At 42.1% G+C, this 51431-nt stretch carries 43 protein-coding genes and 1 other annotated feature; of the genes, 6 read left to right on the top strand and 37 right to left on the bottom strand.

The window, feature by feature from the left end; all coding sequences use genetic code 11:
• Nucleotides 1–225: 225 nt before the first annotated feature.
• The 6 genes from FC60_RS01175 to FC60_RS01150 form a co-directional block, all read right to left on the bottom strand.
• Nucleotides 226–474, bottom strand: coding sequence for a DUF1797 family protein (locus tag FC60_RS01175; RefSeq protein ID WP_056936686.1), 249 nt, complete (start codon nucleotides 472–474; stop codon nucleotides 226–228).
• Between the two features lie 34 nt (nucleotides 475–508).
• Nucleotides 509–1528, bottom strand: coding sequence for a lysylphosphatidylglycerol synthase transmembrane domain-containing protein (locus FC60_RS01170; protein ID WP_056936685.1), 1020 nt, complete (start codon nucleotides 1526–1528; stop codon nucleotides 509–511).
• Nucleotides 1528–2556 carry a glycosyltransferase family 4 protein gene (locus FC60_RS01165; protein WP_056936684.1) on the bottom strand — a complete coding sequence of 343 codons (1029 nt, stop codon included), beginning with the start codon at nucleotides 2554–2556 and terminating at the stop codon, nucleotides 1528–1530. Before FC60_RS01165 ends, FC60_RS01170 begins: the two co-directional genes overlap by 1 nt.
• On the bottom strand, nucleotides 2549–3760 hold the full coding sequence (locus FC60_RS01160) for a glycosyltransferase family 4 protein (protein WP_056936683.1): 1212 nt from the start codon (nucleotides 3758–3760) through the stop codon (nucleotides 2549–2551). Before FC60_RS01160 ends, FC60_RS01165 begins: the two co-directional genes overlap by 8 nt.
• 134 nt (nucleotides 3761–3894) lie before the next feature.
• Nucleotides 3895–4161, bottom strand: a complete 267-nt coding sequence (locus FC60_RS01155; protein ID WP_040467922.1) for a phosphocarrier protein HPr — start codon at nucleotides 4159–4161, stop codon at nucleotides 3895–3897.
• Between the two features lie 85 nt (nucleotides 4162–4246).
• Nucleotides 4247–4426: a hypothetical protein gene (locus FC60_RS01150; protein ID WP_056936682.1), complete on the bottom strand. Its 180-nt coding sequence runs from the start codon at nucleotides 4424–4426 to the stop codon at nucleotides 4247–4249.
• Nucleotides 4427–4600: 174 nt separating this feature from the next.
• On the opposite strand from FC60_RS01150, the gene FC60_RS01145 reads away from it, so the two are divergent.
• Nucleotides 4601–6829, top strand: coding sequence for an ATP-dependent Clp protease ATP-binding subunit (locus FC60_RS01145; RefSeq protein ID WP_056936681.1), 2229 nt, complete (start codon nucleotides 4601–4603; stop codon nucleotides 6827–6829).
• Nucleotides 6830–6886: 57 nt separating this feature from the next.
• On the opposite strand, the gene FC60_RS01140 is transcribed toward FC60_RS01145, so the two are convergent.
• Nucleotides 6887–7480, bottom strand: coding sequence for an ECF transporter S component (locus FC60_RS01140; protein ID WP_056936680.1), 594 nt, complete (start codon nucleotides 7478–7480; stop codon nucleotides 6887–6889).
• A 121-nt stretch (nucleotides 7481–7601) separates the two neighbouring features.
• Here FC60_RS01140 and FC60_RS01135 point away from each other — a divergent pair, with 121 nt between their 5' ends.
• Complete coding sequence (locus FC60_RS01135) at nucleotides 7602–8324, top strand: MucBP domain-containing protein (protein WP_056936679.1); 723 nt, start codon at nucleotides 7602–7604, stop codon at nucleotides 8322–8324.
• Between the two features lie 46 nt (nucleotides 8325–8370).
• Here FC60_RS01135 and alaS read toward each other — a convergent pair whose 3' ends face one another.
• The 29 genes from alaS to FC60_RS00995 form a co-directional block, all read right to left on the bottom strand.
• The gene (alaS, locus tag FC60_RS01130) at nucleotides 8371–11019 is read right to left on the bottom strand and encodes an alanine--tRNA ligase (protein WP_056936678.1); all 2649 of its coding nucleotides are present in this window, start codon (nucleotides 11017–11019) and stop codon (nucleotides 8371–8373) included.
• Nucleotides 11020–11268: 249 nt separating this feature from the next.
• Nucleotides 11269–12651, bottom strand: a complete 1383-nt coding sequence (locus tag FC60_RS01125) for a DEAD/DEAH box helicase (RefSeq protein WP_056936677.1) — start codon at nucleotides 12649–12651, stop codon at nucleotides 11269–11271.
• Between the two features lies 1 nt (nucleotide 12652).
• Nucleotides 12653–13612 (bottom strand): DHH family phosphoesterase, encoded by a 960-nt coding sequence (locus FC60_RS01120; protein ID WP_056936676.1) that lies wholly within the window; start codon nucleotides 13610–13612, stop codon nucleotides 12653–12655.
• A gap of 132 nt (nucleotides 13613–13744) precedes the next feature.
• The gene (gene yajC / locus FC60_RS01115; protein WP_056936675.1) at nucleotides 13745–14122 is read right to left on the bottom strand and encodes a preprotein translocase subunit YajC; all 378 of its coding nucleotides are present in this window, start codon (nucleotides 14120–14122) and stop codon (nucleotides 13745–13747) included.
• 85 nt (nucleotides 14123–14207) lie between these two features.
• Nucleotides 14208–15065 (bottom strand): tRNA guanosine transglycosylase family protein, encoded by an 858-nt coding sequence (locus FC60_RS01110; RefSeq protein ID WP_056936674.1) that lies wholly within the window; start codon nucleotides 15063–15065, stop codon nucleotides 14208–14210.
• Nucleotides 15062–16081, bottom strand: coding sequence for a Holliday junction branch migration DNA helicase RuvB (ruvB, locus tag FC60_RS01105; RefSeq protein WP_056936689.1), 1020 nt, complete (start codon nucleotides 16079–16081; stop codon nucleotides 15062–15064). Before ruvB ends, FC60_RS01110 begins: the two co-directional genes overlap by 4 nt.
• Nucleotides 16082–16098: 17 nt before the next feature.
• Entirely contained in the window at nucleotides 16099–16689 is a 591-nt protein-coding gene (gene ruvA / locus FC60_RS01100) for a Holliday junction branch migration protein RuvA (RefSeq protein ID WP_056936673.1), read from the bottom strand.
• An 18-nt stretch (nucleotides 16690–16707) separates the two neighbouring features.
• Nucleotides 16708–18600: a DNA mismatch repair endonuclease MutL gene (gene mutL, locus FC60_RS01095; RefSeq protein WP_056936672.1), complete on the bottom strand. Its 1893-nt coding sequence runs from the start codon at nucleotides 18598–18600 to the stop codon at nucleotides 16708–16710.
• Between the two features lie 9 nt (nucleotides 18601–18609).
• A complete protein-coding gene (gene mutS / locus FC60_RS01090; RefSeq protein WP_056936671.1) occupies nucleotides 18610–21198 on the bottom strand; it encodes a DNA mismatch repair protein MutS in 2589 nt (862 codons plus the stop codon).
• A gap of 113 nt (nucleotides 21199–21311) precedes the next feature.
• Nucleotides 21312–22871: a ribonuclease Y gene (gene rny, locus FC60_RS01085; RefSeq protein ID WP_056936670.1), complete on the bottom strand. Its 1560-nt coding sequence runs from the start codon at nucleotides 22869–22871 to the stop codon at nucleotides 21312–21314.
• A 138-nt stretch (nucleotides 22872–23009) separates the two neighbouring features.
• The gene (gene recA, locus FC60_RS01080; protein ID WP_007122834.1) at nucleotides 23010–24074 is read right to left on the bottom strand and encodes a recombinase RecA; all 1065 of its coding nucleotides are present in this window, start codon (nucleotides 24072–24074) and stop codon (nucleotides 23010–23012) included.
• An 88-nt stretch (nucleotides 24075–24162) separates the two neighbouring features.
• Complete coding sequence (locus tag FC60_RS01075; protein ID WP_056936669.1) at nucleotides 24163–24660, bottom strand: CinA family protein; 498 nt, start codon at nucleotides 24658–24660, stop codon at nucleotides 24163–24165.
• Between the two features lie 131 nt (nucleotides 24661–24791).
• Nucleotides 24792–25376 carry a CDP-diacylglycerol--glycerol-3-phosphate 3-phosphatidyltransferase gene (pgsA, locus tag FC60_RS01070; RefSeq protein WP_056936668.1) on the bottom strand — a complete coding sequence of 195 codons (585 nt, stop codon included), beginning with the start codon at nucleotides 25374–25376 and terminating at the stop codon, nucleotides 24792–24794.
• Between the two features lie 17 nt (nucleotides 25377–25393).
• Entirely contained in the window at nucleotides 25394–25855 is a 462-nt protein-coding gene (locus FC60_RS01065; RefSeq protein WP_056936667.1) for a helix-turn-helix domain-containing protein, read from the bottom strand.
• Between the two features lie 61 nt (nucleotides 25856–25916).
• The gene (gene yfmH, locus FC60_RS01060; RefSeq protein ID WP_056936666.1) at nucleotides 25917–27206 is read right to left on the bottom strand and encodes an EF-P 5-aminopentanol modification-associated protein YfmH; all 1290 of its coding nucleotides are present in this window, start codon (nucleotides 27204–27206) and stop codon (nucleotides 25917–25919) included.
• Nucleotides 27207–28457 carry an EF-P 5-aminopentanol modification-associated protein YfmF gene (yfmF, locus tag FC60_RS01055; RefSeq protein WP_056936665.1) on the bottom strand — a complete coding sequence of 417 codons (1251 nt, stop codon included), beginning with the start codon at nucleotides 28455–28457 and terminating at the stop codon, nucleotides 27207–27209.
• A 77-nt stretch (nucleotides 28458–28534) separates the two neighbouring features.
• The gene (locus FC60_RS01050) at nucleotides 28535–29389 is read right to left on the bottom strand and encodes an amino acid ABC transporter substrate-binding protein (protein ID WP_056936664.1); all 855 of its coding nucleotides are present in this window, start codon (nucleotides 29387–29389) and stop codon (nucleotides 28535–28537) included.
• Nucleotides 29390–29401: 12 nt separating this feature from the next.
• Nucleotides 29402–30046 carry an amino acid ABC transporter ATP-binding protein gene (locus FC60_RS01045; RefSeq protein WP_056936663.1) on the bottom strand — a complete coding sequence of 215 codons (645 nt, stop codon included), beginning with the start codon at nucleotides 30044–30046 and terminating at the stop codon, nucleotides 29402–29404.
• Between the two features lie 12 nt (nucleotides 30047–30058).
• On the bottom strand, nucleotides 30059–30700 hold the full coding sequence (locus FC60_RS01040) for an amino acid ABC transporter permease (protein WP_007122841.1): 642 nt from the start codon (nucleotides 30698–30700) through the stop codon (nucleotides 30059–30061).
• A 463-nt stretch (nucleotides 30701–31163) separates the two neighbouring features.
• Entirely contained in the window at nucleotides 31164–31730 is a 567-nt protein-coding gene (gene mreD, locus FC60_RS01035) for a rod shape-determining protein MreD (protein ID WP_056936662.1), read from the bottom strand.
• A gap of 1 nt (nucleotide 31731) precedes the next feature.
• Nucleotides 31732–32586, bottom strand: coding sequence for a rod shape-determining protein MreC (mreC, locus tag FC60_RS01030; protein WP_007122842.1), 855 nt, complete (start codon nucleotides 32584–32586; stop codon nucleotides 31732–31734).
• A gap of 114 nt (nucleotides 32587–32700) precedes the next feature.
• Nucleotides 32701–33159 (bottom strand): JAB domain-containing protein, encoded by a 459-nt coding sequence (locus FC60_RS01025; protein WP_056936661.1) that lies wholly within the window; start codon nucleotides 33157–33159, stop codon nucleotides 32701–32703.
• A 12-nt stretch (nucleotides 33160–33171) separates the two neighbouring features.
• Nucleotides 33172–33303: a hypothetical protein gene (locus FC60_RS09750; RefSeq protein ID WP_268871575.1), complete on the bottom strand. Its 132-nt coding sequence runs from the start codon at nucleotides 33301–33303 to the stop codon at nucleotides 33172–33174.
• 41 nt (nucleotides 33304–33344) lie between these two features.
• Complete coding sequence (locus FC60_RS01020) at nucleotides 33345–34664, bottom strand: bifunctional folylpolyglutamate synthase/dihydrofolate synthase (RefSeq protein WP_056936660.1); 1320 nt, start codon at nucleotides 34662–34664, stop codon at nucleotides 33345–33347.
• Nucleotides 34665–34738: 74 nt separating this feature from the next.
• Nucleotides 34739–37387, bottom strand: coding sequence for a valine--tRNA ligase (locus FC60_RS01015; protein ID WP_056936659.1), 2649 nt, complete (start codon nucleotides 37385–37387; stop codon nucleotides 34739–34741).
• Nucleotides 37388–37424: 37 nt separating this feature from the next.
• Nucleotides 37425–37638, bottom strand: a binding site (T-box leader).
• Nucleotides 37639–37682: 44 nt separating this feature from the next.
• Nucleotides 37683–38177: a thiol peroxidase gene (gene tpx / locus FC60_RS01010; RefSeq protein ID WP_056936658.1), complete on the bottom strand. Its 495-nt coding sequence runs from the start codon at nucleotides 38175–38177 to the stop codon at nucleotides 37683–37685.
• 57 nt (nucleotides 38178–38234) lie between these two features.
• Entirely contained in the window at nucleotides 38235–39461 is a 1227-nt protein-coding gene (gene thiI, locus FC60_RS01005; RefSeq protein WP_056936657.1) for a tRNA uracil 4-sulfurtransferase ThiI, read from the bottom strand.
• Nucleotides 39462–39475: 14 nt separating this feature from the next.
• Entirely contained in the window at nucleotides 39476–40621 is a 1146-nt protein-coding gene (locus FC60_RS01000; protein ID WP_056936656.1) for a cysteine desulfurase family protein, read from the bottom strand.
• A gap of 93 nt (nucleotides 40622–40714) precedes the next feature.
• Nucleotides 40715–42418, bottom strand: coding sequence for a septation ring formation regulator EzrA (locus FC60_RS00995; protein ID WP_056936655.1), 1704 nt, complete (start codon nucleotides 42416–42418; stop codon nucleotides 40715–40717).
• Nucleotides 42419–42751: 333 nt separating this feature from the next.
• Here FC60_RS00995 and rpsD point away from each other — a divergent pair, with 333 nt between their 5' ends.
• From rpsD to FC60_RS00975, 4 genes are all read left to right on the top strand, one after another.
• Entirely contained in the window at nucleotides 42752–43357 is a 606-nt protein-coding gene (gene rpsD, locus FC60_RS00990) for a 30S ribosomal protein S4 (protein ID WP_056936654.1), read from the top strand.
• A 99-nt stretch (nucleotides 43358–43456) separates the two neighbouring features.
• Nucleotides 43457–44731, top strand: coding sequence for a replication-associated recombination protein A (locus tag FC60_RS00985; RefSeq protein WP_056936653.1), 1275 nt, complete (start codon nucleotides 43457–43459; stop codon nucleotides 44729–44731).
• A 296-nt stretch (nucleotides 44732–45027) separates the two neighbouring features.
• Entirely contained in the window at nucleotides 45028–45312 is a 285-nt protein-coding gene (locus FC60_RS00980; protein ID WP_056936652.1) for a hypothetical protein, read from the top strand.
• Between the two features lie 63 nt (nucleotides 45313–45375).
• Nucleotides 45376–45855 (top strand): universal stress protein, encoded by a 480-nt coding sequence (locus tag FC60_RS00975; protein WP_007122852.1) that lies wholly within the window; start codon nucleotides 45376–45378, stop codon nucleotides 45853–45855.
• Nucleotides 45856–45956: 101 nt separating this feature from the next.
• Here the strand turns inward: FC60_RS00975 and FC60_RS00970 are convergent, their stop codons facing one another.
• Nucleotides 45957–51215: a Rib/alpha-like domain-containing protein gene (locus tag FC60_RS00970; RefSeq protein WP_056936651.1), complete on the bottom strand. Its 5259-nt coding sequence runs from the start codon at nucleotides 51213–51215 to the stop codon at nucleotides 45957–45959.
• Nucleotides 51216–51431 lie beyond the last annotated feature (216 nt).

The following is a 51431-nucleotide window of genomic DNA, read 5'->3' as shown; positions in this document are numbered from 1 at the left end:
TACCCTGCTGCTTTTTAACAGCTTTATTATTATAACACTCAGCAATAATATCGTCAAGAAATTTTAAATTTCTTTTTTATACTGACCGCTAAAAGCAACTTTTATAATGTATCACTTACCGACAAATCTGTCAAATCTTATTTTATCTTAATAATGTTTAACATCCTGTTTGCCTTAAGTAACTTTTATAATATACCAGTCACATCTTTGATCGTCAACCATTTTTTAAAAAATACTTTTGAATTCACTAATTGACTCATAGATCTCAATTGCGGCTAAATCGATTTGATCAAACTCTGTAGAAACAGCCGAATTAAACCGTTCTACGATATAAAGATCACTTGCCGATCGGTATGTTACCTGACAAACTGGAATACCATATTGGTCAAACCGCCGGACCTGTTGTCCTAAATGACGATCAGCCTTCATGGCCAATAGTCGTTCGATAATGATTTGAAGTTCCGTTTTTTCCATTTCATTTCCTTTCAAAAAATCGATTAGCTCATCACTAATCGATCTCTGTCACTTTATCTGGTTTTATTACCAATGCAAACATCCCTGCAAACAAGCCCACATAATAAGTCAATATGCGCCAAAGTAGCATTGCTAATACCAATTTACTATTTGATTGAACATATCCGGCAAAAAGAACTACGAAGCCATATTCGGCCCCACCAGTTCCCCCTGGAATTGGGAAAACCGATGTCACCATAAATATGATTACATGCAAGCTTAAAATCATCCAAAAATTTAACCCACTAACGCCCAAAGCTCTAAGAATAAAATAAGGGATCGCATAATAGAAAAATAATTGGAAGAGGGTTACTATCGACACCTTCGCTAGTTTTCGGTACTGCTTCTTCATTTTGACACTTTCCTTGTAGAAAGTATCAATCTTTTCATTTAAGGTCACTGCAATTGATGCATAACGTTCTGGCTTCATAAATAGGTTTAATGGTTTTATGACCCAATTAGTTAGTCGTTTAGTCATTTGATACCAATACATGATCATTAATAAACCGACAATGACAGCAAAGTGAATTATGAAGCCAATCACTACAAAAAGTGTTAGTCCTTGTAACTTAGTTGAGATAAGGTGAAAGCCCATGACTAAACTCACAATAAAGTTAATCACAATCATTGCTTGAAAAACAACAAACTTCATTAAGAGCACCGAGCTTGCTCGTCCACCATCCACGCCACTTTGCAGCATCGCGATGATCTGAGCAGGCTGACCACCACTAGAAAATGGGGTGATTCCATTAAAGAGTTGCTCAATCAAGGGCATTCGCATCGCATCTTTCCATGAAAAGCTTGGATAACTATCCTTCATAAAAAGCTTCACGACAACTCCTTCAAGCCCAAGGTAAAGTCCAATACACACAATCGCAATCGCAAACCATCCCCAGTTTAAGGCTAATAAATCAATTAACAATTGATGTAAATCAGTATTACGGAGTGAAAAAGCAAAAATTCCAACTCCGACGACCAACATTAGGATCAGCGCTAACCAATTTTTTCGATTCATTAGTGCCCCCCCTTATGAGCCTGGTCTATATAAAAGTCTTGCCAAATTCCCGCTAAATAGTCTTTGGAATACCGTTGTGACGCCGTTAATGCTGCCTGTTGGAGTTCCTTTAATTTAGCTGGATCATGAATTAATTGCTGCAATTTTGTATTCATATCCATTTCATCGTGACTTGGTAGATAATAACCGTCCATTATATCGTGATATAAATCTAGATCGCGTAACATCACAGCCGTTCCCGTACTATACGCCTCTAAAACCGACATTGGGAACAATTCGTTATACGAAGGCAATAAAAATAGATCCGCCAAATTCAACAATTCATTAATTTCAGTTCGCGAAACTATCCCCGGAAACCATAAATTCGCCGGTGGATTATCAACAACTTTTTTCAACTCTGGATATCCATCCGTAATCCGCCCGAAGGAAAAACCACCGGCCCAAATAAATTGAACTTGTGGGTTATCCTTTGCTAATTGAATAAAATCAAAAACCCCTTTGCGCTCCTGGATCTGGCCACTTCCCATCACAATGAATTTGTCTGACTTAAGATGATATTTCTGACGTAGGGCCAATCGTTCTTCTGCGGACATTGGATAGAAATGTTGATCATCAACAAAATTAGGAATGTATGTGATTCGATCGCGCGGAATTTGATATGCAACTAATTTATCAATAAAAGAAGGATTAACCACCACTAATTCATCCATCCGCCGATAAAAAGCAATAACATACCAATAAAATATTTTCCGAAACACTTTGGGGAGTTTGATACTACCTTCAAGGGTTTCCGGCAAAAAATGGACATAACCAATTTTTCGCCCTCGTTTTTTACTAAAAGTTGATAAGAAATAGGTGGGATTAATAGTGTGATAGTGGCTGATGTCACTTTCCCCATACTGATTAACGTGAATTTCAAATTGATCCTTAAATCGTTCTTTCAATAAACCCATTAATTCGATATATGCGCTGCCGACCCCTTGTCCAGCAACCGAATCTGCTTGAGAATACATTGTAATCTTAATCATGTCGCTTCCTCATCAAAAAGCGCTGTTTACGCTCTAATTGTTGATTATGATTACGCATTATACATTCATCATAAAATTCAACAATCCGTTGTCCAAAAACTTCGGCCGAGATTGAATCTAATTTAGCCTGTCGTTTTTGGATATCATTAGTATTTTTCCCACGGGCAAGGTAGTATAAGACCCCTTGAACGAGATCTGCCTTTTTTTGATAACTGATCCCAATTGCCCGATCATCAATGAGTTCATCAGTATACTCACTTTGCATCACAACAATTGGTATATCAGACGCTAAAGCTTCATCATAAGTTAATCCTTGTGACTCCGAATCAGAAGCCGACACAAAGACGTCGGCCATTTGATAATAATGATGAACATCATCATTATCAACTTGTCCCGTAAATTGAATATTATTTGTTAGATGCATGGCCTTCACTTGACGCTCTAAAGACATCCGAGCCGGTCCATCCCCAACAATCAATAATTGAGCCTGTGGATTTTGATCTAATATATCGGGCATCGAATCGATCAATCCCGTAATATTTTTCTCAAAGGCTAATCGACTCAATGACAACATTACCGGAGTCTCATTCGTGAAACCATAACGTTGCCGTAAGGCAGTAATCTGTTCCGGCGTATCAGGATGCTGAAAAACCGACAGATTAATTCCCGTTGGAATCACCCGGATGGGCACTTTGACCTGATAAGATTCTAAAGTTTCTAAAACTCGGTCACTAGGGGCAACAATTCCTGTCATATGCTTAAGATAAGCCCGGCTTGCCGTTGCCACATCGCGCGGTTTGATTAAACGCCCATTTGCTACATAATGTAAGTAGTCTTCGTACATGGTGTGGTAGGTATGTAAACATGGAATGCGTAATTCGCGGGCCACCATTTTCCCCATAATTCCCAGTGAAAACTCGGTTTGATTATGAATTAAATCCAAATGAAGGCGCCGTGCGATCATCAGGACTTTTACCCACCCGCTAAAAGCAATTCGCCGTTCTGGAAAGGATACAAACGGAACACTCGGAAAACGAAAGATCCCATGGTAACGATCCGCAACTTTATCGGCATGAGGATCAGTGGTTGTAAAAATATAAACATGATGCCCTTGCTTAGTTAGTTCATCACGTAAAGTCTTAATTGAAGTGGCCACCCCACTGACCTGTGGAAAATATGTATCTGTGAAAATCCCAATTCGCAAAATTGCATCTCCTTTTATCCTACTCACAAACAGTAATATTATACTAAAGGATCCCAAAGCAAGCAATTTAGCACTAGAATCTTAAGAAAAATAAAAAAGATCGGGATAACTCCCGACCCAGAACAAGAAGAAATTTATTCAGCCAAATTTTCACTAGCCATTGTTTCTTCAATTGCTTTCATTGCATCTGCTTCATCATCACCTTCAGCAGTGATGGTAACATCAGCACCTTGACCAACACCAAGGGACATAACACCCATGATGGACTTCAAGTTAACACTCTTTTCATTGTAAACTAAGTTAATGTCTGAGCTAAACTTTGAAGCTGTTTGAACTAAAATTGTTGCTGGACGTGCATGGATTCCCGTTTCAGCAGTAACATGAAAATCGCGTTTTTCCATAATAATCTATCTCCTTAAGTCAGTGACTGCCGCCACTAAAGTTATATTCATAATATCAAATGAAAGCGCTAAATACAATTATTTTTTATTCATCTTGAACTAATTTATACAGGATCGTCCCTCCCCGCTGGGCTTCACCACGAATTTGCGAACGATGACTATAATTACGAAAGACTTCTTGAAAATTCATGAATTCATCTGGTTTAACTTCTAATTGATCAATCTTTTGATCCCATAATTGGTCCAATTCTGATTGATAATCCATTACTTCACCTTCTTACTTCTAATTTCCTTAAACTTATTATACACCTTATTAGCACTCTCAGATGAAAAGTGCTAATTTTTGGTGCAAACCGCTTGCTTTCAAATTGGAACTTAGTATAATATACACCAACAATAGTCAAGAAAGGTCAAACACCTTTTATGAAAGGAGTTAATCATGCTTTGTCAAAACTGTCATGAAAACCCTGCTTCGATTCACCTACAAATGAACATTAATGGTGAGCGAGTGCAGTTTGACTTATGTCAATCTTGTTATCAACAATTTCAAAATATGCAAATGAATATGATGAATGGAGGATCTGGAATGTCAAACAACGGATTTGAAAACCTTGATGATTTTATGCGGGCGATGAATAACATGGCCGCCAATCAAAATGCCAACTTAAATAGTGATCAAGATAATCGCCAACGCCAAACCAGCGGTGGTGGTCGTAAAGGTAAAGGGCTCTTGGGCCAATATGGAATCAACATGACTGACCTTGCCCGGCAAGGAAAAATTGATCCCGTCATCGGTCGTGATAAAGAAATCGCCCGAGTTGTTGAAATCTTAAATCGCCGAACTAAGAATAACCCCGTCTTAATTGGGGAAGCTGGGGTTGGTAAAACTTCAGTCGTCGAAGGACTAGCCGAAGCAATTGTTTCCGGTCAGGTGCCAGAAAAACTGGCAAATAAAGAGATTATTCGTTTAGATGTCGTTTCCCTAGTTCAAGGGACCGGAATTCGAGGCCAATTTGAACAACGAATGCAACAATTGATTCAAGAAGTTTCGAAGAACGATGATATTATCCTGTTCATTGACGAAATACACGAAATTATGGGTGCTGGAAATGCTGAAGGTGGGATGGACGCTGGAAACGTCTTGAAACCCGCATTAGCACGTGGTGAATTCCAATTAATCGGGGCAACGACTCTAAATGAATACCGGCAAATTGAAAAAGATGCGGCCTTAGCCCGGCGCTTCCAACCGGTTGAAGTTGCGCAACCGAGTGTTGAAGAAACCATTCAAATTTTGAATGGGATCAAGCCACGATACCAAGATTATCACCATGTCAAGTACACGGATGATGCCATTACCGCTGCAGCCAAATTATCAGATCGTTATATCCAAGACCGCTTCTTGCCTGATAAGGCCATCGACTTGCTCGATGAGGCCGGATCACGAAAGAATTTGACTTTAAAGACTGTTGATCCACGAACTATCGAAAATCAAATTCATACCGCCGAAGCTCATAAGCAACAAGCTGCCGAAAATCAGGATTATGAAAAAGCAGCCTTTTATCGGGATCAAGTTCAAAAACTAGAAAAAGCGAAGAAGGATGCCGAAGAAAATCATACGGAAGAAGCTGCCGTAGTCACCGAACAAGACATGCAAAAGATCGTTGAAGAAATGACCAATATTCCTGTCGGTGATATGCAAAAGCAAGAGGCTAACCAGCTTCGTGATCTTGACAAGCAATTGGGCGCTCATGTTATTGGACAACAAGAAGCCGTTGATAAAATTGCGCGTGCCATCCGTCGGAACCGTATTGGCTTAAATAAATCTGGCCGCCCAATTGGCAGTTTTCTCTTTGTTGGGCCAACTGGGGTTGGGAAGACTGAAACAGCTAAGCAATTAGCTAAACTCTTATTTGGTTCAACTGATGCTATGATTCGCTTTGACATGAGTGAATACATGGACAAAACGTCAACATCGAAGTTAATCGGTGCTGCTCCTGGTTATGTCGGTTACGAAGAAGCTGGTCAATTAACTGAACAAGTGCGGCGTCACCCATACAGCCTCATTCTCTTGGATGAAGTTGAAAAGGCCCACCCTGATGTTATGCATATGTTCTTACAAATTTTAGATGATGGAAGGCTAACTGATTCCCAAGGTCGGACAGTCTCATTTAAGGACACCATCATTATTATGACCAGTAATGCTGGAACCGGCGACATGGTTGCTAGTGTGGGATTTGGTTCAACTAACAACAACAAATCTGTCCTTGATAAGTTAACTAATTACTTCAAGCCAGAGTTTTTGAATCGTTTTGACGACATCGTTGAATTCAATGCTTTAACTGAAGAAGACCTTGGTCAAATTGTTCAACTGATGATTTCAGATATGAATCAAATGTTAGCTGATCGTGATTTACATGTTCACGTTTCTAAAGCCGTCGAAGGTAAATTAGTTGAACTCGGATTTGATCCAAAGATGGGAGCTCGACCATTACGGCGAGTTATCCAAGAGCAAATTGAAGATAAGTTAGCTGATTATGTGCTTGATCATGATGAAAAACACAATCTTGAAGCTGAACTGATCGATGATGCTATCGTCATTAAAGCTGCTAGTGAACCTACCACGGCTACAGCCACACAAGATCATTCCGAAACAACGGTTGAATCGTAAAACCATTAAATTGAAACAGCGCGGCAGGTAAGATTTTACCTGCCGCGCTGTTTTAGCTTATCTATTTCTTTTAACAGCTACCATCACTGGCAACGCAATTAAGGGGGTTAAAATAGCGGTTGTAATTGCTTCCGTCACCCCATTGGTAGTCACAATCACCATCAGAGCTTGCGCTAAATGTCCGCTACCAACATGGTAACCAGCGGCTACGGCTGGGGTGTTAGCGAATAGGTATATCCCCCCTAATACCAAAACGGTATTAGTAACCGCAGCAATCAAGCCAGCGATTCCAGCACTCAAGGCTTTGGGAGCTACTTTAACCAGCCATTTAAAAGTATAGCCGGCAAAGAGACCAATCAGCATCCGTGGTACAACCGAAATCAAAGGGTTGGTAAAAATCAACGGTGCTAGTGCACTGCTGGGGTAAACAAAGGCTCGCACCCAAGTTAATAACCCCCACACGAAACCCACTATCGTTCCTTCCTTAGGTCCTAAAACGACGGCGACCACGGCGACGGTCACCGGTAAAGTCGTAATCGATAATGGTCCCAATGGGATGTTCCCAAACATCGGGATGAGGTCCTGTAACACCACTAAAACGATTAACAGGGTGCGAACTGTCAATCGGCGAATTTGCTCTCGTTGTCTCATTGCTAACTCCTTGTAATCATCAATCCTAGATTGAAATTATATAACGAATTAATTATATCCCATATTCCTTTAGACTACAAAAACCGCTATAATTATTGGTAGCTTACTTGGGAGGAAATATATGACTGATAAATTAAGAACCGGAAATCCAATTTGGGTTTATTACCGTAATCAAGATGAAGCCTACAACATCCAACCGCCGAAACTTTTGCAAGGCTACTATGGTGAATCCTATCATATTGAGATTCCCCGCTTTCCTCGTCATCAATTTATATCGGCTAGCGATAATCTCGAGGGGCAATTCGATGATCAGGCACGCCAAATTTATCTGTACTATCGAAACGCTAATTGGCAATCTAATGAAGTCGCCTCTAAATATCTGATTGCATCAAAACCTATCCAACTTTATGATCGACCACAAGGGCTTCCAATAGATAATCAACTACCAAATGACATCATTTTTGAGTGCTTTCGCAAAGTTATTACCACTGATCGTCATCATTGGTATCAAGTAACAGCGGAACGATGGCTTGAATTCGATCCGGAATCAATGCAACTCTTGGACGATAATCCATATACTGATCATGTAGAACCAACTACCGAAACTGATTTTGATGATCAAATGCAAATCCTGTCTTTAAATCGAGCTTCTGCCCACGTGGATTTCATTCCTAATCAACAAGTTCCTTGCTATGACTATGTTTACGGTAAAGAACTCTATCAACTTGCTCATGGAACGGAGATCACCCTTTTACGCCAATTGACTGATACCAATGGGGTTAATTGGTATGAAACTAGCAAGCATAAATATATTAATGCCCTCTACGTTACCATCAACTCCTAAAAATAGGCCAAGGAGAAACGTTAATTAGTTTCTCCTTGGCCTTATTTTAATGATTCAAGTAATCAGCAGCCTCTTGTAAGGCTTTACTAATTCCTGCTGGATTCTTTCCACCGGCTTGAGCTAAAGTAGGGCGTCCACCTCCGCCACCCTTAATCGCTGGAGCAATTGCTTTAATTAAATCCCCCGCTTTCACTTGGTGACTTTTTTCATCACTAACCGCTACTAGTAAATTAACTTTATCATCAACTGCAGTCGCCAAAACTAAGAAATCTGACTGCTGTTTTTGCCGCCATTGATCAGCTAATTGCCGAAGCTGGTCCATTCCAGCCACTTTTAGTTCAGCTGCAATCAAGGTCCCTTGGTTCGTTGTTTTCACTTGATCAAAGGCCGCTCCTGCTTGTTGCGATGCTAATTTAGCTTCTAATTGTTCATTTGCATGTTGAACTTGCTTTAATTCATTTTGCAAATCTTCAATTCGATGTGGCAGCTCCTTTAATTGCGCAACTTTCAACTGGTCAGCAACCGAATTGAGTAAGGTAACCCGTTCTTGCATAAATTGGAAGGCATCACTAGCCGTAACTGCTTCGATTCGTCGTACCCCGGCACCTACTCCGGCTTCAGAAACAATCTTAAAAAGGCCTAATTCATTCGTATTATTAACGTGATCCCCACCGCAGAATTCGGTGTTGAAATCCCCAATCTTAACCACACGTACTCGATCGCCATACTTATCGCTAAAGAGGGCAATCGCTCCCATCTCCTTAGCTGATTCTAAATCAGTTTCCACAGTGGTAACTGGGATCTCTCGCCAGATTTGTTCATTGACCAAATCTTCAACTTTTTGTAAGTCATCAGCCGTCACCTGCCCAAAATGATTAAAATCAAAGCGTAGATAGTGTTGTTCAACCAAAGAACCTGCTTGTTGAGTATGACCACCTAAAACATTCCGTAAGGCCTGATCTAACAAGTGTGTTGCGGTATGGTTCTTTTCAATCTTTTGGTGGCGTTTTTGATCAACAACCAATTGGTAACGAGTCCCAACCTTTAGATTGGCCGTTAATTCAATTCGGTGTAAATTTTGCTGATTAGGTGCATGTTGGACATCCACCACGCGACCAACAGTCTGACCATAATTGTCGATCACATCTCCGGTATCAGCAACTTGACCACCCATTTCAGCATAAAATGGAGTTTGGTCAAAAATAACTTCAACCGTTTGACCTGCTTGGGCTGTATCTACCCGTTGACCTTCAAAAGCCATGGCTAAAACTTTCGCATCCTTCACGACCAGATCAGTGTAACCAACATACTGGCTGGCTTCTTTAAAGTCAGTCCATAAATCGTTTTGTACTCCCATCCCATTATCGACATCACGGGCATTCCGCGCCCGGTTTTGTTGTTCCGTCATAGCAGCCTTAAAGCCATCTTCATCGACAACGAGACCTTCATCTTCGGCATACTCCCGGGTCAATTCAAACGGGAAACCATAAGTATCATATAACTTAAAGGCCGTTTTCCCATCAATTGAATTCGTTTGATCAGCTTTGGCCTTGGCAATCACGTCGTTTAATAGGTTCAAACCACCATTTAAAGTAGAACTAAAGCGATCTTCTTCTGATTTAACCACTGATGCTACATATTCAGCATTTTTAAGGACATCGGGATAGTAATCTTTCATGATTTCGCCAACCGTTGGCACCAATTGTGCTAAGAATGGTTCATCAATATTAAGCTTCTTCCCCGCAACGACCGCCCGCCGAATTAACCGCCGAATCACGTACCCACGACCAACATTCGAAGGTAAGGCACCATCATTGATCGCAAAAGTAATGGCCCGGATATGGTCAGCAATAATCTTAAACTGAATATCATCCGTCTTATCTTGGCCGTATTGCTTTTCACCACTAAAGGTTTCGGTTTGTTTAATGATTGGCAAGAACAAATCAGTTTCAAAGTTTGTGGGAGCATTTTCAAAAATTGAAACAACCCGTTCTAAGCCCATTCCCGTATCAATGTTCTTATTAGGCAATGGTTCATAGGTATCTTCGGGGGTGTGGTTAAATTGAGAAAACACAATGTTCCAAATTTCCAAATACCGTTCGTTTTCCCCACCTGGGTAACTTTCGGGATCATCTTCTGGGAGGTTGTTCATTTTTTGCCCACGATCATAGAAGATTTCCGTATCAGGGCCAGAAGGACCTTGCCCAATATCCCAGAAGTTATCTTGATTGGGCAGCAGATGATCTGGAGCCACCCCTGTCTTTAGCCAGACTTCTTTAGCCACATCATCCTTTGGGTAATAAGTAATATAAAGCTTTTCCGGATCAAGGCCATACCACTCATCACTAGTTAACAATTCCCAAGCCCATGGAATGGCCTTTTCTTTAAAATAATCACCAACTGAAAAATTACCTAACATTTCAAACATAGTGTGATGCCGAGCCGTCTTACCAACATTCTCAATATCATTCGTCCGAATACTCTTTTGTGAACTGGTCATCCGTGGATTATCTGGCACCACCTCGCCATCAAAATATTTTTTCATCGTGGCAACCCCAGAGTTAATCCATAATAAGGTTGGATCATCAACTGGCACTAAAGATTGGCTCGGCATTTCTGTATGCCCTTTGGCTTTAAAGAAGTCCAAATACATGCGCCGAATTTGGGCACTATTTAATTTTTTTAGCTCTTTCATAAAATCTCCTTCTAACAAAAAACCATCATTGCGATCAGAGACGCCCTACGACGCGGTACCACTCTGCTTGCAACGATGGAATTTCGTTTACCTCTTAATGTTCCTAACCGGAACTTTGATATTCATTTAATAATTTAAGGAGCAATCCTTAACCTTTGCCGTTTTTTCCAGCAGCCAAAACGTTTCTGTAGCTTCCAGTTAAGGATCATGTCTTAAACAGTATCATTATAACGAGCGCCAACTATAAAATCAACGACCATTCCGTTGATTTTGTCGTTCAGCCCGATGTTGGCGTTGGCGTTGGCGTTTTCCCTTAAGGAACTCATGCCGTTGTTCTAATCGCCGTTTTTGTAGTTCATCTTGTTTGATTCGCCGTTTGATCTTCCGTTTGTAACCTGGTTTAACCTTCCGTTTTTGTTTCTTAACGTACCCCTTAATCGTTGGATCTAATTCCTTTTGCTTATGCCGGAAGTCTCGCCGGCGGTTCCGGTCATAAGTAGTGATGATCTGCCCATCTTTAATGACTTTGGGAATGAATTTAATTCCGCGTTCTTCTAATTTACTAATTAAGTCATCTTCGGCTGGCGCATACAAAGTAATGGCTGTCCCTTGCATCTTGGCACGCCCTGTCCGACCTACACGATGAACAAAATATTCCAAATCACTCGGAATATCATCATTGATGACTAGGGATACTCCTTCAATATCAATTCCACGAGCTGCTAAATCAGTAGCCACAACATATTGGTAATCCAGGTTATGGATTTGCCGCATCACCCGCTTGCGCATTCGTGGTTCCAGTCCCCCATGAATCAAAGCTACTTTTAAGCCTTGATCAGTTAGGTAACGATTAATTTCTTCGGCTCGTTCTCGGGTATTCGCAAACACCAATGCCAAGTATGGGTCACCCATGGTTAATAATTGATACAATAGGTCGTTTTTATCGCGACCTTTCGTTGACATCAACCAGTTTTCAACATTGGGATTGATGACTGTTTCGGTCGGAATTTCTTCAATTTCGGGATTACCCATGTATTTCTTTAAGAATGGGCGTAATCCTTGCGGAATTGTCGCAGAAAAGACCATCATCTGGAGGTTTTCTGGAAAATAAGCTGCAATTTGATCAACTTGATTTAAAAAACCCATGTCCAAGGTCATGTCGGCCTCATCAATCACAAATTGTTTGGCTAAATGAATATCCAAGGCCTGAGATTTAACTAGATCTAGAATTCGCCCCGGCGTCCCAATCACCATTTGCGGTTGGTTACGCCCTAACTGATCAATCTGATGTTCCTTATCTGTTCCACCGACATAATTATGAATGCTAAAAGCCTGCGAACTGAACTGATTAATCTGCTTAGCGGCTTGATAAATTTGGTAAGCTAACTCCCGACTTGGTGTCGTAATCACGACTTGAACCTGTTGAACATCGACCTTTAATTGAGCCATGATTGGCAACAAAAAGGCATGGGTTTTCCCACTACCGGTTTGTGACTGACCAACTACACTCTTGCCCTTTAATATTTGTGGAATCACTTTTTGCTGCACTGGTGTAGGCGTTTTAAATTTAAGATCTTGAATCGCCTGATTCACAAATTCCGGAAAGTGATAATCTTTAAAATTTCCTGCCATATTATTTCTCTTTCTCTAAGTATTGTCGACAGACTTGATCTAAATCTGCGATGATTCGCTCACATTCAGCGTCATCAGCCGCTTTAGCTCCACTGGCGAGTGGGTGACCACCACCGCGGTGTTGCTTTGCCACCTCATTAATGGCTGGTCCTTTGGAACGTAAGCGTACTCGATACTCACCATCTTCTTGTTGCACGAAAATCGCCCAAGCTAAAACCGTATGAATTTGGCCGGGTAATGGGACCACCGCCGAGGTAGTGGCCTCCGTTAAACCATAATCTTTTAGCACTTCACTTGATAATTTCACTTGTCCCACCCCATGGGCATTAATGGACAAATGATTATAAACATAAGCAGACAATCGGGCCATTTCAAAAGTGATTTCATTTTCACGTTGACTAATTTTGGCGGCTTGTGCACCATGTTCCATCAAAGCCCCTGCCACCGCTAAGGTATGTGACGTTGTTGCTGGATACAAGAACCGGCCCGTATCACCTATAATTCCTGCATAAAGAGAATGCGCTGCCGACTTAGGAAGGGTTAGTTGGTCTGTGAATTGGTTATAAAAGTCATAAACTAATTCCGAACAAGATGATGCGTCTGGTTGTACCCACATCAAGTCTCCATACGGTTCATCATTGGGGTGGTGATCAATCTTAATTAAAAAGTCCCCATTGTTGTACCGACGATCATCAATCCGTGGAGTATTGGCGGTATCAATCACAATCACCAAGGCGTTATGATATTCATCCCCGTCGATTTCGTCCATCGATCCAATCCAATCAAAACTAGGAATATCTTTACCAACCATATAGATTTCTTTGTGGGGAAATGAAGATCGTAAAATTTCAGCTAGTCCCGTTTGGGAACCAATTGCATCCGGATCAGGACGTTGGTGACGATGAATGATGATCCGATTGTACTTCTTAATCGCTGTCAATATTGCCGTTAAGTTATCCATAAGCCACTCCTTGTAAATTATTAATTATAGTATATCAGGATTTTTTACTGATCAACAAAGTTAGCTGACTAGTTAATGTCTTGAAAGAAAAAGAGGCTGGCGAAGAAATCTTCCCAGTCTCTCAAACTCGTCTTATTCAGCCTTGGTTTCTGATTCACTTTCGCTAGTTACTTCTTCACTTGTTTCAGAAGCAGTTTCACTAGTTGATTCACTTGTACTTTCGCTTTGTGAATTTTCGTTAGAAGCAGGAGCAGCCGTTGGCCGGTTAACCCGGGCAATGGCATTTAAATCAAAAGTAAGGTAAATCCCTTCACAGTCAATAGTAACGGTTTGGTTACTAGCATTAACCTCGCTAACAACCCCATGAAGCCGACCAATCGTCACTACTTCATCACCTGGTTGCAAGCTATTCACCATTTCTTGGTGTTCTTTTCGTTGCTTTTGTTGTGGCCGCATCATAAAGAAGTACATAAATGCGATCATAAAGATAATTAAGATAATTCCTGACATACTTGACACTATTTCTTCCACCCTTCTTAAATTATCATTAGCTTTAATATTTCTAATATACCGAAATAAGACTTAAAAAGCTAGTTTAATCATTATTTTTAAGTAAATTATTTAACTGTTGCCAATTATAGGACATTAAGAGCCGCTCTCCTAAGACCGTTTCTTCTTGCATTAACCGAATACTAGCATCATTTACCTCTGATAAATCAACAAGCTGCCCTGACCAGAATATCTTTCGATGCCGATTCCAATACCGTGGTAAATCGGTCAAAACATAGTCTATTTCCCAAGATATTGCTTGCTGTAACTCGGCAAGCGAACTAACCATTATCATCGTTTGCCTTCCATCAGGTAGCATTGCCAAAATAGCTTCATTAATTCGTTGCCATTCATCAAATGGTAGGTGTTGGTTATTACCACCTAAAACAAAATTTTGTACTCCCTGATCGAGCAAACCTTGAATTGAATGCTGACGAGATCGTTTCAAGCCCGCGCCTTGAACCACTCCCCAGAGATGTTGATTTTGCCAAGCAAGATTAACCTCGACGGCCCGATCAATATCATCAACGGGTCCATAGTAAGGGGCGGCTTGCGCTAAAGGCAGCACGATATCTGCCTGCACGCCTGCCGACCAACTTTCATAATCACTTAAAGTTAATTTCTTGGCTTGTTGTTGCCGCCAATAGGTGGCTCCGCTTTTTATCGTGTTCTTATTAATCTTTTTAAACGGAGCCTGAATCCCACCCCACGCGATCACTTGGCCTGGCCACTGATAAAATTTTGCCCAACCACCAATGGTTGCTAGCTTAGTGTGGTTCTCAGTCCTTATATTGTCAACAGCGGCTATAGCTAAGGTTTTGATTCCTAATTGTTGCCATTCCATCGCAGTTAACGGAGAAATGGTTCCCTGATTAAGCATTGGTACTAGTTGTGATTGGGTCATGACGACGCTCCTGAATATGGGATCTTCAAATGATCATATGCCGCCATGGTGACTTGACGACCACGTGGCGTGCGACTTAATAGTCCAATTTGTAATAAATACGGCTCATACATTTCTTCAATGGTGGTTGTTTCTTCACCAATATTAGCAGCAATTGTTTTTAAGCCGACCGGCCCACCATGATAATAATTAATCATAGTGGTTAAAAGTTTACGATCAACTTCATCAAGTCCCAAATTATCGACTTTTAGGAGATCCAATGACTTTTTAACCGTGTTAAGATCAATTCTTGCTTGACCCGCCACTTCTGAAAAATCACGAACCCGTTTTAAAAGTCGATTAGCAATCCGTGGAGTTCCTCGAGAGCGCAAGGCCAGTTCATAGGCCCCAGTTTCATCAATGGCCGTTTCAAAAATCGTCGCTGAACGTTCGATGATTTGTGCTAATTCCGCTGCTTGGTAATAATTCATCCGTTCAACAATACCAAAGCGGTCGCGTAGGGGGGCTGATAAAGCTCCCGCTCGCGTGGTGGCCCCAATTAGAGTAAAGGGTGGCAAAGGAAAATGGACAGGATGAGCTGTTGGACCTTCACCAACGACAATATCAATATAGTAGTCTTCCATGGCTGAATAGAGCATTTCTTCAACTACTTTTGGTAATCGATGAATTTCATCAATGAATAAAACGTCGCCTGGTTGCAATTCATTCAATAAGGCCACTAAATCACCGGGCTTTTCGATCGCCGGACCACTAGTAGTCCGAATTTGCACCGCCATTTCATTGGCAATCACCATAGCGAGCGTCGTTTTCCCTAGTCCCGGGGGTCCATACAATAATACGTGGTCCAAAGCTTCTTCACGAGCTTTAGCCGCTTGAATATAGACCGTTAATTTTTCTTTTAAGGCAGCTTGACCAATATATTCTGCTAAAAGTTGTGGTCGTAAGCTTAATTCAACCGCTGCTTCTTGCTCATCATTAACCTTATTAGAAGTCAAATCGCGCAAGTTCTCGTCCATTTCCATCTAACTCCCCCTTAATTTAGTAATTTCAGTCCTCGACTAATGTAGTCATTAGTTGAACCAGCAGCTTCTTTTTGAAGGGTCTTTTCAACTTTAGCTACCTGTTTTTCCGTGTATCCTAAAGCAATTAAAGCCGCCATGGCATCTGTTAAGGCAGGATCATCACTTATCGGCATAGCAGCTATTGAATTCGTCGGTTGATCAGCAATGGTGAGCCGATCCCGCAATTCCACAATGATTCGGCCGGCCGTTTTCTTGCCAATCCCAGGAAATTTTGCCAAATATTTGTCATCGCCTTGTTGAATAGCTTCAATCAAGGCTTGATGATCCGGTGTTGCCAGAATCGCTAAAGCACTCTTCGGTCCAATTCCAGAAACAGAAATCAATTGTAAAAACAAATTTTTGTCAGCACTAGTTTGAAAACCAAATAAAGTGATACTGTCCTCCCGAACTGCCTGATAAATATACACTTTAACGTGATCTTTAAGTCCTGTTTGATAGGCGTAGGGATTCGCCACTTGGACTTGATAGCCGACACCTTGAATATCAACCACGATATAGTCGGGGGTAACTTCAGTAATTAAACCATTTAAGTAATTATACAAAGCTATACTCCTTTATTTTTAAACATGATCGTCAAATTCATCCGCAAAGGGTTGATGAGAATCCTGAATCCGTTTAAATAATTTTTCCAAATCACTCGGTGAAAAATGAACGGTTACTGGGCGTCCATGCGGACAATTAAAGGGATTTTCACATTCCGGTAAACGTGCTAGTAAGGCCTGGGCTTGTTGATCATCGAGATAATGATTGGCCTTAATCGCTCGTTTACAGCTCATCATAATTGCTGTCTTTTCGCGAAATTCAGCGACCGTTAAGTGACCAGTTTCAATCACCCAATCAATCATTTCCCGAGCGGTAGCTTCTTCTTGGCCTGCTACAAACCAAGTCGGGTGGCTGCTCAACATAAAACTATTCTGACCAAAAGCTTCTAAGTATAGACCAACCGATTTTAGGGTTGTTAGGTGATCTTGAATCTTTAGAGCATCCGCCAAAGAATAATTTAAAATCAATGGTTCCAAAAAGGTTTGTTGATCATCACTAACTTCGCCGATAGCCTGTCGATAGTGTTCGTAATTAATCCGTTCCTGAGCCGCATGCTGATCAATAATATATAAACCATCCGCAGCTTGAGCCAATAAATAGGTCCCGTGCAATTGGCCTAAATATGTCAAATTAGGGAAGCGATCCGTGGAAACTTTTTCATGATCTTCAATTGCTAATTCAAGCTCTTCAGTTTGTTCAAGGCTTGCTTTGTTTCCAGAAGGCGGTTCTTTCACTGGGTTGGTTTGATAGCGTTGATCAAAGTCATGTAAGGCCGGACTTGCCAGATCCGCCCGCGCATTAATAATAATCGGTGGATTAGGGGTGATTGGCTCTAACAGTGAAGTTGTCGCTTCATGAACTGCCGTAACTGACGGGTGGTCCTCAACTAATTCCTCTGCCCGTTGGCCAACGTCAGGAATTAAATTCACTTGTGAAATTGTCTCTTCGACACCGGAAGAAATTAGATTCGCTAACTGGCTTTCTTTACTCAACCGTACTTCACGCTTGGCGGGATGAACATTCACATCGACTAACAACGGATCCAATTCAACATCCAATACCACAATTGGATAGCGCCCAACCATTAATTTCGAACCATAACCAGCAATAATTGCTTTGGTCAGTTGAAAGTTATAAATATAGCGATGGTTAATTGTCACCGTCATATATTGGCGGCTTGACCGGGTCATTTCTGGTAAAGACAGATAACCACTAATTTTAAAATCAGGATCTTCAGCTTCCACTGGGAGCATCTTTTCGCCAACTGAATTCCCATAAATCGCCGCAATCACCTGTTGTAGATTGCCGTTACCAGCAGAGCGAAAAAGTTCGCGGCCATTATGAGTAAGACTAAAAGCAATACTTGGCTCAGCTAAAGCTAGTCGGTTCACTAAATCGACAATCCGACTTAACTCCGTTCGCGGGGATTTTAAATATTTTAAACGCGCCGGGGTGTTATAAAACAGGTCTTTGACGGTAATATCAGTTCCTGGCCGTGCCGAAGCGGCTTGTTGTTTAATAAGCTCGCCACCTTTAAGGTGAATCAAATTACCAGCTTCTTGCCCGGTGGAAGTAATCATGGTCACATCCGCAACAGAAGCAATACTTGGTAGAGCTTCTCCCCGAAAACCCATGGTCTGAACCCGGAACAAGTCTTGTTGATGTTGAATCTTACTAGTAGCATGCCGCCGAAAAGCGATTGCTAAATCGTCAGCCGCAATTCCGTCACCATTATCAATAATGCGGATTTCTTTTAAACCGGATTCTTCAACTAGAATATCAACCCGACTACTATGGGCATCAATTGAATTTTCAACTAATTCTTTCACGATCGAAGCCGGTCGTTCAATCACCTCGCCTGCCGCAATTTGGTCGGCTAAGACGCGATCTAATTCATGTATTTTACCCATCTTTAATGCCTACTTTAACTTCTGCTGCCACTGATAAACTTGATTCATAACTTCCATTGGCGTCATCCCCATCAAATTCAGTGACTTTATCTGTTGATACAATTTTTCGTGTTGATCAGCAACAGGTTTACTTTCTGGTTCATCAAATAAAGCTAATTGCCCCGTTGCTTCTTTAACTTTTGTTACATTCGATGTTGATTCTACTTCGGATAATGGAATAGCTTCCTCGGGGGCTTGGCCTTCCAAACGACTCAAAATTTCGTTAGCTCGATGCAATAAATCACCTGGCATGCCCGCTAACTTGGCCACATGAATCCCATAAGATTTGTCTGCTGGACCATCCGTGACTTTATGTAAGAAAACAAGTTCCCCATTTTCTTCCGTTGCGCCCACATGGACATTTTTTAAGTGCGTTAGTTCGTGATCCAAACTCGTAAGCTCATGATAGTGGGTAGAAAAGAGGGTTTTAGCTCCAATATGAGCATGCACATACTCAATAATTGATTGGGCAAGAGCCATCCCATCATAGGTAGCCGTCCCGCGCCCGATTTCATCAAATAATATTAAACTATTGGACGTAGCATTTGATAAGGCCCGGTTAGCTTCCATCATTTCGACCATAAAGGTACTTTCCCCAGATACCAGATCATCAGCTGCGCCAATTCGGGTAAAAATCTGATCAAAGATTGGCATCCGAGCTGATTCGGCCGGCACAAAACAACCTACTTGAGTCATCACGGCGATTAAGGCTAATTGGCGCATATAAGTACTTTTTCCTGACATGTTAGGCCCCGTAATCAACAGAATGGCCGTTTCAGGGTCCATCAAAACGTCATTGGGGACATAAGCCTGATGACCGAGAAATTTCTCGACAACAGGATGTCGCCCCGCAATAATCTCCAAATCATGATCATGATTTAAAGTTGGTCGAACAAAATGATAATTCTCACTGACCACAGCAAAGCTCTGTAAAACATCAATCTCTGATAAATTCTTCGCTAATTCCTGTAAACGCGGAATTTCAGCTTTGACTTGATCTCGCAAGGCGACAAACAATTCATATTCAAGAGCCGTCGATTTCTCTTGGGCTTCCAAAATTAAGGCCTCTCGTTCTTTTAATTCTGGTGTCGAGAATCGTTCAGCGTTTGTTAAAGTCTGTTTCCGCTCATACCGACCTTCTGGTAACTTATCCAAATTGGCTTTAGTAACTTCAATGTAATAACCAAAAACATGATTATAACCTATTTTAAGGTTATTAATTCCGGTTAGATTTCGTTCCTTTGCCTGCAAATCCGCGATCCATTGCTTACCATTCTGCATGGCGTCACGATAATCATCTAACTGCCGATGATAGCCATCTTTAATTAAATCTCCATCCGTTACTGAAATTGGTGGTTCATCCTTAATTGCTCGTTCAATTGCATCGGCGATATCAGTTAAAGGATCTAGCCGATCAACAAACTGATCAAAAATCGGTGAATCCATTTCCTCCAATATATAACGAATTTTCGGAACTTGTTGCAACGACGCCTTTAACTGAATCAAATCACGACCATTCACACTTCCATAGGCTACTCGACCCGCTAGTCGTTCTAAATCATAAACCTTGGTTAACTCGGTTTGTAAATTTTGTCGTTCAAAGTAATGATCTAAGAAAACCTGAACTTTATCCTGACGTTCGATAATAGCTTGTTCATCAATTAACGGTCGCTCTAACCACTGTTTTAGGAGTCGACTTCCCATCGCAGTTTTCGTCTCATCCATCAGCCAAGCTAAGGTCCCTTGACGCTTGCCACTTCGCATATTGGTCATCAACTCCAAATTAGCCTTGGAATGATGATCGATTTTCATGTAAGCATCAAGCTGGTAAGAAACCGCACGTTGCATATGATCAAGCGAACGTTTTTGCGTCGTTAATAAGTATGACACCAGTAAGGTCACTACTTGTTTTTGTTCTGATGTCGCGACATCTTGAGTTAAATAGGTCACTTCAGCTTGATCAGCCATTTGTTTTTGTTGTGATAAAAGAATATTTTGACGCAGCAGCTGTTGCCGATATTCTTCAGTTAGTTCATTCACTACTACTTCACGAGTTTGTAAGTTTACTAATTCATTTAAAGCCATCGACCAACGATCAACACTGGTGGTTTTTAATTCTCCCGTCGATAGGTCGGTATAAGCCAAATCAAAATGTCCATTTCGCTCGATTAGGGCCGTTAGATAGTTGTTTTGACGAGATTGTTCTCCCCCCAAGTCCATCTGAGTCCCCGGAGTGACTAAACGGGTCACTTCCCGTTTCACCATCCCTTTAGTTAACTTGGGATCTTCCATTTGTTCACAGATAGCGACCTTATATCCCTTATCAATTAAGATATCAATGTAACTATCAACGGCTCGGTGAGGAACTCCACACATTGGAATCGGGTTATCAGCGTTTTTACTTCGTGATGTCAGAGTCAGTTCCAGGATTTGGGAACCTTTGATTGCATCTTCATTAAAAAGTTCATAAAAATCCCCGAGCCGATAAAACAAAAAGGCATCTGGATATTGGTCTTTAATCTTTTGATACTGTTCCATCATGGGCGTTGCCTTGGCCATTTTTGATCCCCCTTAAATTCTGTCAATACTATTACTATTTTAATCGATTTTATTGATAAAAACAAAAAGGAGTGTCGCTAAACCAATGGTTTCTCGCACCCCTTCTTGGAAAATTATTTGGCATATTCAATTGATCGGGTTTCTCGAATTACCGTCACTTTAATATGGCCTGGATATTCAAGTTGTTGCTCAATTTCGTTCTTTAAATCAAAGGCCAAGGCCGCTGATTGTTTATCCGAAACTTTGTTTGGCTGAACCATAACCCGAATTTCACGACCAGCTTGTATTGCGTATGAATTCTTAACTCCTTCATGCTCATTAGCCAGAGCTTCCAACTTTGTTAGTCGTTGAATATATTGCTCTAAGGATTCACTCCGCGCACCTGGGCGTGCTCCAGAAATCGCGTCGGTAGCTTGTACTAAGACAGCAATTACTGATTCCGCCGGTACATCGCCGTGATGAGAAGCAATGGCATTAATCACCACCGGATTTTCTTGGTACTTTTGGGTTAATTCAACCCCAAGTTCAACATGTGAACCTTCAACCTCATGATCAATCGCCTTCCCAATATCATGCAATAAGCCAGCCCGTTTAGCCAAGGCTACATCTTCTCCCAATTCAGCCGCTAAAATTCCCATTAATTTGGCAACTTCAATGGAGTGCTGTAAGACATTTTGCCCATAGCTAGTCCGATATTTCATCCGACCAATCGTCTTAATAAGATCAGGATGCAAACCGTGAATTCCTAAATCGAAAACCGTCTGTTCTCCTACTTCGCGCAGATGCGCGTCCATTTCTTCCCGCGCCTTATCAACCGCTTCTTCAATTCGCGCAGGATGAATTCGGCCATCCTTAATTAAGCGTTCCAAAGCGATTTTAGCGATCTCCCGGCGAACCGGATCAAATCCACTTAGGATAACTGCCTCCGGCGTATCATCAATAATCAGATCAATTCCAGTTAAGGTTTCAATCGTTCGAATATTCCGACCTTCGCGACCAATGATTCGTCCCTTCATATCATCGTTAGGAAGGTTAACAACTGTCACCGTCGCTTCGGAAACCATATCAGCCGCACTGCGTTGGATGGCTTCTACGATTAATCCTTTAGCTTTCTTATCAGCCGTATATTGTGCTTCCGTTTCACTCTCGCGTATTAACTTCTCTCGTTCACCCGCTAATTGATGGTTCAATTGATCAAATAATTGTTTCTTGGCCTCTTCATTGGTCAAACCAGCAATTCGCTGCAACTCTTGGGCCTGCTGATCAACTAGCTTTGCTACCTGTTGCTCGTCGCGTTCCACTTTTTCAGTTCGGCGATCAAGTTTTTGTTCTCGTTTGCTAACTGCGTTTTCACGGTTTTCTAAAGCATTATCTTTTCGATCAAGAGAATTTTCTCGTTGCAAAAGCCGTTCTTCTTGCTTTTGCATATCTTGACGGCGTCCCTTTAACTCTTGTTCAACACCTTCACGATAACGATGACTCTCTTCTTTTGCTTCCAGGATCGCCTCTTTTTTTGCAGTTTCGGCTTCCTTTTTAGCAGCAGTAATAATTCCTTCAGCGCTCACATGAGCACGCATAATCCGTTTTTCAAACATTGATTTACGGATCAAATAGCCGATTCCACCACCGGCAACAATAGCAATCAGGGCGATCAAGATGACAATTCCTGTCATACTTTCACCTCTAAAAATTTATTTATGTATACAAAATTGCATACTAATTAATTTTAGACTGGTGAAATAGCTCTGTCAATTACTCATAAAGGTAAAAATAATCCATCATGGAATTCCACGATGAATCATTCTTAACTATTAATCTTCTGAAGAAGCTTCTTCTAAAGTTTCTTGCTTTACTTCGCCGGTTTCTGGAGTTGCAACGGTTTCGTCCGCTTCCATCCCATAAGCCACTCGAACTTCATTCATCAATTCATTCATGGCTTCAGGATGTTCTGCTAACCAAACCTTAGCATTTTCACGACCTTGACCAATCCGATCGTTCTTATAGGAGTACCAAGCCCCGCTCTTATTAACCAGATCTTTTTCAACGGCCATATCAAGCAATTCACCAGTCTTGGAAATTCCTTCTCCATACATAATATCGACTTCGGCCCGTTTAAATGGTGGCGCAACCTTGTTCTTAACAACTTTGATTTTAGCGCGATTACCGATTACTTCAGTTCCATTCTTTAATTGTTCGCCCCGCCGAATTTCAAGTCGAATGGTTGAATAGAACTTCAATGCTCGTCCACCAGGGGTCGTCTCAGGGTTACCAAACATCACCCCAACCTTTTCTCGAATTTGGTTAATGAAGATCGCAATGGTCTTCGTTTTATTGATCTCCCCAGATAACTTCCGTAAGGCTTGGGACATTAACCGAGCTTGCAGACCAACATGGGTATCACCCATTTCACCCTCAATTTCAGCCCGTGGCACAAGAGCCGCTACCGAATCAACAACCACGATGTCTACCGCCCCACTAGCAATTAAGGCATCCGCAATTTCCAAGCCTTGTTCCCCAGTATCAGGTTGAGATAATAATAGATCGCCAATATTAACCCCTAATGCTGAAGCATATTGAGGATCCAAGGCATTTTCGGCATCGATATAAGCAGCCGTCCCGCCTCGCCGTTGAACTTCGGCAACAGCGTGCAAGGCAACCGTCGTCTTCCCAGAACTTTCTGGACCGTACATTTCAATAATCCGTCCCCGCGGGTAACCCCCGACTCCCAGCGCCTCATCAATTGCCAATGAACCACTAGAAACAGTCGCAATTTTGGTATCAGCTGCATCACCCATCCGCATGATGGAGCCCTTCCCAAAATTCTTTTCAATTTTACGCAAGGCATTTTCTAATGCCGCTTCACGTTGATCAGCCAAATTGCTGTCCTCCTTTGTCGCAATTCATATTAATTATGATAACAGGTTCTTTGTAAAACACAAGCATTTTATCGAACAAAAGTTCGAATTATTTTGCAAGTTCAGTTAATACCATTTGTAAGGCTTCCAAGACGCTCTGTTGCCGGACAGCTTGTCTCCCTTGACTAGCATCAAGGTGTAAGCATTTGGTTTTTACTTGTCCATTTATTGCGATCCCTAACCAAACCGTGCCGGCTGAATGACCCTCCAGAGAATCTGGTCCGGCCACGCCACTTAAGCCGACCCCAATTTGAGTCTTCATAATTTGACTTGCATTCTGAGCCATTGCCCCTGCAACAAGTGATGAAACTACCCCATGTTGCTGAATTAATTGCGGATCGATCTTTAATAAATTGGCCTTGGCGCTGGCTGCATAGGTGACAAAACCGCCATCAAAGATTGCCGAGGCACCAGCCACGCTCGCGATGGTACTTTGAAACATTCCAGCCGTCAGACTTTCGGCCGCAGTAATCTTCCATTGACGATCTTTGAGAGCTGCTACCACTTCTTGTGCCACGTTTACTAATTGTTGATTAAGCATTTCCATAAACTTGTCCCCTTATCAACATATACGATAATTTCAATGGTTTTATCCATCAAATTTTGTTTTCTTTGCCCAGTATATAACAAAAGAGAGCCCAGGGTCACCTAAAAGGTACCCTAGCTCTCCCCATTAGCTTATTTAAAACCATCTGCAAACACTGAACGAGCTTGATAAATATAATCAATCCCAGAATAAACAGTAAAGACTAGGCAAATATAGAACATGATTTGACCAAATGGGACGTTAATCAAAGCAAAACCAACATTATGCAAAAGCAAAAAGATGATCGCTATTAATTGCGTCGTTGTCTTAATCTTTCCCGGCATTTGGGCAGCCATTACCTGTCCATTTTGTTCCACCACTAAAAGTCGTAAACCTGTAATGGCAAGTTCTCGCCAAACAATGATGCTCACGGCCCAGCCAGGTAGTACATGTTGTTCAACCAACAAGACGAAGGCGGTCATTACCAATAACTTATCAGCTAGCGGATCGGCAAATTTCCCGAAGTTCGTCACTAAATGTTGCCGCCGCGCAATTTGACCATCCAAATTATCGGTAATAGAGGCTCCAATAAAGATGATGGCTGCAATTAGTTCGGCTACTGGAATTGAGGACCCCCACCAACTAACGGTTCCCCAATTAAGCGGTAAAACCATCAATAATAAGAAAAAGGGGATTAAAATTAGTCGTAAGACCGTTAACTTATTCGGTAAATTCACGTTAAAACTCCTTTAAATTAGTAAAAAAACATGGCAATAACAATGCTCAGTAGAATGATCATAACCATCCCAAACAAAGCCGCTACCGGAAAAATTTGTAAAAACCGGCGAGTTCGACGATCAGTAACATTACTTAAAATATCATCTTCTTGTTCCACCCGTGATAAAGGTGAAACCTGTTGAATCAAGGATTGTTGATGCAGTGGGCGTCGAACCTTCCGATTGACCACCACTTGATTTTTAGGAATCTCATCTTGATGTTGTCGTAATAAAATATTCCCATTTAAGCCCACCGCATCTGCATATTGCTTAATAAAAGCTTGAATATAAAAGGGGCCTGGTAGAACCTCAAATCTACCATCTTCAATCGCTAATAGATAACGACGTTGAATTCGGGTTTGTTGTTGTAAATCATCGATGGTCATGCCCAGGTCTAAACGGGCCGCTTGTAATTCATGACCAATTGTCTCCGCCGCCATGATCTCTTCCTCGTAATCGTTTATTTCATTGCTAGTATAGCATAATTCATTTCATCTGCGATTAATCATTATGCAAAGGATTAATCACCATTGCCGTCAAACACATTGGTTTAATAAAGTTCAAAGTAGCCGATAAAACATCTTCAAAAGTGATTTCTTCTAAGACCGCAATCTCGTCATAAATCGTTGCTTGATCGAACAAAGCCCCTTCAAACCGATTGGCAATGGCTTCTGGAGAATCTAAATTGAAAATCAAACGACCTAATGAGGCTCGTTTAGTAGCTTCAAATTGGTCTTGGCCTGCCACCAGTAGTTGTTCGGCATTTTCCAAAACCTTTTTCATTTCGTCAATAAAGGCCTGGACCTGGTCCGTTTCGGTCGCAAAGGAGGCAAAATGAAAGCCTCGTTCAATCTCAAAAGAAAAACTAAAAGAGTCATCTAAAATCCCTCGATTATAAAGTTGTAAATAATTATCTGTCGTATCATCAAACAACATTTCCAACCCTAATTCAATGGCTGATTTAGCTTTCAAACGATCTCGCCCTTTAGACCAACTAGATAAACCACGTAGACCGACCATAACTTTCGGACGTTCAACGGCCATTGAAATCGTCCGCGATTTGATAACATCTGCTCCTGATGGATCACTAATAATAGGATAACGAATGGGCTTGGGTGCTGAGATGAATTCTTTGGCAGCCTGATTATTTTTAATCCAGCTAAATGTTTCTTCCACATCCAAAGCCCCCACAACACTCAAGGTCATATTCGATGGTTGATAAAAAGCCTGATAAACTGCATAAAGCGTTTCTGGCGTAATTTGGGCAATTGATTCGACGGTTCCTGCAATATCAATATGCATCGGATCATGCGGATATAAATTCTCCATCATTCCCATATACAAACGATTTCCCGGATTATCCGCATACATCTTAATTTCTTCGCCGATAATCCCTTGTTCCTTGGCAACCGAAGCCGCTGAGAAATATGGCGCTTGTACAAAATCTAACAGAACTTCCAAATTTTCCTTTAATTGACTGGTAGTAGAAAACAAATAACTGGTCTGGGTAAAACCAGTAAAGGCATTGGCATCCGCCTCATGTTCGCCAAAAAGATCAAAGGCATCATAATTTTCTTTTTCAAACAGTTTATGTTCTAAAAAATGAGCAATCCCATCGGGAATGGTTTGCCATTCATCATTGGGGGATAATTTATATTTACGATCTACTGAGCCAAAGTTAGTTGTTAAAATCGCATAGGTTTTATGAAAATTCGCTATAGGTAACAACTGCACTGTTAAACCATTAGCTAAAACTTTTCGCACAACCGGATCTGCCATCTTCACTCCCATTTAATCCTCTCCTGTTAATACATACTCGACACACTTAGATAAGCCTTGGGCGACTTCAACTACCTGGTCTTTAGTCACCGCTTGAATCTCTTTTGCAAAATCATTAGCTGTGGCAATTCCTGTTAGCGTGGCAGTTAGTTGACGTTCCAAGAGCGAATTTTGGTAATCTTGACTGGTTTCATATTGATTGATCAATGCATCTTTAACCATTTGCAACCGCTCTAAACTAAAATCTCCTACCTGCAAGAGTGCGACTTGTTGATCAAGCAACGTTTGCACAGCTGCCACATTGTCCGGTTGAATCCCGGTTTGCATGACCAAATGACCGTTAAAGTGCCGGAGCGAGCTACTTGCATAATAAGCCATCGAGGCTTGCTCGCGAACGTTAGTAAATAAGAATGAATAGGGGGTTCCCCCGAGAAGTCCATTCATCACCATTGCCGCCCGATAAAGTGGTTCCCGATAATTAACTGGGCATAAATATACCCGGTCTAATTTAGCTTGTTCAATCGGTTGGTGCTCAACTTTCTCAAGCACGTCACCTTGCCAATTAGGTCTCGTTAAAACCGCAAATTGATTGAACTGACGCTCTTTTAGCGGCAACTGAGATACTAACCGTTCTACTTCAGCTGCATCAACATCACCAACGACATAAATATCAATTCGATCCTTAGCAATCATATCTTGATACGCCTGCATCAAATCAAGATTGGTAAGCTTGGCAACTTGATCCACCGTCCCCGTACTTGGAACCGCTAATACTGGATCATCCTGAAAAACTAACTCTTCCACCTGGCGGAGAGCATAAAATTGTTTATCATCATCCCATGATTTTAAGGTATTAATCAAATTTTCCTGTTGTAACTTGAAGGTCAAGGCATCAAAGCCATCCGCATTTATTAAAGGATTAAAAATTAATTCTTTTAAGAGGTCAAAACCTTGCGGTAAAAGCGGTTGGTCAGTATACCGTTCGTTAATCACACTAATTTTAAAACGCATCACGTGAGCATAAGACAAGCGCGAAACATAGGCCCCAATCACCGCACCATATAAATTAGATAGTTGCCTTGCTAAGGCGGTTTGGGTTGGGTACTTAGCCGAACTAGTCGAGAGGATATTCGTCAACAGATTTCTTACGGCCGCATTGGTTGCTGTTTGACGGCTGGTAAAAGTCATCATAATTTTTGTGGTTTGGAATTGGTGGGTCGGAATGACATGTAAGTGCACCCCTGCCATAATTTGTTTATCCATATTATTTTCCTTTGCAATCAAAAAGGCCGAAACATCGTAATGTTCAGCCTAAAATTATTCAGTCCATTATACTACATTTAGTTATTAGCGTTAACCGGTCCGAGATAATTACTCTTTTTTCCAAACCATTTTTCATTAATTTTAGCTAACTCTCCATCCTTTTGAAGTTTAGCTAGTCCTTCATTAATCTTCTTTTTAAGCGTCTTATCACCTTTCCGCAACCCGACCGCAAAACTATCAGCTGGGAAGGACTTGCTAATTAGGGTACGATAACTTCCTGAATTAGATAAATGCTTTAAATAATAGTTAGCATAAACCTCATCCATCAAAATCCCTTGAATCCGCCCCGCATTCAAATCAATAAAGGCACTAGGGAAGGTATCATAAAGAATGGGGGTTTGATCTTTAATCTTATCTTTTAACAGCTTCGGTTGGGCATCAAGATCCGCCGCTGCTGTCGACCCGGTTTGTAATCCCAAGACTTTGCCGGCCATATCATTTAGATTTAGGATGTGACTCTTTTTCTTCGTCACCAATACTTGCCGATTCAAAAGGTATGAACGGGTAAAGGCAACCTTTGCCTTTCGTTCTTTCGTAACTGAGTAACCATTCCAAATGGCATCAATCGTACCGTTTCGCAACTCAGTTTCCTTCATTGACCAATCAATCGTCTGGAAATCTACTTTAATCCCGTATTGTTTAAAAACGGCTCGCGCTAAATCAACGTCATAACCAACTAGTTTCCCATTCTTTTCGCGAAACCCCATCGGGACAAAGGAATCATCGACTCCAATGACCACTTTGCCACGCTTTTTAATTTGCGACCAAGTATCCTGAGTATCGGCACGCTGGGTGACCGTTTGACAACCCGCTACTAACATGACGGGTATAAGTAACAAAACTAATAAACCTATCCGTATTAATCGTTTCATGTTTTTGTGATCCTATTTTTGTTGATCGAGGGCCGAAACCTCTAAAACATCATCGGCAATTTTTTGAGCGAACTCCATATCATGGGTAACGACTAACTGGGTCATTCCCTGTTGTTTGAGACTCAAAATCAAATTGGCGACACTATCCCGTAAGTTAGGATCCAAAGCAGAAGTTGGTTCATCATAACAAAGGATCTTCGGATTCATTGCTAAGGCTCGAGCAATGGCAACCCGCTGCTTTTGTCCTCCCGATAGTTGATAAGGATATAAATCTCCTTTCCCACCTAGGTCTAATTGTGCCAACAATTTTTCTCCGGCAGCTTGAGCGACCTGGCGATCTTCTTTTAAAACCATCGTGGGGGCTAAAGTGATGTTTTGCATCACCGTTAAATGAGGAAATAAGTTAAAATCTTGAAAAACCACTCCAATAACGGCATCAGAGGTATCGGTTCCTTCAGGATCGAAGGCTTGCCCATCAATTAAAAATTCTCCTTCATCCGCACTTTCCAAGCCAGTAACACACCGCAATAAGGTTGTTTTCCCGGCTCCAGATGGTCCCACTATACTTAATATTTCGCCATCCTGAACTTCAAAATTGACCCCGTTTAATATTTGGCGTGTCCCAAATTTTTTCTTTAAATTTTTAACTTCTAACATTTGACCAACCCCCTACTTGTAATATGAATACCGTTTTTCAACTCGGTTTAAGGCAAATGTACAAATGGCCACCAGAATCAAGTAAATTGCCCCCGCCATTAATAAGGGAACTAAGGTTACGTCCCGTGAGGTTGCCACATTTCCGGCCCGCAAGAGATCACCAATCCCAATCACGTATACCAATGATGAATCTTTTACCAGATTGATGACTTCGTTACCAATTGACGGAATCACAATCTTGACAACTTGAGGAATTACAATTTTACGAATCGTTTGAGAATATGAGAGACGCAAAACTTTCGCCCCTTCATATTGCCCCCGATCAATTGACTGCAAGCCACCCCGAAAGATTTCAGCAAAGTAGGCTCCGTAATTGAAGATAAAAGCAAATACGGCCGCTTGGAACCTTGGAAAGACAATTCCAATAATTGGTAAACCATAAAAGACTACGATCAATTGGAGTAATAATGGGGTTCCCCGCATCAACCAAACGTAAAGATCTAAGATCCACTTCAAAGGTTTAATTCGCGAATTCAAACCTAAACTTACTAAAATTCCAAGCGGTAAGGAGCCAATTAAGGTCCAAAAAAAGATTTCTAAGGTCACAACAGTCCCTTGCAACAACGATGGTAAGATTTCCGACATATAGGTCATGACAATGTCCCCCTTTAATTGTTTCTAAATTTATTAAAAGAAAAGACGCCGCCTTAAATGTTTCCACTTAAGGGGACGTCTAAACGTGGTTCCACCCCAATTTATAATCGACTCACATCGATTACCTCAATAAGTTTATTTAATAACCAAAATAAAAACGCCCTCAGTTGTAATACAACTAGAGGGCGTTTCCGCGGTTCCACCTCATCTTGTTAGATCCTCACGAACCTAACCTCAGTAAGTTTAAAAATAAACTTGGAGCGATAACGGGCAACCCGGATTATTTTTTGATCAATAATCAACTCACAGATGTGATTCGTGATAATTACCATTATTCGGTCACACTATCCGAACTTCCCTGCTCAATGGTAAATTATCCTACTAGTCTGCTCAACGTTTCTCTTTTATTGATTAGTATATTACCGATTAGGACCCTTTTTGTCAACTAGCTCCGCATAAAAAATTAAGCTTTTCTCATTTTCCGAGGATGCCGATAAAGATGCAAAATCCGATAATAACCAAGTTGAATTGGTAAGTAACCCACAAAAAAATATACCAAGTTTAATAATAAAGTTGGTCCTAAGACTCCCGCTAAAAACATTGGTAGTCCGGCATGGGTTAAGCCCAACAAACTATGCATGGCATAATTGTAAAACTCTAATAATGTTAAATCAACGATCACCAACATAGCATAGTTAATGATATTAGGACGATAAAAACGGATCACAAATTGATTGGCCCAGATTAAGAGAGGATAGATAAACATTTCCATCCCGATGATTCCTGAATAATAAAAATCAATCCCAATTCCCACGAGAAAGGCGGCTAAAATGACTGGCAATGGCTTCACCCGATCAAAGAAAAGCGCTAATAAAAGCCATAAAAAGGCCAAATGACTCACCATGATAATGCGATCGGAGAAAAAAGATCCCCCGAAAATTGCACTCAGCGAGCCATCTAGGAAAAAGGAGATGAACAAGCCTAACCAAAAGTAGGTTTTCAATTTGGTCCAATGCAAAAATTTAAACATCCTAATCCTCGTTTAGTTCCGCAATTGTTACATAATTGACATCATTTAAGTTCGTAGCTGGCTCAACGTAAATGCGATCAATCTCACCGCCACTCCCCTTCGTTGTTTTGACGACTTTACCGACGTATAAACCTTTCGGGGTGACGCCACCAAGCCCATTTGTGGTTACCTTGGCACCTTTTTTTACAGCTGCCGAACTCGAAACTTCACTCATTACTAGTTGACTAGTTTTGGTGTCATAACCGGAAATCAAACCATTCACCGTATCGCCGTCCTCATTATCAACGGCCACGGAAAATTGGTTTGTTGACTCGCTAGAGCTACTGATTAACTCGACTTTACTATTAGTCGGGTTTACTTCGACAATCCGTCCGATTAAGCCACTTCCCGAAAGCACAGCCATATTCTTCTTAACGCCACTCGAACTACCCTTATTAATAATTAATTGGTTTTCCCAAGCCGAGGGCGTTCGATTCGTGACCGCCGCCGTAATCGTAGTATAGTCAGTTAAGCTATTATTTAATTCCAATTCAGCCTTTAATTGTTTATTTTCTTTCTTTAGGGTTTCGTTGGTTGTTTGAGTTTGCTCTAGCGCACTAACCTTTTTCTTTAAGGTCTTATTTTCACTATAAGCGTTCAATATTTGTCCTAAGGATGATACGGTCCCATTGGCTGAATTCATTGGATAATTAACAATTCCGCCAAACCATCCAACTACAGTATTACCAATTTGTTGGACAATCGTTGGCGTATTCCGATTATTCCGAATGCCAATTGACCCTGCCATTAATCCAACGGCAATAAATAGGCCGATCACAATTGAAATCACTCGATGTTTAGCAAAGAAATCTCTCATGCTTAACTCCTTGCTGGACTAATCTTAACCCAGCTCTTCTCTTAATTACATACTTCTTAACTATACACTATTCATGGTGAAAATTGTAGTGACTTTATATGACGAAATCATTAATCAAGCGAGTTTTTCCTGCCAGGAGAAATAATCATTTCGACCAACAATCATGCAATCGACTAATCGTATATTCATCAAGCGACAAGAAGACTGTAACTGCTTAAAAAACTGACGATCTTCTGGAGAAGGTTCGACCAATCCCGACGGGTGATTATGCGCGAAGATTAATCCATGTGCCCCGATTTGAATTAAATATCGGAAAACTTGGTCCATGTAAATCTGACATTCATGACTGCCGCCTTTAAAAAGCACTTGACGATCAATCACCACGGAATGAACATCAACGCCAATGATCATTACTTGCTCTTGGTCTTCTCCCGCTAATTCATGAATTAATTGTTGACCCAGTTCATAACTAGAATTCAATTGTCCGGTCATTGGTTGGGGTCTGGTTAACGCTTGTTGACCGATTTGAATAGCGGCAATAATTGGTCGAAAATTAATGGGATCATAATCCATCAGGCTTTGTATTTACGCTCGTTGGGCATTATGTAACTCATGAAAACTACCAAAAGTGGCGATAAAGCGTTGAGCCAAACGTCGGTCTGGGAACATCATTTGTACTAATTCTTCGAAATTGTTTGTTGATAAATACGTCCGCATGCCATTTCCTCCTTATCTTTAGATACGAAGGAATGTACCCCTTAATCCGCTAATAAGAAATTCCGCACTTCGGAAATAAAATACAGCGATCCGGTGATTAAAATAACGTCTTCGGCTGATACTTGTTGAGAGATAGCAGCCAGTCCTAATTGCCATTCTGGAAATACTTGCATGGGATAACGAGTCCTAATCAAATCTTTCAGCCCAGCTAAATCAGCGGTTGGTCGTTTGGGGCCCGGCGGCGAAAATTGAGTTAAAACGAGATGGACATTCCTTAAACTAGCTAATTCGCCCAACATTAGTTCATACTGCTTATCCGCCAAAATCGCCACTAGTAAATAAACTTCCCGATCTGCTAATTCATGCTCAATGGTCTGAACTAAAGCTTGGACCCCCGGCAAATTATGGGCTCCATCTAAAATCATTAATGGTTCCCGATTAACAATTTCCATTCTTCCTGGCCAGTGGGCGTTTAACAAGCCCTCCGCAATATTACTAGGATCCAAATAGCCTTGATGTTTTTGGAGCCATAATTGAACGGTCGTAATGGCGACCCCCGCATTTTGAACCTGATAATCGCCAGCCAAGCCAAGTTGAAAGACAGTTTTAGCGAGTGACAAACCCTGATATTCAATATTTTGAGCTAATTGATGGCTATTCTTAGCTTGGGCATGAAATTCTTGTCCAAGTTGAAACAAGGGACTTTGTTTTTTCTTCGCGGTCGATACGATTACTTGTTTAGCTTCTTCTGGTAATTGACCAACGACCACCGGCGAATGTTTCTTGATAATACCCGCTTTTATGGTAGCAATCTCAGTGAGGCTATCACCAAGAAACTGCATATGATCATATCCGACCGTCACAATTACGGCTACATCAGGTTTTTCAATGACATTGGTGGAATCAAATAAGCCCCCAATCCCGACCTCTAAAATTACTACATCGGGTTTTCGGTCTGCAAAGTATAAGAACATAATGGCCGTATTAATTTCAAATTCCGTTGGTGTTTGGCCTTCAGCATCCATTTGATCCACAACAGTAGCTACTTGCCGTGTATAAGTAACTAAATCCCGATCACTAATCGGCTGACCATTCAGAGCAATCCGTTCATTAAAGCGAGTAATAAAGGGGGACGTGAAAGTTCCTACCTGGTAACCACTCGCCATCAACATTGCTCTAATCATCGTCACGGTTGAACCTTTCCCGTTCGTTCCAGTCACATGAATATAAGATTGGCCGTTCTGGGGATTACCCAATCGTTTTAATAATTTCCGCATCCGTGCCAAGGTGGGGATTTCCCGGGCTTTGAAGCGACCGTGAATAAAATTTAGTGCATCATCATAAGTTTTGATTTCTGTCATTTTATAACTTCCTAAAAATAAAAGTCTTCAATTGGAAATTTCCTCCTTGAAGACTTTCATTATAACTGATTTGTTTAACCTAGTTGTGCTATACGTTCCTTGGCGGCAGCCAATTTTTGTTGCCACTCAGTCGCCTTAGCTTTTTCGTCAGCCACCACTGCTTCTGGGGCGTTAGCAACAAACTTCTCGTTACCAAGTTTCTTTTCCGAACGGGCCACTTCTTGCTCTAATTTCTGAATTTCTTTTTGCATCCGGGCCTTTTCTTCTTCTAAATCAACCAATTCGGCCATTGGAATGTAGACCGTGGCCCCAGCTAAAATTCCACTCATGGCTAATTTGGGCTCCGTCAAATCTTGACCAATTTTTAGTTCAGCTGGATGACAGAAGCGATCGATGTATTCTTTCGTTTCGGTAAAGATCTCACCCAATTCGGCCGAGTCTACTTTAATCATTAAGTCTACTGGCTTGGACATTGGTGCTCCCGCTTCATTACGAATATTCCGCACTGCTTTGATTAATTCAATCAAGCTGGCAATTTGATCCTCAGCCTTAGGATCACTAAATTCAGCATGTTCTTCAGGGAACTTAGCGACCATGATTGAATCCCCGTCATGTGGCATTGACTGCCAAACTTGTTCGGTCATAAATGGCATGATCGGGTGCAAGAGCTTCAAAGTTTGATCCAGTACATAACCTAAAATATTCTTGGTATTCGTCTTTTCTTGATCAGAACCATTATTAAGGGTTTCCTTAGTCATTTCAATGTACCAATCACAGAAATCATTCCAAATGAAATTGTATAGGGCACGACCAGCTTCCCCAAATTCGAATTTATCAAATTGGCTAGTAACTTGACTCACTGTTGCATTCAAACGACTTAAGATCCACTTGTCAGCCAAGGTCCATTCGCTTTGATCCGGCAAGCTTGGGGCGGCCATATCGCCCAAGTTCATGATGACATAACGACTTGCATTCCAGATTTTATTAATGAAGTTCCAGGCCGCATCCATCTTCTTATAAGAGAAACGGATATCTTGACCCGGGGTAGAGCCAGTTACTAAGAACCACCGTAAAGCATCCACCCCATACTTTTCGATCACGTCCATCGGATCAATCCCGTTTCCTAGGGACTTACTCATCTTCCGGCCTTCTTCATCACGAATCAAACCATGTAATAAGACATTTTTAAATGGTGTCCGTCCAGTAAATTCCAGTGAGGTAAAGATCATCCGCGAAACCCAGAAGAAGATAATGTCATATCCAGTCACCAGAGTCGTTGTTGGGAAGTAGCGCTTAAAGTCCTCACTATCGGTATCAGGCCATCCCATCGTTGAGAACGGCCATAAACCACTACTAAACCAAGTATCTAAGACGTCTGGATCTTGTTCCCAATTTTCGCTGTCGGCTGGGGCTTCCATCCCGACATACATTTCCCCAGTTTCTTTATGATACCAAGCAGGAATCCGGTGTCCCCACCATAATTGACGCGAAATAACCCAGTCATGAACATTTTCCATCCATTGCCGGTAAGTATTCTCAAACCGCGGTGGGAAGAAATCAACCCGATCATCAGTTTCTTGAGCTTGTAAAGCCTGTTCAGCCAATGGCTTCATCTTCACGAACCATTGAGTTGATAAGCGAGCCTCAACTTGTACCCCAGTCCGTTGCGAATGACCAACTGAGTGCACAATTGGATCAATCCGTAGCATGTAGCCCTGATCCTCAAGATCCTTAACAATGGCTTCACGGGCATCAAAACGATCCATTCCTTCGTATTTCCCAGCATTCTCATTGAGGGAAGCATCTTCGTTCATGGTATTGATTTCAGGAAGGTCATGGCGCTTCCCAATTTGGAAGTCATTCGGGTCATGAGCTGGCGTGATCTTCACCATCCCCGTTCCAAAATCCGGAGTAACGTAATCATCAGCAATGATTTCGACCTCCCGATCAACCAATGGTACTCGAATGTGTTTGCCGACTAGTTCCTTATAACGATCATCATCAGGATTAACGGCTACCGCCACATCACCAAACATAGTTTCCGGGCGTGTGGTAGCAATTTCAATGTAGTCCTGGCCATTAAAAGTTGTACCATCGGTAAATGGATATTTAACGTGGTAGAAAGCACCTTGATCATCCTGGTGTTCCACTTCGATATCTGATAAAGCAGTCCGGGCTTTGGGATCCCAGTTGATAATGTAGGTTGCTCGATAGATTAGACCTTTATTATATAGATCAACGAAGACCTTCCGAACCGCCTTGCTTAAACCGTCGTCTAAAGTAAAGCGTTCCCGATCGTAATCGACCGAAATCCCCATTTTTGCCCATTGTTGGTGGATAATATCAGCATATTCATCCTTCCAATCCCAAACTTGTTGGATGAACTTTTCCCGACCTAAATCATATCGAGAAATCCCTTGTTCAGCTAACCGCGCTTCAACTTTAGCCTGTGTCGCAATTCCGGCGTGGTCCATCCCCGGCAACCACAAAACGTCATAACCCTGCATCCGTTTTTGCCGAATAGTAATATCTTGTAAAGTTGTATCCCAAGCATGTCCTAGGTGTAATTTCCCGGTCACATTTGGCGGCGGAATAACAATTGAATATGGGTGAGCTTTTTGATCCCCACTTGGTTTGAAGAAGCCTTGATCAATCCACCATTGATAACGATCTTTTTCGACTTCAGTTGGATTATATTTAGTTGACATATCTTGATCTGACATCTGTTTCTCCTTTAAATAAAACAAAAAGCCCGTCCTAAAATAGGACGAGCTCTTCTCGCGGTACCACCTAAATTGAAATGTAATCACATTTCCACTTTATCATTGATAACGGTAATGAACCGAAAGCAACTACTTAATTTCACTGCTTTTGCTCCTGGATTACTTTCATTAGTAATTGGTTCAGCTGTTCGCACTATCCAGCCATCTCTGATCAACTCTTTACTAATTACTCTTCCGATCATCGCATCAGATAACGATCATAATTCTAACGATTTTTTAATAATCCGTCAAGATCTTAACCTAACTTTTCTAAAGCTGCTAAAGCCGCTACATAGTCAGGTTCATCAGTTAATTCTGGGACGACCTGTTCGTAAACAATTTTTCCATCCGCATCAAGCACAAAAATCGACCGTGCTAAAACCGACTCATCAGGAATCAAAACTTTCAAGGCATAGCCAAAGGATTGTTCCGAATCCGACAATAATTGCATATTCTTTACCCCTTCAGCAGCACACCAATCTGCTTGTTGCTCAGGAGTATCGACTGAAATCGTCACAAAATTAGCATTTGGATATCCATCCATTTGCTGATTAAATTTCTTCGTTTGCAAACTGCAAACACTCGTCGTAATGCTTGGAACTACACTAATTAAAGTTGGTTTGCCAAAAAATTCACGGGTCTTTACCTTCTCGTGATCAGCATTAAAAACTTTAAAATGCGGGATTTCTTCTCCTACCGCTGGAGGATTCCCAACTAGATCGCGTGCTTCACCATTAATTGTAATTTGCATCGTATTTACCTCTTTACGTATTTTCTATATCAGAACCGGGTCTATTTGTCTAAAATCTTACAACAATTCCGCAAAAACATCTTGATTAGCATTCAAGAAGTCGTCACCCGGATGGATCTCAGTAATTTTAATTCCTGCTAAAGCCCGTTCCATTAAGCCATCCACGTCTAATTGTTGTTCATAATAGCGCGTTTTTTCAAGATTAGGCTTCGTCTTAGGCGAAGGTGGTGTAAAGACCGTACAACAATCTTCATATGGCAAAATTGACAAATCATATGTATCAATCTGTTCAGCAATCTTAATAATCTCGGTCTTATCGTAGGACAAGACCGGCCTTAAGACCGGAAAAGATGTGACGTCATTAATTGCGACCATGCTATTCATGGTTTGCGAGGCCACTTGTCCTAATGATTCCCCATTAAATACCGCAAGACCATGACGTTGCTTTGCAATCGCCGTTGCCAAGCGCAACATAAACCGTCGTTGAATGGTCATTAAGAATCCTTCTGGCGATTGTTCCTTGACCGTCTCTTGAATCTCTGTGAACGGCACCTGAATAAACTTAATTTGACCACTATATTGGGCTAATTTAGCTGTTAATTGCTTAGATTTAGCTAAGGCTTGTTCACTTGTATAGGGTGGACTATAAAAATGAACCATCTCGAGGGAAACTCCCCGTTTCATTGCCAGATAAGCGGCCACTGGTGAGTCGATTCCTCCCGACAGCATCATCATCCCTTTTCCAGCCGTGCCAACCGGTAAACCGCCTGCACCCGGAATAATTTCGCTCGTTAAGAAAATTCCATTTAAACGAACATCTACCCAAATCGTGATATCTGGATGATGGACATCGACCGTTAGTTGTCCATCAAAGGCCTTGAGTAAGGCTCCGCCTAATTGGCGGTTCATTTGAAAGGTGTCTAACTCAAATTGATGATCTTGTCGCTTGGTCTCCACTTTAAAAGTTTTTTTCTCGCCATCACTCAGCTGCTCATTCATCATGGCTATCGCTGCCTGGGCAACCGCCGCGAAATCTTTTGTAACCTTTAAGGAAGGGGAAAAAGATTGAATCCCAAATACCTTTGCCAGTCGCTCCATGACTAGGTCACTATCAGCACCATTTAAAATAATATGGAGCCGGTCAGGTCGAGCATGGACCTTGACCTGATCAATCCCATGTAAGGCCCGACGGACATTTTCTCCTAACCGATCGGTAAAGGTCTTTTTATTACGTCCTTTGGTCGATAATTCTCCATATCGCACCATAATTTCATCGTACTTCACTTAGCTATCCTCAATTAGTTAATAATTTTTGCAAACCCAGCATAAAGTTCATCAAAAACGCGGTTAAATTCTTCAGCATCCGCCATCGTATTTTGATCGCCTAAACTAACTCGCACCGCACTTTCAGCCGCATGTGGAGCAACTCCCATCGCTGAAAGGGTACTAGTTTCTGTTTTCTTTGATGAACAAGCACTAGTCGTTGAGATATAAATATCGTGTTCTTCAAAGGCATGGACCACGGTTTCCCCGCGCACCCCAACAATGGCGAAGCATAAAATATGGGGAGCAAAACCAGCATCATTGCCTGAAAAAACTTGGACATGTTCAAATTGACTCACATGATCAATAATCGCTTGTTTGATTTCACGCTCCCGTTTGACGGTATCGTCTTCTCGTTCCTTGGCAAGGCGAATAGCCCGCGACATGGCCACATCACCCGGCGTATTTTCGGTACCACTCCGCAGATTTTGTTCTTGACCGCCCCCATTAATTAATGGAACAATTTGCCGGCCGGCTTTAGCGTAAACAAAGCCCGTTCCCCGTGGAGCATGATATTTATGTCCCGAAAAGACCACAAAGTCAACGCGATCACTAAACCATTGATCATCCATCCCTTTAGCAATTGCTTGAACGGCATCAACCATAAAGTGGATTTTAGGGTAATCTTGAAGAATTTCTCCGATTTCTTGAATCGGTTGGACCGTACCGATCTCATTATTAACCGCCATAATCGATACTAAAATCGTGTCTGGTCGAAGGGCCGCTTTCAAATCGGCTGGATTAACACGTCCCTGCTTGTCAACCGGCAGATAGGTTACTTCATACCCCAAATCTTCTAATTGGTGCATAGCGTTACGCACCGCTGCGTGTTCTACCGAAGAGGTGATGATGTGCCGACCTAATTCTCGCTTGGCTAAGGCGGTCCCCTTAATTACCCAGTTATCACCTTCGGATCCACCACTGGTGAAGATAATTTCGCCGGGTAAAACGCCAAATAATTCGGCAATTTGTTGACGAGCTTGAAAAAGCAGTTTACTAGCAACCTCTCCTAATTGATGGAGGCTAGAAGGGTTTCCCCAAATTTGTTCACTGACTTTGGTGTAACTCTCGAGAACCTCTGGAGAGACCTTAGTAGTTGCACTATTATCAAAATAGATCATGATCGATTCCTTTCCATATTTCTTATTTCGTCATTATACCAAAGGTTGTCTGACATTTATAATAAAAGGCCGCCATTTCTGACGACCATTAAATTATCGTTTACCAACTTCACGGTAATAACTATCTTCAATTTGCTTAAATACGCCTGGTTCGATATTTTCAACGGCAGCGCCGATTGTTTCAAGTGCCCGTGAATATTCGAATTCACTAAATAATTGTTGAGAACGATTGATGGCATCATCCAATTCTGGGTGTTGCATGCTCAACCGTTGGGCATATTGGATCACCCGTTCCGTGAGCGTGGCACTATCGCGAATACTATCCGTCTTTTCATGCAACTTTTCAAAATCATCTTGGAGTACCAACATCTTCTTGGTGATTTCATCCATATTGATTTGTTGCTTATTCATGTCTTTGGATAATTGACTTAGCTCATCACTAACCAGGAAGAAGAAGTCCATATAATCCATCGGGATGCCCGGTAAATTTAATGATTCAACGTGACGCTTAGTGGCCCGTAAGTCAGCCACAAAACGTTGGACAGCATCGCGAGCTAATTTCTCATCATTTTGGAGTTCTGCCACACTATCATTAATTTCCGTTTGTTGCTCTTCCACTGCAGTCATCGCCTTCTCACCAGCTTGTAAGTTAGCAAGAATCTGACTGTCAATGGCCGTCTTAGCTTCTAACCGCTTTTGATCAGCATTAAAGTCAGCTTCAATTTGCTTTAATTGCTCATCTAATTGACGAGCCGTAGCAATCTCATCGTTATTCAAAGTATAAGAAATACTCAAGCGATCTAACTCATTGGTTAACAAGCGATTTTGATTTTTGGCATGGGTGAGGTGTTCAGCGAACGGAATTAACATTTGTTGAACTTTAGGCCGGGCATCAATCTCTTGTTCCATCACATCGTATAATCGATCAATTTCACTGGCCATACCTTCATTAGTTTCTTTAACTTGAGTTAAATCTAAGTCCGCAACCCGTTCCAAGGTGGCTTGGCGTTTCACTTCTAAGGCTTCAACTAAATGATCAATATCGGGTTCAGTAAAGTGGTAGTTTTCTGAAATTAAATGCCCATAGCCTTGTTTTAATTCAGCTAATTGATCTGGGAATTCTTGGAGCAGTGGCTGACATAACTCGGGAATTTGTTCCACTAATTCCTCAAAGTCAGCCGTCCCATTTTTAACATCCGTTAATACTTCAGCGGCTGCTTCCCGATCACCATCATCAGCGATTTCACAGAACTTATTGAACCGCGCTTCTAAATCTGTTAACCGTTCATTTAACTTGGTAACACTATCGCCATACTTATAGGCTTGTTCATCCAGTTCTTTATGATACTTTCTGAACCAAGTCCGTAATTGGTCACTCGCTTGATTTTGCGCCTCGATTTCATCATCAAAGGCCTTCACTTCTAATTGAATTGAGTCGAGTAATTCCTTGGCATCATCAACGGCGTCTTGCAATTCTTTAACTCGACCACCCATTGAAAGAGCAGCAGTTCCATGGAAATCTTCTTCGATTTCGTCAGCGATTTCAACGGCTTCCGCGACAGCTGGCATTGCCTTTTCATCATACTTGGTCCGCAACTCCGTAAATTTCTTAAGCGTTTCGCCCGAAAAATCAGTAACATTTTCGTCACTTAACCGAGCTTCCAAATCATAATTTTCAATGACATTGATTTGGTCACGCAAGGCATTTACTTTTTTGAGTAGATTCCGTTGGTAAAGATACATTGCACATACGACAACAATCGCAATGACAATGATCCCAATCAATACTTGTAACATAACTTACCTCACCTATTACTTTGTTTGACGCATGATGCGCATTCTTTATTAACAATTTTTAATTATATCATAAGATCACTGTTCTTGAATGCTAATCGGTAAGTTTATTTGGAATATTATCGGACTTTTCCTTGACCCTTAATTATGATCCGGTGTATGATATTCCTTGTGTAAAATAATGCAGCAGCAAGAAGCAAGCTCGTCAACAGACTAATGCCATCTGGTGTTTCTAGTAACCTCGCTGCAATGGTGAACGATCTGATTAGGCTGCACGAATGTTAATCTTGCATCGGATTATTTTACTCCAAAACATTTTCTTGGAGGAATTTATTTATGTCACGTTATACAGGTCCAAGTTGGCGGATTTCTCGTCGTCTTGGTGTTTCACTTTCTGGTACTGGTAAGGAATTAGCACGGCGTCCTTACGCTCCTGGTGATCATGGTAATGATCGTCGGGGTAAGCTTTCTGAATACGGTACACAATTACGTGAAAAGCAAAAGCTTCGTTACATGTATGGTTTAACGGAACGTCAATTTAGCAACCTATTCGTTAAGGCTGGTAAGATTAAGGAAGGTACTCACGGTACTAACTTTATGGTTCTTTTGGAACGCCGTCTAGACAACATGGTTTACCGCTTAGGTTTAGCTACGACGCGTCGTCAAGCTCGTCAATTAGTTAACCATGGTCACATCACAGTTGATGGCAAGCGGGTTGACATTCCTTCATACGAAGTTAAGGTTGGTCAAGTGATTGCCGTTCGTGAAAAGTCAAAGAATCTTGACATTATCAAGAACGCCGTTGAAGCCGTTGTTGCACGTCCATCATATGTTGAATTTGATGCTGACAAGCTTGAAGGTCATTTAACTCGCCTTCCACAACGTGAAGACATGAATGCTGACATTGACGAAGCCTTAATCGTTGAATTCTACAACAAGTAAGCTTCACTTTATGCCAGTTCGAGGAGTCCTCTTGGGCTCCTTTTTTGTTACAATCTATGATGATATCCTCTTGCATAATAAATTGGGAAAGGAGTTACTATGGAACCATTAGCTTATCGGATGCGGCCCCAATCACTAGCTGAAATCGTTGGTCAACAACATCTCGTAGGTCAGGATAAAATTATTTGGCGAATGGTCAAGGCCAAAATGCTCTCATCCATGATCCTATACGGTCCACCCGGAACCGGCAAGACGAGCATTGCAAGCGCCATTGCCGGATCAACTAAGTATGCTTTTCGAACCTTAAATGCGGCAACTGACTCGAAAAAAGACCTGCAGATTGTGGCTGAAGAAGCCAAAATGAGTGGTACCGTCATCTTATTATTAGACGAAATCCATCGTCTCGACAAAAGTAAGCAAGATTTCTTACTACCTCATTTAGAAAGTGGTCGGATTATTCTAATTGGTGCCACCACCGAAAACCCCTATATTTCGATTAATCCCGCCATTCGCAGCCGAACGCAAATTTTTGAGGTCAAACCATTGACCATCAATGAAATTGGAATAGCAATTGACCGTGCAATGACCGATCCTCAACGGGGGCTAGGACAAATGAATTTGTCACTTGACGACAACGCTCGGAGGCAACTAATTTCATCTACTAACGGTGATTTAAGGAGTGCTTTAAATGGCTTAGAACTAGCTGCCAAATCTACCGCACCTGGGTCAGATGGGGTAATTCACTTAACATTACCAGTCATCGAAGAAAGTATTCAAAAGAAGTCCATCAGTTTAGATAAGAATGGTGATGGACATTATGATGTGATTTCCGCTTTTCAAAAATCGATTCGGGGTAGCGATACTGATGCGGCCCTCCATTATTTAGGCCGCTTAATCGAGGGTGGCGATCTGCCGATCATCGCCCGCCGCTTGATGGTGATCGCCTATGAAGACATCGGTTTAGCTAACCCGCCTGCTGCGGCACGGGTCGTCACGGCCGTTCAAGCTGCCGAAAAACTTGGCTTCCCAGAAGCGCGAATTCCACTTGCTAATGCGGTGATTGAACTTTGTCTATCTCCAAAATCCAATTCCGCCATCAGTGCAATTGATAAAGCCATCACGCGCATCCGCCAAGGTAATACTGGTGATGTGCCTGATCATTTAAAAGACGCTCACTACCAAGGTGCGGAAAAACTAGGTCATGGCATTGACTATCTTTATCCCCACGATTATCCAGAAGATTGGGTTGCCCAACAATATCTTCCCGAGCCGATTAAAGATGATCAATATTATGAGCCAAAAACAAATGGCACTTATGAAAAGGCCTATTCAGACCAATATCGCCGGCTCTTAAAGGCTCAAGGGAAAGCTTGATAAAAAAACTACCATTTGGCAAAAACGTGGTAAAATGTAGGTAGAGGTTCTGTAGTGTACGCCTTATCCAAATATCAGGTTTGCCTTACAATCTTGTTACTTTGGGGTTTCTGTTGAAATTTGATGATGACATGCCTTTTCACTTGGTAGTCAAATGCAAATTCACTTAATCCCACCTGTCTTAAACGCAGGTCAACTCTGACGGATGATTAACGGCACCAACGGATACTTCTACATAATGAAGATATGGTCTGGGTACACAGCAATGTGTACCCAGATTTTTTTAAGGAGCTTGTATGTTAATTCAGATTCTGACTTTTATTTTCGCCCTGCTGATCTTGATTGAATCATTATATTATCTGACCCATCGTCAGAAATCCTTTTTAGGGTTCCCCTACCACCATCCCAAAGCACAAAATAAGTTGTGTTTATTTTGGGGAGTTGTCATGCTAATTTTAACCATCATCGTCGTCATTACCGCCTTCATTAATGACCCAGTGATTATCTTATGGACCCTGGCCGCTTGTTGTTTAATTGAAGTCGCCATGTCCTTTACAACGGTCTCATTACTCCTGAAGTGAGCGCTTTATTATCCCTTTAAAAGGTAGTAAAATATAGATATAAAGATAAGGGGGTAACCGAAAATGTCACAAGAATATAAACACATTTTGGTACCAGTTGATGGATCAAAAGAAGCGGAATTAGCTTTTAAAAAATCAGTTGCAGTTGCAAAACGGAACGGTGATGATACCGAACTTCAACTACTACACGTGGTTGATACGCGGGCTTTCCAAAACATCTCTAGTTTTGATAGTTCAATGGTGGAACAAGTTACCGATACGGCTAAGAAGACCTTAGATGATTATGTTGCTTACGCCAAGGAGCAAGGCGTTGCAAATGTTTCATACACCATCGAATATGGGGCACCTAAGACCTTGATCGCTAAGGAAGTTCCAGCTAAAATGCACGCAGATTTAATCATGATTGGTGCGACGGGGCTTAACGCAGTGGAACGAGTCGTAATTGGTTCTGTTACGGAATACGTTACCCGGACCGCCGTTTGTGACGTCTTGGTAGTTCGGACCGGTTTAGATAATGAACCGGTTGAAAATGCTAAGAAATAATATTAACTAACCAGAAGCTGGTGAAGCCATTTCCACCGGCTTTTTCTATACACAAAAACGACGACCGAAAATTCGATCGTCGTTTTTTAGTAATTATTTAATTACTTGTTTTCCTTCTTACGGAACTTAGCCAAGCCAAGCAAACCAACCATACTTGCTGCCATAAGACCAGCAATCGTAGTTACTTCACTTTGATCATTACCAGTTTGTGGTAATTGAGCTTTCGTTTCTTCCGTTGTTGCTGCACTAGCATTCGTTGCCGTAGAAGTAGTTGTTGTCAAGACTTGGTCATTGTCATTCCAAGTCGTTGTGACCGTGTTAGTTTGGTAATCAGTAATCGTAATAGTTACTTGAACTTCCGTTTGCGTACCATCTGGGAAGGTTACCACAACCGTGCCAGTAGTTTGACCCGTCTTGGATACGTCTGGCGTTTCCTTCCATTCGTACTTAGTCCCATCCGGCATCTCATCCTTGTTCTTGATGCCATCACTAGCATCTGGAACTTGGTTCTTAGGTGTCGTAATATCTTGACCTTCTGCAGTTGGGTTCGTCACATGAATCGTGACTGGAACCTCATCTTGAGAACCATCTGGGTAAGTTACTACGACTGTTGCTGGCTTATCACCAGTCGTCGTTACATCAGGCGTTTCCTTCCAAGTGTAGGTAGTGCCGTCTGGTAAGTCACCCTTGTTCTTGATCGCATCAGCCGCATCTGGCGTCTTACCAACTGTCGTGTTAACATCTTGGCCTTGTGGATCATTTGTTTCCGCTTGGCTCTTTTCAGTTGTTACCGTGACAGTCGTATGATCTTGTGAGCCATCTGGGTAAGTGACCGTAACTGGAATAGTTACTGTTCCAGATGTCTTACCATCTGGCAAGGTGGTTGGATCATCTACCGTTACCGTCGCGTTCTTAGCCACATCATCATCCGGGGTGATGGTAACTTGACTCGTCACATCTTCAGCGGTCGTTGGTTGACCGTATGGTTTCGTTAATTGACCACCTTGGGCGTCATGCGTATCAGCATCCGTCGTAACGTGGATCGTGACTGGAACTTCATCTTGCGATCCATCTGGGTAAGTAACAACTACTGTAGCCGTCTTGTCCCCTGGCGTGTTAGTGTCTGGCGTTTCTTTCCAGTCGTACTTAGTACCATCTGGCAAGTCACCCTTGTTAGAAATACTATCTTCCGCCTTTGGTGTATCACCTTGGTTAACAGTTTGATCTTGACCTTGTGGTTCGTACTTATCAGCGTCGGAAGTATCTGTAGTGACCTTCACTGTCGTATGATCTTGCGATCCATCTGGGTAAGTAACTGTGACTGGTACTTCAACGGTTCCTGGTGTCTTACCATCTGGTAAGGTCGTTGGATCATCTACCGTTACCGTCGCGTTCTTAGCCACATCATCATCCGGGGTGATGGTAACTTGACTCGTCACATCTTCAGCGGTCGTTGGTTGACCGTATGGTTTCGTTAATTGACCACCTTGGGCGTCATGCGTATCAGCATCCGTCGTAACGTGGATCGTGACTGGAACTTCATCTTGCGATCCATCTGGGTAAGTAACAACTACTGTAGCCGTCTTGTCCCCTGGCGTGTTAGTGTCTGGCGTTTCTTTCCAGTCGTACTTAGTACCATCTGGCAAGTCACCCTTGTTAGAAATACTATCTTCCGCCTTTGGTGTATCACCTTGGTTAACAGTTTGATCTTGACCTTGTGGTTCGTACTTATCAGCGTCGGAAGTATCTGTAGTGACCTTCACTGTCGTATGATCTTGCGATCCATCTGGGTAAGTAACTGTGACTGGTACTTCAACGGTTCCTGGTGTCTTACCATCTGGTAAGGTCGTTGGATCATCTACCGTTACCGTCGCGTTCTTAGCCACATCATCATCCGGTGTGATGGTAACTTGACTCGTCACATCTTCTGCCGTGGTTGCTTCCCCGTATGGCTTGTTGACTTCGCCACCTTGGGCATCGTGTGATTCAGCGTCCGTAACCGTTTGACCAGGTTCCTTCGTTGTTACCGAAACCGTGGTGTGGTCTTGCGATCCATCTGGGTAAGTAACCGTAACTGGAACTTCTACGGTTCCTGGCGTCTTACCATCTGGTAAGGTGGTTGGATCATCTACCGTAACCGTCGCATTCTTAGCTACATCATCATCTGGCGTGATCTTAACAGCGTTAGTAACATCATCAGCCGTCGTAGCTTCACCGTATGGCTTCGTTACATCACCACCTTGGGCTTCATGAGTTGCGGCTTCGTTATCCGTCACTGTGATCTTAGCATCAACCGTATCCGTAGAACCATCAGAGTAAGTAACCGTAACTGGTACCGTGTACTCACCAGGAGCTTGGTCAACTGATGGTGCAGCAGTTAAAGCACCGGTGGTTGGGTCAACGGTTACGAATGGAGCATTAGTATTGTCGACTGAGTAAGTAGCACCTTCTGGAGTCCCATTCGTGAAAGTTGGGTTAGTCGTTGCCGTTTGACCGGCTGGAACGGTCGTGTCAGCGTACGCTGGTTCGTTTGTATCAGCTTGAGTCTTGTTGTCAGCAGGCGTCTTAGTCCCAACCGACACAACTTCATTCACTGGATCAGTTTGGGTCGTCGTTGATGTTGGTGTCAATTCACCCGTAGTTGGATTAACCGTGTATGTCGTCGTGGTCGTCGTTGAGCCATTTTGACCTTCAGTAACCACTGTTTGTACCCCGGCGTCCTTAGTTGGGTCAGCCGTGTATGTCGTCGTGTATGGCACCGTCGTGGTCGTCACCTTATCTGGAGCTGGTACCACGGTAACAGTTGCATTAACCACTTCACTCGTGCCATCTGGGTATGTAACCGTTACTGGCACCGTGTAATCACCGGCAGTTGCACCATCATTGGCTGTAGCGGTGATTGCTCCTGTCGTTGGGTCAACCGTGACCGTTCCTGGGAAGCTAGTATCGCCAGCGGTGAAGGTAGTACCACTAGGTACCGTTACCGTATTACCATCCTTATCAGTAAAGGTTGGTGCTGGGAAGTCAACTGAGTCTCCCGCTTTAACGTACTTATGACCATCATTGTCATAAACTGGCGTGTAATCAGCTGCTTGGTTCGTCACGTGAACTGTAGCGGTCACTTGGTCAGTGGAACCATCTGCATAAGTAACGGTCACTGGTACTTCATAGTCGCCAGAAGCTTGATCAGCACTTGGCGTGTAAACGATTTCCCCAGTCGTTGGATCAAGAGTTGCCCAGGCTGAAGCAGATGAGCCGTTGGCATCAGTTGCTGAAGAAGTAAAGGTCGTCCCTTCTGGTAAGGTAACAGTATTACCTTCTTTATCAGTAAAAGTTGGAGTAACTGAAGCAGTTTGTCCAGCGGCCACTGTTTGGTCGGCATAGTTTGGTTCATACTTCTTAGCGTCCGTGGTCTTCACCATGAAGGAGTCAGCAGCTACCGTCACCGTCCCTTCAACTAAGGATGCGGTAAAGACAGTTCCTTCTGGGATGGCTTCATCGAAAGTATATGATTGGCCATCCGCCGTCGTAACCGTCTTCCCGTCAGCTGAAATAGTTAGGTTCGCTAAGGAACCATCATTAATGCTAGAAACTGGCACGCTTAATGAGAAGCTACTGTCATTAGAGGACGTCCATTTAATCGAGTCATCTAAAGCTGAGAGTTGTCCACTTCCTGAGGCAGAATAATCACTTAACTTAACGTTGGCCGTATCACCATAGGAAGCTGGATTATTAGTTGTATCATAGTTCGTGATATCAAGGTTCACAATCGTATTTGGTACCACTGCAAAGTTAACGTTGTACCAAGATGGTGAATTAAAGGCAGCCGCATTATAGGCCGGAACAATTTGAGGACTAAGCGATGAAGTCCCAGTTACATTTGGTGACCGGAAAAGGGTCGTGGTATATGGAGAATATGCGGTCACCACATTACCGTTCTTATCCATGACAAACATGTAAATGGCTTCATGTTGATTGGCCGCACTAGTGATGGCATCCGAAGAAAAGGCTAAAGAGTATTGACCATTTGAGTCGGTCGTCGTTTTAACGGTTTCTGCGATGTATTCGGGATGGGCTTCTAATAATTCTTTTGCAGCAGCAGCTTGCAAACTGTTATCTAACGATGATACTGAATTCTTGTATGCAGTCGCCCCTTCTTCGGTCAAGACAGATGCCACCACCGTGTAGCCACTAGCCGCACCATCACCCATGGCAGGATTATAGTTTGGACCAGTCCCAGAATTAGCTGCATTACCAGCCGTCGATTCTAACCAAACTCGTCCAGAGATGGAAAGCCCAGCTGAAGTGGTCCCATCGGTGGTCTTAGCACCAGTAACTGCCGGAGCACTTAAGGTCCCTTGATCATAGGTCTTCCACTGGTCAGCAGAAGTAGTCATGTATGAAACCCCATTGTCACCTTGGTTGGTAACCCCTTCTGGCAATTCGTACATGAAGACAGCCGTCCGTTGCATGTTCGTACCAGCCAATGGGAATTGACCTAGGTTCGATGTGGTAAATGAATTAACCCATGAGCCAGCGTAAAACCCACCAGCTTGCCGGAACATGGTCAAAGTATTTCCATCAGCCGCCTTAGTATCCACGACCCATAAACGGTAGTATTGACCAGCGGTGGCATTATAAACGTGCACCTTGCCGTTGGCATCGGTCCAGCCATCTTTAACGACATTTCCTTTAGAAGAGCTACTCAAATTAAAGGCATATAAACCAGCCCCACCTTGACCAGCTGAGGTCCCAATATTACTGTGGGTAGTTGCTACATAGATCGGTGAAATAGCCCCATCAGTATCCATCCATTGCATGTAGACCTTGGTCCCATCAGGAGCATCCGTCATCCCGTTGGACATCGTAGAGTAAGTCCCATAATCAGCGATGTAAACGTGTCCTGATAGGGTATGTGCAGCGTTGGTCAAATCCGTTTCGGAAGTGATGTAGCCTTGGTCAATCGCATCAGCAGAAATCGCTTGATCTAGATCGTTTGTAGCAACATCAGAGGATGCTGAAGACGTACTTGATGAGTCAGCGGCACTGGAAGCATCGTTCGCACTAGACGAAGTAGCTGCAGAAGTTGGCGTAACCGCAACTGCGCTCGTCGTAGTCGCTGAAGTCGCACTAGCACTGCTGGTTGACGCATCACTAGCAGGGGTCGCATCCGTCGTCGTTGATGTCGTATCAGTTGTATCGGCATGTGCGACGGTCCCGTTATGATTAACTACCCCGAAACCAAATCCAATCCCTAATAAGACAGAAGCTACCCCAATGTTTAACTTCCGTAACGAAAAACTGAAGTGAGTCCGATTCATTTTTTCGTCATATAGGTGATTGTTATTCTTAGAAACCATATCTGGCCCTCCTTTAATAAATTAATATAACAATTTATATAACTATTTTAACAATTATGATATATTTAGCAACATATTATTCGGTATTTATTCCGGAAACGGTTAAAATAATTTCATATTTATCTATTTATATGACGCTAAAATGCCGATAAATTAATGTTCTTTTAATAATTGGGTATGTGAACAAAAAAATTATCCCTTGATAATCTTTCAAAT

This window comes from Limosilactobacillus gastricus DSM 16045 (genome assembly GCF_001434365.1).
Taxonomy (GTDB): domain Bacteria; phylum Bacillota; class Bacilli; order Lactobacillales; family Lactobacillaceae; genus Limosilactobacillus; species Limosilactobacillus gastricus.
This window is presented reverse-complemented; position numbering and strand designations above follow the sequence as displayed.

Bases quoted from the DNA above. Each gene is read 5' to 3' on its own strand.
- FC60_RS01175 (WP_056936686.1), bottom strand. From the start codon at position 474: ATGGAAAAAACGGAACTTCAAATCATTATCGAACGACTATTGGCCATG.
- FC60_RS01170 (WP_056936685.1), bottom strand. From the start codon at position 1,528: ATGAATCGAAAAAATTGGTTAGCGCTGATCCTAATGTTGGTCGTCGGA.
- FC60_RS01165 (WP_056936684.1), bottom strand. From the start codon at position 2,556: ATGATTAAGATTACAATGTATTCTCAAGCAGATTCGGTTGCTGGACAA.
- FC60_RS01155 (WP_040467922.1), bottom strand. From the start codon at position 4,161: ATGGAAAAACGCGATTTTCATGTTACTGCTGAAACGGGAATCCATGCA.
- FC60_RS01150 (WP_056936682.1), bottom strand. From the start codon at position 4,426: ATGGATTATCAATCAGAATTGGACCAATTATGGGATCAAAAGATTGAT.
- FC60_RS01145 (WP_056936681.1), top strand. From the start codon at position 4,601: ATGCTTTGTCAAAACTGTCATGAAAACCCTGCTTCGATTCACCTACAA.
- FC60_RS01140 (WP_056936680.1), bottom strand. From the start codon at position 7,480: ATGAGACAACGAGAGCAAATTCGCCGATTGACAGTTCGCACCCTGTTA.
- FC60_RS01135 (WP_056936679.1), top strand. From the start codon at position 7,602: ATGACTGATAAATTAAGAACCGGAAATCCAATTTGGGTTTATTACCGT.
- alaS (WP_056936678.1), bottom strand. From the start codon at position 11,019: ATGAAAGAGCTAAAAAAATTAAATAGTGCCCAAATTCGGCGCATGTAT.
- FC60_RS01125 (WP_056936677.1), bottom strand. From the start codon at position 12,651: ATGGCAGGAAATTTTAAAGATTATCACTTTCCGGAATTTGTGAATCAG.
- FC60_RS01120 (WP_056936676.1), bottom strand. From the start codon at position 13,612: ATGGATAACTTAACGGCAATATTGACAGCGATTAAGAAGTACAATCGG.
- yajC (WP_056936675.1), bottom strand. From the start codon at position 14,122: ATGTCAGGAATTATCTTAATTATCTTTATGATCGCATTTATGTACTTC.
- FC60_RS01110 (WP_056936674.1), bottom strand. From the start codon at position 15,065: ATGACCCAATCACAACTAGTACCAATGCTTAATCAGGGAACCATTTCT.
- ruvB (WP_056936689.1), bottom strand. From the start codon at position 16,081: ATGGACGAGAACTTGCGCGATTTGACTTCTAATAAGGTTAATGATGAG.
- mutL (WP_056936672.1), bottom strand. From the start codon at position 18,600: ATGGGTAAAATACATGAATTAGATCGCGTCTTAGCCGACCAAATTGCG.
- mutS (WP_056936671.1), bottom strand. From the start codon at position 21,198: ATGGCCAAGGCAACGCCCATGATGGAACAGTATCAAAAGATTAAAGAC.
- rny (WP_056936670.1), bottom strand. From the start codon at position 22,871: ATGACAGGAATTGTCATCTTGATCGCCCTGATTGCTATTGTTGCCGGT.
- FC60_RS01075 (WP_056936669.1), bottom strand. From the start codon at position 24,660: ATGGAAATGCTTAATCAACAATTAGTAAACGTGGCACAAGAAGTGGTA.
- FC60_RS01065 (WP_056936667.1), bottom strand. From the start codon at position 25,855: ATGGCGGCGGAGACAATTGGTCATGAATTACAAGCGGCCCGTTTAGAC.
- yfmH (WP_056936666.1), bottom strand. From the start codon at position 27,206: ATGGGAGTGAAGATGGCAGATCCGGTTGTGCGAAAAGTTTTAGCTAAT.
- yfmF (WP_056936665.1), bottom strand. From the start codon at position 28,457: ATGGATAAACAAATTATGGCAGGGGTGCACTTACATGTCATTCCGACC.
- FC60_RS01050 (WP_056936664.1), bottom strand. From the start codon at position 29,389: ATGAAACGATTAATACGGATAGGTTTATTAGTTTTGTTACTTATACCC.
- FC60_RS01045 (WP_056936663.1), bottom strand. From the start codon at position 30,046: ATGTTAGAAGTTAAAAATTTAAAGAAAAAATTTGGGACACGCCAAATA.
- FC60_RS01040 (WP_007122841.1), bottom strand. From the start codon at position 30,700: ATGACCTATATGTCGGAAATCTTACCATCGTTGTTGCAAGGGACTGTT.
- mreD (WP_056936662.1), bottom strand. From the start codon at position 31,730: ATGTTTAAATTTTTGCATTGGACCAAATTGAAAACCTACTTTTGGTTA.
- mreC (WP_007122842.1), bottom strand. From the start codon at position 32,586: ATGAGAGATTTCTTTGCTAAACATCGAGTGATTTCAATTGTGATCGGC.
- FC60_RS01025 (WP_056936661.1), bottom strand. From the start codon at position 33,159: ATGGATTATGATCCCATTAATTTTCGACCAATTATTGCCGCTATTCAA.
- FC60_RS09750 (WP_268871575.1), bottom strand. From the start codon at position 33,303: ATGCGGACGTATTTATCAACAAACAATTTCGAAGAATTAGTACAAATG.
- FC60_RS01020 (WP_056936660.1), bottom strand. From the start codon at position 34,664: ATGACAGAAATCAAAACTTATGATGATGCACTAAATTTTATTCACGGT.
- FC60_RS01015 (WP_056936659.1), bottom strand. From the start codon at position 37,387: ATGTCAGATCAAGATATGTCAACTAAATATAATCCAACTGAAGTCGAA.
- tpx (WP_056936658.1), bottom strand. From the start codon at position 38,177: ATGCAAATTACAATTAATGGTGAAGCACGCGATCTAGTTGGGAATCCT.
- FC60_RS01000 (WP_056936656.1), bottom strand. From the start codon at position 40,621: ATGATCTATTTTGATAATAGTGCAACTACTAAGGTCTCTCCAGAGGTT.
- FC60_RS00995 (WP_056936655.1), bottom strand. From the start codon at position 42,418: ATGTTACAAGTATTGATTGGGATCATTGTCATTGCGATTGTTGTCGTA.
- rpsD (WP_056936654.1), top strand. From the start codon at position 42,752: ATGTCACGTTATACAGGTCCAAGTTGGCGGATTTCTCGTCGTCTTGGT.
- FC60_RS00985 (WP_056936653.1), top strand. From the start codon at position 43,457: ATGGAACCATTAGCTTATCGGATGCGGCCCCAATCACTAGCTGAAATC.
- FC60_RS00980 (WP_056936652.1), top strand. From the start codon at position 45,028: ATGTTAATTCAGATTCTGACTTTTATTTTCGCCCTGCTGATCTTGATT.
- FC60_RS00975 (WP_007122852.1), top strand. From the start codon at position 45,376: ATGTCACAAGAATATAAACACATTTTGGTACCAGTTGATGGATCAAAA.
- FC60_RS00970 (WP_056936651.1), bottom strand. From the start codon at position 51,215: ATGGTTTCTAAGAATAACAATCACCTATATGACGAAAAAATGAATCGG.